The following is a 57,671-nucleotide window of genomic DNA, read 5'->3' on the forward strand; positions in this document are numbered from 1 at the left end:
TGTCAGGGGGCGAGATAGTGCTCAGCGGATTTTATTCTGCCGATGTCGATACGATTCTGGCCGAGGCGCGGAAATGCGGGCTTGAATACAAGTCGCGTGCAAGCATCGACGACTGGACCGCTCTTGTTCTTGTAAAAAGCTAATCGACACACAGAGTGTCATAATAATTATTGGAATAAGTTAAGTAATGAATGCTCTTATTGAAGCTTCCGGGATAGTGAAGCGCTTTGATTGCCATACGGCTCTCGACGGCGTTGATCTCACAATTCCCGAAGGAACTATCTACGGCCTGCTCGGACCTAACGGTGCAGGCAAGACCACGCTGATAAGGATAATAAACCAGATTACCAACCCTGACGAAGGTACGGTGCTTCTCAATGGGAAACCACTTCATCCGTCCGACGTGATGCGTGTAGGCTATCTGCCTGAAGAGCGTGGACTATATAAGAAGATGAAGGTCATCGACCATATCGTGTATCTCGGGCGTCTGAAAGGAATGACCGCACGCGACGCACGTGCCGAAGGTGAGAAATGGCTGCGCCGGATGCATCTCGAAGAGTGGGCCACGAAGAAGATTGAGGCTCTCTCGAAAGGTATGGCACAGAAAGTGCAGTTCATAGGCACTGTGGTACATCATCCGTCGCTCATGATTTTCGACGAGCCGTTCTCCGGCTTTGATCCGGTGAATGCAGAGCAGCTTAAGCAGGAGATTCTTGCGCTCAACCGGGAAGGGGCCACGATATTGTTCTCTACCCACAACATGTCGTCGGTCGAGGAAGTGTGCAACGAAATTTCCCTTATAAACCATTCTAAGGTAGTGTTGCAGGGAAATGTGGCGGAGGTGCGTCAGCGTTTCAAGAAGAATGTATTCAAGGTGCGTGTGGCCGAGCCTGTGGTAGCTCCCTCTCCCGAACTGTTCGACATTGTGGGAATCGAACCTGATGTCATGGGCGGTTCGCAGGTGATGGTGCGTCTTGTGCCCGGCGTTGCAATGCGCGAGGTGATAGAGTTTCTCAATCCCCGGTATAACATCCTTGGATTTGAGGAACTCTTTCCGACGATGAACGAGATATTTATAGAAACCGTGACAGGAAAGAACTGACAGCAATGAACAAGACACGTCTATGGCTCGTGCTCAGGCGCGAGTATCTATCAATAGTGGCCAAGAAATCTTTTATAGTAACCACTATCCTTGTGCCGTTCCTTATAGTATCGCTTGGCTTCGCCATGGGGCTGATGATGGTACTCAACGAAGCCGAAGGCGACCGTGTGGCCGTCATAGACCAGAGCGGACGCTATGCCTCGGCGCTGGAGAATACGAGTGAATATGTTTTCGAGTCGCCGGCCGACTACACAGTCGCCAACATGCGTGACAAATTTGAGTCTCAGGAAGATGATGACGAGGAGGGCAATGCGCCATATTATGCTATAGTGGTAATCCCTGCTTCGGTCGATTCCATCTTGCAGGTGAGTGTCTACAGTTCTTCCCCGACACGTTCCTCCCTACGTGAGGAGGTCGAGAGCCAGCTCAGCAAGGCCATAACCGATGCCCGTGTGGCTTCGTATGGCATTCCTGAACTTGACCGTATCATAAAGGAGAGCCAGGCAGAGGTTGTTGTGCGTACAAACACATGGAATGCCGATGGAGAGACGTCTGTCACTTCCGACGACCTTATGTCGGTCATAGGAATGGCCCTGGCGTTTCTTACATATATGTTCGTGCTTACCTATGGGGCCATGATCATGAGTTCTGTGGTAGAGGATAAGGTCAACCGTATAGTGGAGGTCATAGTCAGCTCATGCAAGCCTATAGAGCTTATGCTTGGCAAGATAATGGGCGTGGCGCTTGTTGGTCTTACCCAGGTCGCCATATGGGCCGTGTTGCTCGGCGTAGGGCTGCTCATATTGAGTGGCATAGGAGTGGCCGGTGCTGTAGCTGCCGGATCCGGTGCCGCCCTGGACGCAGCCTCGATGGGCCCGGATGCCGCTGCCGTCATTACTGCCGACGGTGAATTCGGAGAGATGATTCAGGCGATTCTCGGCGTCAACTGGCTGTTGCTGCTCGGTATGTTCATAGTGTACTTTATAGGTGGCTATCTGCTTTATGCCTCTCTTTTTGCTGCGTTCGGTTCCGCCGTCGACCAGCAGAGCGATGCCAATCAGTTCATGACGCCGTTGATGATGATAATAGTATTCTCTTTGTTCATCGGCCAGAGCTGCATGCAGAATCCTGACGGGACTCTTGGAGTGGTCTGCTCGATCATACCGTTTACGTCACCTATCGTCATGATGGTGCGGTTGCCTTACGAGGTGCCTGTATGGGAAATGCTCACTTCTGTGGCCATCCTTTATGGCACAGCGGCTTTCTTCACGTGGCTTTCCGCCCGCATCTACCGCAGGGGCATATTGATGTACGGACATAAGTCGACCTTTGCCGACTTGTGGCGTTGGGTAAAGTAAAAAACGGTCTTTACGGTACGACAACCATTTCAAACCGTAATTATTATATAAAATCCGATGAAATAATCTGCGTTAGCTTTGATTGTTTCATCGGATTTTGTTATTTTTGCAAAATATTACATTTGGTTTAGCTTGACTTTTATCGAAAAAGTATTTTTATTTTACCTATGAGTGATAGACTTTTCATATTCGATACCACTCTTCGCGACGGCGAGCAAGTGCCGGGCTGCCAGCTCAACACAGTCGAGAAGATCGAGGTTGCCAAAGCCCTTGAGGAGCTTGGTGTCGATGTCATAGAAGCCGGATTTCCGGTGTCGAGTCCCGGCGACTTCAATTCCGTTGTGGAAATATCCAAGGCTGTGACTTGGCCTACTATCTGTGCCTTGACCCGCGCGGTGGAAAATGACATACGTGTGGCCGCCGAGTCGCTGCAATATGCCAAGCATAAGCGTATACACACGGGCATAGGGACTTCCGATCCACACATTAAATATAAGTTCAACTCCAACCGCCAGGATATTCTTGAGCGTGCCGTTGCGGCCGTAAAGTATGCCAAGAGCTTCGTGGAGGATGTGCAATTCTATGCCGAGGATGCCGGTCGTACCGAAAATGAGTACCTTGCTCGTGTGGTTGAGGCCGTAGTCAAAGCCGGAGCTACTGTGATAAATATTCCCGACACCACAGGTTACTGCATGCCGTGGGAATTCGGGGAGAAGATTAAGTATCTTATGGAGCATGTCGACGGCATACACCGGGTGACGATTGCCACCCACTGCCACAACGACCTCGGTATGGCCACCGCCAACACCATATCCGGAATCATGGGTGGCGCACGCCAGGCCGAAGTCACCATCAACGGAATCGGAGAGCGTGCCGGCAACACCTCTCTTGAAGAGGTGGTGATGGCGTTCCGGTCACATAAGGAATTAGGTATCGACACAAATATCAATACCACCAAGATATGCGGGATAAGCCGGCTTGTATCTTCATTGATGAATATGCCGGTGCAGCCCAACAAGGCCATAGTGGGTCGCAACGCATTTGCCCACAGCTCCGGCATACATCAGGACGGCGTGCTGAAAAATCGTGAAAGTTACGAGATAATCGATCCGAAGGATGTCGGTGTCGATGAGAACTCCATTGTGCTTACCGCTCGCTCCGGGCGTGCCGCCCTAAAGCATCGTCTGCATGTGCTCGGCGTGGATCTCGACAAGGAGGCGCTCGACAAGGCTTACGACGCATTTCTTCGTCTGGCTGACAGGAAGAAGGAGATCAACGACGATGACGTGCTGATGCTCGCTGGCGAGCACCACAAGGCCAACCGCCGTATGAAGCTCGACTTCCTTCAGGTGACATCGGGCGTAGGAGTGAAGTCGGTGGCCTCGATCGGTCTCGACATCGCAGGGGAAAAGTTCGAGGCATGCGCCTCAGGCAACGGTCCTGTCGATGCCGCCATCACCGCCATCAAGCAGATAATCCACAGGAAGATGCTGGTAAAGGAATTCCTTATCCAGGCCATAAACAAAGGCTCGAACGACATAGGGAAGGTGCATATGACAGTTGAGTATGACGGTACGAGTTATTATGGTTTCTCCGCCAATACCGACATCATAGCGGCTTCTGCCGAAGCTTTCATAGACGCGATCAATAAATTCGTACATTGACCACATACGGTAGAGGAAAAATCATGCCTAAGACTCTTTTCGACAAGATATGGGACTCACATGCCGTCAACGTGATTGACGGAGGCCCCACTCAGTTATATATCGACCGTCATTATTGCCACGAGGTGACGAGCCCGCAGGCTTTCGACGGTCTGCGCCGTCGCGGGTTGAAAGTGTTCCGTCCGGGGCGCACGATATGTTCTCCAGACCATAATATACCGACACAACATCAGGATTGCCCGATTGCAGATCCCGTGTCGCGCAACCAGGTGGAAACGTTAAGGCGCAATGCCGCCGAATTCGGTATCGACATTTTCGATATCGGACATGAGCGCAACGGCATCATCCATGTGATAGGCCCTGAGAACGCTCTTACATTGCCCGGATACACCATAGTCTGCGGCGACAGCCATACCTCGACGCATGGTGCATTTGGAGCCGTGGCTTTCGGCATAGGTACCTCGGAAGTGGAGATGGTGCTTGCCTCGCAATGCATATTGCAACCAAAGCCCAAATCGATGCGCATAACGATTGACGGCAACCTGCGCCCGGGAGTAACGGCCAAGGACGTGGCCCTTTATGTCATAGCCCGAATGACTACTTCCGGTGCCACGGGCTATTTCGTGGAATATGCCGGAGAGGTGGTGCGCGATATGTCGATGGAAGAGCGTATGACGCTATGCAACCTGTCGATAGAGATGGGCGCTCGTGGAGGCATGGTCGCTCCCGACGAAACCACGTTCGCCTATCTCAAAGGACGCGACTTCGCTCCTAAGGGTGAGGCTTGGGACAAGGCCGTGGCTTATTGGCGCACGCTTCCGACCGATGCAGATGCCGTGTTTGACGCCGAGGTACGTTTTGACGCTGCCGATATCGAGCCTCGGCTGACGTTCGGTACGAACCCGGGTATGGGTATAGGCATCTCGGAGTCTGTGCCTGCCAATCCCGGAAAGAATGACGCGGAGCGTGCCGGATATACACGTTCATTGCGCTATATGGGTTTTGAAGAGGGGGAAAAATTGACCGGTACGCGTGTCGACTATATTTTTGTCGGGAGCTGTACCAACGGTCGTTTTGAGGATTTCCGTCTATTCGCCGATATGGTGAAAGGGAAGAAAAAAGCTCCGGGAGTCATCGTATGGCTTGTGCCCGGAAGCCGCAAGGTGATGGAGCAGTTGCGCCGTGCCGGAATCGACAAGACGCTCGCGGAAGCGGGCTTCGAGCTTCGGGAACCGGGGTGTTCGGCATGTCTGGCTATGAACGACGATAAGGTCGCGCCGGGTAAATTGTGTGTCTCCACTTCCAACCGCAATTTTGAAGGTAGGCAAGGCCCCGGGTCGCGTACCATACTTGCAGGGGTGCCTCTGGCAGCCGCTGCGGCTCTGACCGGATATATCACGGATCCACGGACAATATAAAAAGCGTATTGAAATGGACGAGAAGATAACAGTTATAACTTCCACGGCTGTGCCTCTGCCGGTGGAGAATGTAGATACCGACCAGATTATTCCGGCACGTTTCCTTAAGGCCACATCGCGTGAAGGATTCGGCGACAATCTGTTTCGCGACTGGCGCTTCGACAAGGAAGGGAACAAGGTCGAAAGTTTCGTTCTGAACGACCCGCGCTACTCGGGATGCATACTTATTGCCGGGAAGAATTTCGGCAGTGGATCGTCGCGTGAGCATGCCGCCTGGGCAATTCACGATTATGGTTTCCGGGTGGTGGTGTCGAGCTTTTTCGCCGATATCCACAAGAACAATGAATTAAATAATTTCGTTCTCCCGGTAGTGGTGAGCGAGGATTTCCTTCGTGAGCTTTTCAACACGGTACATGCCGATCCCAAAGCTGAATTGCGGGTGGATTTGCCGCAGCAGACCATCACTAACCTGTCGACGGGCCGGTGGGAGCATTTTGATATTAATCCGTACAAGAAGCATTGCCTGCTCAACGGCCTTGACGACATATCCTATCTGCTTTCCCGCAAGAGTGATACCGAGAAGTATGAGCGTGATGCCGACCATTATTAAGTCATCTAAAAGATTGTTTAAAACAGTCACTAAATAATTTCGAGCCTATGAATTTTAAGATAGCCGTATTGCCCGGTGACGGCATTGGCCCCGAGATATCCGCACAAGGTGTACTTGTGATGAAGAAAACGTGTGAGCGCTTCGGCCATACCGTAGAGTTCGCCTATGGCCTTGTGGGCGCTAATGCGATAGACAATGTCGGTGATCCTTTCCCGGAGCAGACCTATAAGCTGTGTCGCGACAGCGACGCAGTGCTTTTTTCCGCGGTAGGCGATCCCAGGTATGACAATGACCCCGATGCGAAGGTGCGTCCCGAACAGGGTCTCCTGGCCATGCGCAAGAAACTCGGACTCTTTGCCAACATCAGGCCGGTGAATACCTTTCCGAGCCTTCTCGACAAGTCGCCTCTACGGGCTGACATAATCCGTGGCGCGGACTTCGTTTGCATACGCGAGCTTACCGGCGGCATGTATTTCGGCAAGAAGCATGAGGGGGACGACGAGGCGTGGGACACCAACTTCTACACCCGCCATGAGGTGGAGCGCATACTGCGTGTCGGATATGAATATGCCCGCAAACGTCGCCGTCATCTCACTGTAGTCGACAAGGCCAACGTTCTTGCATCGTCGCGCTTATGGCGCAAGATTGCTAAAGAGATGGCTACCGAATATCCCGATGTGGAAACCGATTTCATGTATGTAGACAATGCGGCCATGCGTATGATACAGGATCCGTGTTTCTTCGATGTGATGGTGACAGAGAACACTTTCGGTGATATCCTTACCGATGAAGGCTCTGTAATCTCCGGCTCGATGGGATTGCTCCCGTCAGCGTCTACCGGAGAATCCACACCTGTGTTCGAGCCTATTCACGGATCATGGCCCCAGGCCAAGGGACTTGGTATTGCCAACCCTGTGGCTCAGATCCTTTCAGTGGCGATGCTGTTCGAGTATTTCGATCTGAAGGAGGAAGGTGCCGCCATACGTTCGGCTGTTCAGGCATCGCTTGATAAAGGTATCACGACTCCGGATCTTTCGACTCCCGGCTATAAGACTTATGAAGTGGGGCAGTGGATTGCCGACCGGATATGATTGGAACATAAGATGTTGTTAAAAACAACCACCTCTAAACGATATATTTGGCATTATAGGCCTATTCGTTGGGCTTTATGTCAACGGATATAACTATTTTGCTTTTGCATACGTTATAATAACGAAGCCATTCTGACCGATGTGCCGGAATGGCTTCGATATTAAAAAAGACACTCTAAATTCAAGTAGAGAAATGATGAAACGTATTGCATTCGCGGCACTCGCACTATCGATGGCAGCTGGCGCTTCGGCTCAGTATTATGAACTCGCCAACCAGCTTCCGCAACTGTTGCGTCCGGCTCTTTCGGGTTCGTGGCAGTATAAGGGATTCGTCGATGCCTCCGCGCTGGCCGGGATAGGGAGCAGCCGGGCCAACATTTTGAGCGTGTCTACATCACAGGGATTTCAGTACACCTCATGGTTTTATATGGGTGTCGGATTGGGTGTGGATGTGGCATTCTCGAACTACGACGGGTCGTTGTCGCGTTCCGATGTGCCGGGGTATTGGGAGCACGGTGCCAATAAGACCGGAGCGATGTTGCCATTGTTCACAGACTTCCGTTTCACGTTTGGTGGAGCACAGAATGCATTGTCGGCTTATTTCGACTTGCGTATTGGTGCTACATTCCTTTTGGGCAACAATTATCTGGAGTTTGACAACGGTTATCTGTCAAACAACGGCCAGTTCTATCTGAGACCGTCGCTTGGCATGCGTTTCCCGGTAAACTCCTCCAACTCAAAGCAGGCTGTCGACCTTGGCATCACATACCAGTTGATCACATCGGCCAACAACTATACATGGACCGGACGTACGATGACACTGAACGCTCTCGGCCTGACAATCGCCTACGAATGGTAGTTTAAAGGATGTTTTTAAACTACCTCAAATAGCTGACAGGGCAGACTCGTTGCGGCACTCTATATGAACGGTCGGAGCAGATAGTGTATGCCCCGGCCTCCGTGGCGTGTGTAGGCATATGCCGCATGCAACAGCATGCGTTGACGTGCCGAAAGTGTGCGCCTCATCACTTCATCATACAGGCGCGAGGCTTCCGGACTTTTTTCGCGGGCATAAAGGGCTGCAAGGACAATTCTCCGTAGTTCGAGCCAACGTAATTCCCGCATGAGTCCGTGGCGGCGGAGGGTGGCCTCGCAGCAATCGATGGCGTGCTCCCATTTGGCGGCTCCTGAGGAATAGTCGGTGCCGGTGATTGATTTGGTTTGCTCTACGACGAGCACTGTAGGATCGCCCTGTAGTTTCACGGTGCGTGGATTCATGGCGGCGAGACGCATGCCTGTCTCGTAGTCGTTCCATCCCATTACGCTTGCATCCCAAGAGCCGGCATGTCGGAAAAAATCTGTGCGCACTGCATAGCGTTGTGTGGCGAATATGGCATTGAACATGTTGCGGAACATCAAATCGCGGTCGGCGAATACTCTCCTTGATTCCGTTCCGTCAAGTTGCCTGACAGCCACGTCCCAGCCTATTATGTCGGCATCGGGGAAATCATTGATGGCTTTTATTATCCTGTTGAGATGTCCCTCGAGCATTAGGTCGTCGGAGTCGAAAAACATCACCCAGGGAGAGTCCACCTCGCGTAGTCCCCTGTTGCGCGCTGCGGCAGCTCCCGGCATGGTCTCTTGCAACACGGTGACGCAGCCGCCTTTGGCGTTACGTGCGTCGGCCCATTCCTTCAGCACGTTAAAGCTGCCGTCGCTGCTGTTGTTGTCGACCAATATCATGGGACACATCAATCCTTGTCGCTCAAGCGACTCCAATGTCGCCCCGACAATCCTTTCCCGGTCATGTACCGGAATAACCACCGTCAGTACCGATTCCATCATAACTCTAAATTCGATTATTCAACGTATTGAATATATGCCATAAGAGAGAGTTGCATGTGAGAATGATGGCAAGCCTTGTTTTCAATTTTATGGGAAATTTATAGGATGATATAAGTTTAATACATTTATTACGACGTTTTTTATCAAAAGAATGAATTGCCTGCATTAAGATATAGTGTAACGAAGTAGTATAGTAGTTTTTAAGTTCGGATTGATTTATATTTAATGCAGTTGCGATGTAGTGGTTATGTAGAATTGCACCGTAATAGAAGTCAAAAGTTTTGCTATAATTCTCTGCTGAAGATAAGGTTTTTCCTCCGATACTATAGTGCATTGTTACTTCTGGAATGAATGCTGCATCTCCTGAGGCGAGTAGGGCACAGATAGCAGAAACATCTTCACAGGTCCATTCCGTTGATACAAAGAATGTCTGATCTTTACGATAACGCTCCAACAAACAAGATTTACGAAACATGTAAGTGCATGAGTGTACTAAGACCGGGGCTTTCCTTTGTAGATATGCTTTTAAAAGGATTCGACCGTTTATCCGTGGTTGTTGGTATTCAGTTTTATCAAAAGCTTTGTCTTGTGGAGTTAATTCCTTAGATATTACATTTTCATACATCCAATTGGTATGTACTATTGATACCAATGGTTCATTTTTGAGAATGTCGTATTGCTTTTGTAGTTTTGTATCAGTAACCCAGTAATCGTCTCCGGCACAATCCGCTACATATTCTCCCCTACATGCTATTATACAGTCATAATAGTTTCTTACGACACCTTTATTATGGTCATTATGAATAAATTTGATTATATCGGGATATTTGTGGTAATATTCCATGCAGATTTTCGGAGTATTGTCGTTTGATGCGTCATCACCGATAACTATCTCGAACTTAAAATCGCATTTCTGCATCAGTATCGAATCCAAAGTTCTTCTAATTGTAGATTCTTGGTTATAAGTTAATACTATAATAGATACTTTTGGGATTATTGATTCCATTCGTCTATCCATGAACTTAGCAGACTCTGAAAATTAGTTAGATTTAACCTGTAGGCGAAGTGCTTTGAATGCGCCTTTTATCCAATTTGCAATATAATTGTATCTTGGAATGTTTTTTTCTCTAACGGCATGGGCAAGCATGCGTAAAGGCCAAGATAAAGGGTGGATATAAATAAAGACAGCTCCTTTTGTCTGGATATAACAAGGATTATATTGGTTTCTTTCTGATGTTGTTTCTCCGGCATTATGCGTGCAAATCGTGTGGGGGAAATATATTGCTCTTAGATTGAGTTTCTTGCAGTCATTAAGAAATATATCTTCCTCGCCCGCAATGAATGTACCACTACCACATCCAAAATATTTGTTGAATTTCAAACTCGACAGATAGTTTCCATTGCGAATGCCTATCTCAATAGATGAAACATAGTATCCTTTCGGTGGATTCCAAAGGTTGAATGAACTGTCAGGATAGTTCTTTCCGCAAAATGCGGAATTATAGCGGAATGCAATTATGTCATAATCGGGATTGGCTTCGAAAGTATCGATGACGCTTTTAAGTTGCGGAACAGTATAATCTACATCGTCATCACTGACAAGGAGGATTGGAGCCGTGGCTTTCGACAGCAGATAATTCCGGTTCTTAGACAAGCCTTTTGTTGCATGAGGAAATATCTTGAAATCCGGGCGTTTTAGTTCTTCCGGTATGGCGCAGTCGTTATCGCCGGTCTGCCATCCGATAAGATATTCCACTTCCGGTACAGACGGATGCAGAGATTTGGCCGTCCTCTTGATTCCGTCTGCATCGTAAGTGCATATCATTACTTGAAGTTTGACCATTGCGCCTGACGCGATATTTAGAAGCGGGGTGAGAGGATGGTGGGGAGAGTGGAGGGGTCGAGGACGCGGTCGGCTATCTGGCCGTCGGCGATGATGAAGGTGGTTGGAAGCGACTGCACGTTGTAGTTCAGCAGTGTCTGGGCATCTTGTGTAGAGGGATGGTAGACCGTGAGCCACGGGAGGTTATTGGCCGATTTCTTCCATTGGAATTCGTCGTCGTCGAAAGCAACCTGATATATCTCAAGGCCTCGGTCGTGGTAGCGACGGTAGGCATCGGCGAGAAGGGCATTGTAGGCCGTGGAACCTTCGGCGGTATAGGCCGTGAAGCTCAGAAGCACAACTTTGTTGCCGTTGACGGCATCAGACAGTGTGAGCGTGTCGCCCTTCTGGTTCGTGAGGGCGATATCAAAGTAGGCAAGTTCGGTAGCATGTATGGTGTCGGCGGGAGTACCTGCCGACGGATTCATGGCAACGCGGTTTGCGAGATACAATTGTTTGAGGTAGGATGTGCGAGGATCATCGGGGCGCTGCTGCGTATAGGCGTTGGCCACCGCACCTATCACGCGGTTGTCGGAGCGCACGGAGGGGTTGAACAGATATTGTCCGTTGATCTGCTTGGAAATGATGTAGTATGATACTATTCCGGCAGGATCGGCAAGGATGGTCTGGGCGAGTTCGCGCTTAAGAACCGAGTCGGTGAGTGCTTTCTGAGCGCCTTTCGCGGTTACGGCTTCTCTGAGCCGTCGGTCGACATCCATCATTGCTTGTGCTCCCGGTGTTCCCTCAATCGTATAGGAGGAGTCAAATGCGCTGTCGGAAGCGGTTATGTTGATTGTCTCGATGCTGTCGACCGGAAAATATATGCTGCGGCCTCCTAAAGTCAGACGGTACACGTCGGGGCGGCCGAGTGCGGGGTGCGAGTAGTCGAAACGTCCGTTCTTTCCTGTGGTTATGGTATCGAGAGTATACCAGCGTCCGTTGTCGGATGCCTGTACAAGAATCTCCTTGTCGGCTCCCCCTTCGAGAACGCCTTTCACATGCCATTCATTGTTGCTGCATGCTGCAGCAATGAGTAGGAGAGATGCGCCGGTGGCGATAGATAGATGTTTCATATCTTTATATGGTGGAAAAGTAATGTTATTATATGTACTTTTTATTGAATTGAGCTGTCAGTTCTCGTCAAGGCTGAATGTGCGTCGCAGTGTGGTTGTCACCTGATGCGCATCAAGGAGAGCCTGCACATAGTGATTGTGCATTGACATTATCTGAGAGTTGCTTTCCGGATTAAATGTAGTATCGTCGATTTTCAGGCCCTGCCATTCTCCGGGAAGCTCAGACTCGTTATCGTTAGAGAGTTGTTGTGAGAAATCGCGCAAGGCATCCTCGCGTCTCATCTGGTCGAGTGCACGTACGGAGTCGGTCCAGCGATTGATGACAGAAATGAGAATTTCAGGGGTTATGTCCTTGATGTCGACTGAATAGCAGTTACGGAAGTTCTCGCATACAAAAGCCCATGCATAGTGGTCGTATTGAGAACCTTCGTAGTTGAGCCGTTCGGCAAGTTGCTCTACAGAGGAGATGCGTCCGTCGATTATAGAGTTGAATATGTCGGTGATTTTTTCTTCCGGCATGATAAGTGATACCACATCGGCCCAATCGCCTGAGGTTTCCACCGGTTCTTCCCGTAATTGTTCCCATAACGGGCTGTTGGCATCCAACGACGTGTGGAGCAGTTTGTTGACTATTGTCTCACCCATAAAATAGTCGATGGCGAGAGCGTAGTATTCGCGGCCTTTCCTTATATATTCCCGTTTTATCCTGAAATTATGGCGGCGTGGATAATCATAGTTGTCATCAGCTTCTATTTTCTCGAGCACACGTAGTGCACGATAGAGCACGAGCGCCGTTACCGGACTGAGTGATACGGTATTCACGTAGTCAAGTTTCGGAATGTCGTGACTACGTTTGTCACGTATGCGCCATTTGAGTATGTCGCGTATGGTGCCGGCGGTCTTTACGTTCGCGCCGGGATATATCAGTGTCTCTCCGTTGGGTTGGCCGATTGCATAGGAGTAGGGGAGTGCGGAGGTGTCTGGGTGACGGCTATGTTTGCCCAGTACGAGGGTGAAGTCTCCGAATCGTGCGGGCCATATGATATAGCTGTTGCTGCCGGTCTTGCATCCATGTTCGAGAATACCATGATGTATAGGCCCGGTGCGGTACAGGTGGTTGCTCTGGTTGGAGTTGGAGCCGGCGTTGAAGAAGGCGTAATATCCGGCTATAAGCAGTGTCGATTTGTGGTGTGACACACAGTGCGGGCCGGCATATATGCTGCATGATTCGCCGCATTCCATGTGGCAGTTGGCGAAGAACACGGAATCGTGTGCCGTGAAGCCGTTGCGCAACTGGCATGCTTGTCCAACGAAAGAGTTATGGACGAGCACGGAGTTGTCGACTACGGCCTCCGAGGAGATTATGAAATTTTCGGCGATTACGTTGCATCCTACTGTGGCTCTGAATCCTACCGTGCCGTTTATGAGCGCGGATGCCCCGCTTATCGTGGCACGGTTGAGTATGCGTACATTCTGTATGCGGGTTGTGTCGGTTATCGTGACATATGCTCCGATTTCTCCTCGGTCGGCTGAATGCTCTTCGGCGTAACGCCTTATCATGGCGTGGAGCGCTTCGATCAGCTGTCGGTTGTCGGCATATATTGTCTGTAGGAATGAGATTTGTGCTGAAAGCTTGTCGTAGATGAGATTTGTCCTGCTGCCGGTCTCTTCCATCACATTTACTTTCACGCCGTTGCCGAATGCAGTGCGTCCGTTGCAGATGATAGAGCCGACGTTGGAGATACATGTGTTGGCCCCTATCAGGTAATTTACGATGCATTCTCGGACATGGCTTATGCGCACGTTGTCGCCTATCTCGCAGTCGCGCAGTGTGGCACCGTAGATGCCGGTGGGGAAGTCGAGTCCTCCTACTCCGCGTAAAGTCCCTTCTGTGATTCCGAGTCGTATGTCACCCATGAACACGCAATCGTGATAGTTGTCGGGCCGGAATGGATCGGCAACCTTGACGCGTACCCATTCGTTGCTGTGGCATCCGTTCTGTCGCAACTGTGTGATTTCGTCAATAGTAAGTTCGCGAAAATTAGCCATTGTAAGTTGTCTGAAATGATTGGTCTAAACTCTCTGTATGTAAATATGTTATTATTTATCGACAGCTGCTGAGTCATCGTCAGCAGAGGCGTCGATGTCATCATAGGTCTGATATAGGAAATCGTTGTAAGGAAACCTTTGGGTGTGGACTTCCTTGGCCATCTCATAAAGTTTCTGGCGCAACTCCTCTATATTGGTCTGCTCCTTGGCCGAGATAAACACGCAGTTGTCCGAGAGGCGTCCCATCCATGAGGTCTTAAGCTCGTCGAGCGACATATTGGCCTTGGTGCGGGGAGTAAGGTCGTCATCATCCTTCGGGGTGTATGTGAACGCATCCACCTTATTGAACACCACGATCATCTTCTTGTCGTTGTCTTTGCCGCAGATGTCGGCGAGAGTGCGGTTTACCACTTCAATCTGTTCCTCGAACTGAGGATGGCTTATATCTACCACGTGGACGAGAATATCGGCATCTCTGACCTCGTCGAGGGTTGACTTGAATGAATTGACAAGATGGGTCGGGAGCTTGCGTATGAATCCGACAGTGTCTGTCAGCAGGAAGGGGAGGTTGTCGATTATGACCTTTCGGACGGTAGTGTCGAGTGTTGCGAAAAGCTTGTTTTCGGCGAACACATCACTCTTGCTAAGCAGATTCATTAGTGTGGATTTGCCGACGTTGGTGTAGCCGACAAGGGCCACACGTGTGAGCTTCCCCCTGTTCTTGCGCTGTATCGACTTCTGAGAGTCTATTTTAGCCAATTCGGCTTTCAGCCTTGATATCTTGTCGAGGATGATGCGGCGGTCCGTCTCAATCTGTGTCTCGCCTGGACCTCTCATGCCTATGCCACCTCGCTGGCGCTCGAGGTGTGTCCACATTCGTGTAAGTCGTGGCAGCAGATACTGGTATTGGGCCAGTTCCACCTGGGTCTTGGCGTTTGCTGTCTGCGCCCTCTTTGCGAATATGTCGAGGATTAGGCTGGTGCGGTCGAGTATCTTCACCTTCAGCTCACGTTCGAGGTTGGCGACCTGCTTGGTGGTAAGGTCATCGTCGAATATCACGAGGCCTATCTCGTTGTCCTCGACATATTGGCGTATTTCCTCCAGCTTTCCTTTGCCTACGAATGTGCGCGGATTTGGGTAGTCCACACGCTGGAGAAACCGTTTCTCTGTGACGGCTCCGGCGGTGTCGGCCAGGAATGCGAGTTCATCAAGATATTCGTTGGCTTTTGCCTCCGGCTGTTGAGGAGTGATAAGCCCTACGAGAACGGTACGCTCCGACGAAGGAGCCGATATGATTTCTTCTTTCATTATTTGTCATTGTTGTTTGTGTCACCATTGATCAGCCGTTCATATTCTCGTGGAGAGTTGATCAGCCTGAGACCTTCGGTGAATGTCGGGTTGTGCATATTGGCTATGCGGTAGTATGAGCCTGAATCATAAAGGTCTCTGGCAAGAAGGGCTTTCACTACCATCGCGATATATTCTCGGCTTTTCTCGTATTCTTCGGGTTTCATTGCCACTCCGTCAGCCTCGGCGTTGTCGGACAATGACTTCAGCATCTCGTCGGTCACCTTGAAACGGTCGGCAAAAGCCTTTTCGGTAGGATATTCCTTCAATAGAGAGGCGCGGTGGCTGTCGATATAACCGATTGTATATCGCACAATCAAGCCCTTTGCCATCAAATCGCGGTAATATGGTGTGAACCATGCGGTATCGAGGGGCACAGCCACGTCGGGCATGATGCCGCCACCGCCATAGACAGTGCGCTGGCGTTTCAGTGTGGTGAATCTCAGGCTGTCCGGCATTACCTTCCTGAGGCTGTCCGGGTGCATCAGCTCCCCGGAGTCGAACCGGTTCTTTATGTCGAGGGCATAGTCATCGAGGTCTCCTTTCACATATGGCTTCTGTATGCATCTTCCCGACGGAGTGTAATATTTGGCTACTGTCAGGCGTATCATCGATCCGTCGGGGAATGGGAATGGACGTTGCACGAGTCCCTTACCGAATGTGCGCCTTCCTACTACGGCACCACGGTCATGGTCCTGAATGGCCCCGGAAAGGATCTCGCTTGCCGATGCCGAATACTGGTCTACGAGCACTACCACGCGTCCGTCGCGGAAATCGCCGTCGCGAGGTGCGCGATAGGAGTGGCTTGGTGTGTTAGGACCGTCGGTATAGACGATAAGGTCGCCTTTTCCAAGAAAGTGGGCGGCAATTTCCTGGGCGGCATTGAGGTAACCTCCGCCATTTCCCTGTAGGTCTATGATCAGGTTCTTCATGCCCTCTTTTTTGAGTTTACCAAGTGCTTCGGCAAACTCTTTTGGGGTCTGTTCGGCAAAACGTGAGATGCGTATGTAGCCTGTGGTCGGGTCAGCCATATAGCTTGCATCCACGCTGTAGATAGGTATGTCGGCACGTGTGATGGCGAAGTCGATAAGGTCGGGCACGTTGTGGCGAAGCACCTTTACGTTGACGCGTGATCCTTTTGGTCCGCGCAGACGACGCATCACGTCGGAATTCTTCATTTTCACTCCGGCTATTATGGTGTCGTCGACTTCGATTATGCGGTCGCCGGGCAGTATGCCGACGCGCTCCGACGGCCCACCGGAGATGGTCGAGATCACGTAGAGTGTGTCGGAGGCCATGTTGAAGGATATACCGACACCTGAGAAGTTTCCATTGAGGGGCTCGTTGAGTTCCTTGGTCTCTTCAGGGGTGGAATAGGCTGAATGCGGGTCGAGAGTCTTTAGCATGGCACGTATGGCTTCCTCGACTATCGTGTCCTGGTCTACCGGCTCTACATAATAATGGGCGATTAGTTCCTCTGCAATCTGGAGTTTACGGTTGGGCGGAAGAGAACCCATTTGGGCTGATGCCTGTATCGTTGATACGGTCAGCACGGCAGCCGACAATATGGTGTGAAAAAAGTGTCTCATCAATAGGTTTTCAGTTGAATCGTAGATTGTAAATAATGTATTCCATCATTAATAATGAGTATTGGTGCCGGAGTGTTCGGTCGGTCCGGATTTTGGGACGAACCTGCTTATGTCGTAGCCGCAGCGGTCGAGGTCGCGCACCATTGTCGAGCTGATGTACTGAAGCTCCGGCAGAGTGTAGAGGAGCACGGTCTCTATGCCGGAAATACTGCGGTTTGCGTAGGCGAGATTACGCTCGTACTCATAGTCTGCAACGGTGCGCACACCGCGCAGTATGAAATGGGCGCCAAAGTCCTTCGCCACGTCGACGGTGAGGCCGTCGTAGCTCGTGACCTCTACACGTGGCTCGTCGGCCATGATATTCTTGATCTGTTCGACTCTTTCGGCTGTAGGCCTGTAGCTGCGTTTCGAGTCGTTGATGCCGACAGCGATTATTATACGGTCGAAGAGCTCAAGACCACGTTCTATTATCGACATATGGCCGATGGTGAATGGGTCGAATGTGCCCGGATAAAGGGCTATACGCTCACGATATTTGGGAGTCATCTTCTACTACGAGGTTGTCAATGATGAAGTTTTGGCGTTCGGAGGTATTTTTGCCCATATAGAATTCGAGCAGTTCGCCTACGGCATCCTCCTTCCGGAGGGTTACGAGGTCGAGGCGCATGTTCGGTCCTATGAACCCTCGGAATTCCTCCGGGGAGATTTCTCCGAGACCTTTGAATCGGGTGATTTCGGCATTGTTGCCGAGTTTTTCTATTGCCGCTATACGCTCTTCGTCGGTGTAACAGTAGTATGTTTCGTCGGTGCCCTGGGAACTTTTTTTCCCTTTGGCGGATCCACGGCGACGGTTGACGTTCTTGTTGCGTACGCGGAACAGCGGTGTCTGCAATACGTAGACATGCCCTTTCTTGATAAGTTCGGGGAAGAACTGTAGGAAGTAAGTAAGCAGTAGCAGGCGTATGTGCATCCCGTCGACATCGGCATCCGTGGCGATAATCACATTGTTGTAACGGAGGTCGTCGATGCTGTCCTCTATATTGAGGGCGGCTCGCAGCAGGGCAAACTCGTCGTTCTTGTAGACATCAACAAGCGGCATGCCGTAGGTGTTCAACGGTTTGCCACGGAGTGAGAATACAGCCTGGGTGTCAACGTCACGTATCTTCGTGATCGATCCGGCAGCCGAGTCTCCCTCTGTGATAAAAATCGAAGATGCGTTCTTGCGGTCGTCGTCGCCTTTGACGTCACTGAGATGCACTCGGCAATCGAGCAGTTTCTTGTTGTGGAGGGCGATTTTCTTGGCTTTTTCGCGCACGGCTTTGGTGACGCCGGCCATGGCCTTGCGTTCTTTCTCGTTTTGCTGTATCTTCTTCAGCAGGATATCGGCTGTGTCGAGATTTATGTGGAGATAGTTGTCAAGCTCCTTCTTTACGAAGTCGCCGATGAACTTGGCCACGCTCGGACCTTGCGGGCCCATGTCGCGCGAAGTGAGTTTGGTCTTTGCCTGTGAGTCGAACACCGGCTCCTCTACTTTTACAGATATGGCCGCTACGATGCCGCCGCGTATGTCGGAATATTCGAAATTTTTGCCGAAATGTTCCTTTACCGTGCGCGATATGGCTTCGCGGAATGCGGTCAGGTGTGTGCCTCCCTGAGTGGTGTGCTGCCCGTTGACGAAAGAGTAATATTCCTCGCCGAACTGCCGTGTGTGGGTGATGACACACTCGATGTCGTCGCCGCGCAGATGGATTATGGGGTAGAGTGGATCCTGCGTCATGTTTTCCTTCAGCAGGTCGAGCAGGCCGTTGCGTGAGAAATAGCGTTTTCCGTTGAGGAAGATAGACAGGCCGGTATTAAGGAAGGTATAGTTCTTGATCAGGCGCACTATATACTCCTCGTGATAGCGATAGTCGCGGAATATGGTGGCGTCGGGAGTAAAACGCACAAGTGTGCCGTTGGGCTGGTCCGACGGTTCGACGGGACTGTCGCTCACCATCTCGCCGCGTTCGTAGTCGACGGCATGAGTGAGTCCGTCGCGCCAGCTTTGGATGTAGAAGTCGGTTGAGAGAGCGTTTACCGCCTTTATGCCTACGCCGTTGAGACCGACCGATTTCTTAAATGCCTTGGAATCGTACTTGGCGCCTGTATTCATCTTGGAACTGACATCGACAAGCTTGTCAAGAGGTATGCCTCGGCCATAGTCCCGGACACTTATGGTAGTGTCTGTCACCACGACCTCGACATGCTTCCCGAACCCCATCATGTACTCGTCGATGGCGTTGTCAAGCACCTCTTTAAGCAGTACGTACACTCCGTCATCGCTCTGCGAACCGTCGCCGAGACTGCCGATATACATGCCGGGGCGCAGGCGGATATGTTCGCGCCAGTCGAGGGTCTTTATGTCATCGCCGGTATAGTTCGATGTATTCTCGTTGCCGGATACGTCGGATGAATTGATATCGGAAAACGTGGGGTTATATTGTTCAGTGTCGTTGGGTGTCATTCTGTCAGATGGTTTGTGGAGAACGGCCATGGCCTATCAACCCACAAATTTAGTAAAAAATAGCCACAAAAGTGCCGTTTCAAGATAAAAATGCGTTATATTTGCCGTATCAACTATGTTTTGCCTCCATTCCTAAACGTAAAAAGCATGGCAGTAGAAATCGAACGTAAATTTTTGGTAAAAAATCATGATTACAGGCATATGGCTCGAGAATGCACCCATATCATGCAGGGTTATCTCTCGTCAGAGATTCGGGCTACCATCCGTGTGCGCTTGCGTGGCGACAGAGCTTATCTTACGGTGAAAGGCGCGAATATCGGCTCGGCGCGTGATGAATGGGAGTATCCTATTCCGGTAGATGACGCACGGCAGATGCTCCAACGCTGTGCCGCAGGCTCGGTAATCGACAAGGAGCGTTTTGTGGTGGAATTTGAAGGGCGTGAATGGGAGGTCGATGAATTCCACGGCCACTATGAAGGGCTTGTCGTGGCTGAAGTTGAACTTTCGTCAGAGGACGAACAAGTAAGCCTCCCGCCGTTTGTGGGGCAGGAGGTCACAGGAAATACCCGTTACTATAATTCTGTGATGGCATCGACCGATCATCTGCGTGTGGTCGACGGACGTCTTGTGTGACTTTTCAGCTGGCCGGATTATTGTCGCGGCGTACCAGCTTCACGACGTTCTCCACATGTGCCGTGTGTGGGAACATGTCGACCGGTTGCACCTGTTCGACGCGATATTTTGCGTCGAGCATGGCGAGATCGCGAGCCTGCGTGGCGGGATTGCAACTCACATAGACTATACGCTGCGGTTCGGCATTGAGTATGACGCCCACCACATCCTCGTGCATTCCCGCGCGGGGAGGATCCACGATCATCACATCCGGACGTCCATGTTCGGCAATGAATGCGTCGGTCAGCACGTCTTTCATGTCTCCGGCAAAGAATTCAGTGTTCCCGATGCCGTTTTCCGCTGAATTGATCCTTGCGTCGGCTATGGCGTCGGCGACATATTCGATGCCGATGACTTTGCGCGCGTTACGCGACACGAAGTTGGCAATAGTGCCTGTGCCCGTGTAGAGGTCGTAGACGAGTTCGTCGCCGGTGAGGGCAGCGAAGTCGCGTGCCACCTTGTATAGCTCATGGGCCTGGCGTGAGTTGGTCTGATAGAACGACTTCGGTCCGATGCGGAATCGCAGTCCCTCCATCTCTTCCTCGATGAAATCGCGGCCTTTGAATGTCACTACATTTTGGTCACCGATGGTGTCGTTGACTTTGGTGTTGACCACGTATAGTAGCGAGGTGATTTCGGGAAATTCCCGGGCTACCGTGTCAAGGAGTTCGGATATTTTTGTGGAATCATCCTCGCCGAACTGCATGAGGGCCATCACCTCGCCGGTAGATGTTATTCTAACCATCAGGTTGCGCAACAACCCCTGCTGTTGGCGCAGGTCGTAGAATGTATACCCGTGTGCATGTCCGAAGTCGCGGATGAAGTTGCGGAGCCGGTTGCCGAGATTGTCCTGGAGATGGCAACGCTCGATGTCGAGCACCTTGTCGAACGCCCCGGGGATGTGGAAGCCCGCACCGTCGCGGTCGGCGAATTCCTCGCCTGATTCAAGCTGTTCGCGTGTGAGCCACTTCTTGTTTGAGAATGTGTACTCCATCTTGTTGCGGTATTCCCATATATTCTCCGACCCTATGATAGGGTTGACCGGAGGAATCTCGATTTTGGCTATGCGCTGCAATGCATCCTCTACCTGACGCTGCTTGCATTTGAGCTGGAAAGTGTAGGGCAGGTGTTGCCAACGGCAACCTCCGCACACGGTGAAATGATCGCAACGGGGAGTCACGCGTATCTCTCCCGGTGTAATCAGGCGCTCAATCCGGCCATCGGCATAGCTTTTCCGCTTTTTGAGCAATTTTATATCGGCCACGTCGCCCGGTGCGGCAAACGGCACGAACACTACGAGTCCGTCGACCCTGGCCAATGCATTGCCTTCGGCTGCGACATCGGTTATTTCCACATGCTCCAGCACCGGGAGTTCCTTGCGTTTCCTTGACATTTCTTCCTTTGGATAAATTTTTGCAAAATTAAGGAAATAATCGCTATTTTTGCACCTGTTTTACCCGATTTCCTCTCGTTGAATCCGGTATGATGCAATTTCACCTAAATCCAATATTTTTCTTAGTATGGTTACATTGATGTTGATAGTCTTTGTGATAGGCTATCTGCTCATAGCATTTGAGCATATTATTCATGTCAACAAAGGCACGTTTGCGTTGCTGATGTGTGGTGTGCTTTGGGCGATTTACGCCCTTTCGAGCCATGACCCGGCAACCTCACATGATTTGGTGGTGGCTCTTGGTGATACATGTGAGATAGTTGTGTTCCTGATAGGAGCGATGACCATAGTTGAACTGATAGACCGTTACGGTGGTTTCAATATCATAGTTCACCGTATACATGCAGATAATAAAAGGGGATTGATGTGGGTGCTTGCATTTGTGGCGTTCTTCATGTCGAGCATTCTTGACAATATGACGACTACTATCATCATGGTCATGATGCTGCGACGTATGCTTAAAGAGCAGAAGGAGCGTTGGCTTTTCGCATGTGTCATAGTAATAGCCGCCAACAGCGGAGGTGCATGGTCACCTATCGGAGATATAACCACCATCATGCTATGGATGAAGAATTATGTCAGCTCCGTTGACTTGATTGTCAATCTTCTGGTGCCATGTGTCGTGTCGGTGGTTATTCCTGTATTTCTTGCATCGCGTCAGATACAGCCCGCTCCCGTGGAGGCTCTCAACACTCAGGATCAGCGTGTAGGATACGAGATTTCGAAAGAGCATCACAATCTTTCCATACTTATTCTCGTGATCGGGGTCGGCGGCCTGTTGTTTGTGCCGTTTTTCAAGGCTGTCACAGGACTTCCTCCATATATGGGGATACTGATATCGTTGAGCATTATATGGCTTGTGACAGAACTTGTGGTGCGTCATTATAAGCTTGACGGCAAGATGGAGGGACGCATCTCCGGCGCGTTGAAGTCTATAGACATGCCTACCATACTTTTTTTCCTCGGCATCCTCATGGCGGTGGCCGCATTGCAGGAAGCACACATACTTACCGCTTTGGCCACATGGCTCAACGAGGCGATACATCAGCCCTACATAATCAACGGCATCATCGGTGTGCTGTCATCCATAATAGACAATGTGCCTCTCGTGGCCGCATGTATGAACATGTATCCAGTGGCTTCGGAGGCCATGATACAGGCATCGGCGGATCCGGCCTATATGGCCGCTTTTGTCGAGGACGGTCTGTTCTGGCATCTGCTTACATTCTGTGCGGGTGTTGGCGGTTCGATGTTGATAATCGGGTCGGCTGCGGGAGTGGTCGCTATGGGTATAGAGAAGATTCCGTTCATGTGGTACATGAAACGTATTACCTGGATGGCTTTCCTCGGGTATCTTGCAGGTATGGTGATTATCTGGCTTGAGACGTTTCTGATTCATATCTGAGTGTTGTATCAATAGCAAACCGAATATGTGCGTCGTGCCGATTTCCGGTACGGCGCTTTTTTTACGGGTCGTCCGAAATCTATGCGAAAAACAATAGGTAGGCATGAGGTGTTTATTATGCAATAAGACACATGAATTATGTTACGCAAGATTTTTCTTACCTCAGCATTGATTGGGCTGTGTGTCTCAGGGGCATCAGCACAATTCTATTCGATTGATGCCGGTACCTATGGGTTCAATTTCCATATTTCAAACGTCCGGCCTGCTCCGATATCTTTGATGTTGGCACCACCTCCGGCTCCTATAGGTCTCGGCATAGCGGCGCCGTCACCGAGGCATTATGAAAAGGCAATCAAGAAAGCACGTAAAGCCTACTATAAGGAACTGCGTCACAATGCCCGTCACGGCGCTTATTTTTACGGGCCGTCAATGATGTATGTCGGTTATGACGACGATTATTACGATGACTATGACGACTACATGGAGGATGTCTACAAGGCGCGTAAAAAAGCATACAAGCACTACAAGAAAAAGATGAAGAAGCATTTCAAGCATCATCATCATCATGACTGAATATGACAAAATCATACCCCGCTATTAAGCCGCTTGGATGCGGAGGAATGTGGCGGGGTATGTTGTTTTTTAAACGACCTCTTAGTCTACCGTCTGATTACAGCCATGTCATCACTTCATTCGAAGTGGGTAAAGCTTAACGGGAGCAGTGAATGGACGGATTCGAGTACATGGCATTGGTCGCTACCGGCGAGTATCACTCGTACATCGTGGCCTGCAAGCGTTTCGAATTCCAACAAAGCTTGTCGGCATGCCCCACATGGCGATATGGGATCTTTAAGCTCCTTTCCGGTTGTGTCGCGCGCAGCGATGGCAATCGTCATGAACTTGGCATCGGGATATGTGGAATGGGCATAGTAAGCGGCGGTGCGCTCGGCGCACAGGCTCGACGGCGTGGCGGCATTCTCTTGATTGGAGCCTGTGACAATCTCGCCGTTGTCGAGCAATATGGCCGCTCCGACATGGAACTTGCTGTAGGGAGCATATGAACGGTAAGTAGCTTCTCTGGCTCTTTTTACGAGGATGAAATCTGTTTCGGTTAGTTCATCGTCATGCATTGTCGTGACGGGAACCATTATATCTATTTGCTTCATACGGCTTTATTTTGAGGTTGCAGATGCATTTGCAAATATATAACAAATTAGCATGACATGATGCTCACATGCGTCCTTTTTTGTAGCGTCCTTTCCATGCTTATGTGTTGACATGTGCCTAAATCAAATAAAATTTGCTTTTGCCCTCGACTTATTCGTACCTTTGACTACGTCTTAGATACTCACGCTCGGCAAAATCAAATAAATTTGCTTTTGCTCTCGACTTATTCGTACCTTTGCTCTCATGAAAGAAGATGTTGTCGTAAATACTGACAAGGAATCGTGCCGTATACTTGTGTCGCTTCTTGAGAAGCATGGTGTAGTGGAGGCGGTGGTGTCGCCCGGTTCGCGTAATGCGCCGGTGATGTTGGCTCTGAACGCTTCCGGAGTTATCCGCACCACTGTGGTAATCGACGAACGCAGTGCGGCTTTTATAGCTATGGGAAAGGCATCTGTGACAGATTGTCCGGTGGCGTTGGTGTGTACGTCGGGAACCGCATTGCTCAACTATGCGCCGGCTGTGGCCGAGGCTTATTATAGGAAAATACCTCTGATAGTGGTATCGGCCGACAGACCGATGGAGTGGATCGACCAGGATGACAGCCAGACGTTGCGCCAATATGAGGCGCTTGCCAATTATGTGAAGGGAAGCTACAATATTCCTGCCGACTGCTCGTCGCCGACCATTCAGTGGTATGTCAACCGCATGGTCAACGACGCGATGATTTCGGCAATGTCGGGACGGAGGGCTCCCGTACATATCAACATACAGCTCGATGCCCCGCTCGGCGGTACGGTCTCGCAGGGAAACGACCGTTGGGTCTCCCGTACCATCGCGACGATATCTCCGGATGCCGTTTTGTCGAAAGCTGATGCGAGGGAACTTGCCGATGTGGTGGCAAGAACATCACGCGTGCTGGTTATCGCGGGATTCCATGCACCGGACTCCCGTCTGCGCGAGGCTCTGCGTCGACTCTCTGCATCGGGCAATGTGGCGGTCATGACCGAGACGATTTCCAATGTACTGTCTCCCGGCTTTATCAATGACATAGATTCGGTGCTCAGTACTATCAATTGTGAGGAGCTTGACTGTCTTTGCCCGGAGGTGGTGATTACGCTCGGGGGTGCGATAGTGTCACGTTTCATCAAGCAATATCTGCGCAGAGTGAGTCCGCGTGAACATTGGCATGTCGGGCTTTCCGGCATTACGATAGATTGCTTCCAGTCGCTGACCCGGCGAATAGAAATGGATGCGACTCCATTTTTCGAGGATTTGGTGAAGGAACTCATGGAAGCAGGTACAAGCGGCTGCCGGTCGGCATATCATGATGAATGGATGGCAAAAGCGCAGGAGGCACAGGATATTCACAACCGTTACCTTGCCTCGGCACCCTGGAGTGACCTCCGTGCCGTGCATACACTTATGAATGCTATTCCCGAAGGTGTCGCCTTGCAGCTGTCCAACGGAACGTCGGTGCGCTATGCGCAATTGTTCCCCGCATTGCAATGCTCCCGTTCCGACAGCAATCGTGGAGTGAGCGGCATCGACGGTTCGACATCAACAGCAGTAGGAGCGGCTTCGGCTTTTCCGGAGCGCATGACACTTCTGCTTACCGGCGACATGAGTGCGCAATATGACATAGGTGCGTTGGCGGCTCCGTGCATCCCGTCCACGTTCCGCATGGCAGTCCTGTGCAATGGCGGGGGTGGAATATTCCGTTTCATAGATGCGACACGTTCGATGCCTATCCTTGACAGGTTTCTTGTGGCGGAGCGTCCGTTCCCTCTGCGAGAGCTTGCCGCAGCTTATGGATTCGAGTATATGGAGGCATCTTCCGAGGATGAACTGACGGGAGTGTTGCCCGCATTCTTCTCTCACTCATCCCGTCCGGTCATTATGGCCATACACACCCCCGGTGATGTCAGCGCCACGGTCTTGCGCGGCTATCTCGGACTACAATGATGTAAGTGGTGCATACGGAGATTCGTTATGCGACTTTGTCAGTAACTGAGGTGTTCACGTCGAGAAGCATCGATGCGCAGGAGGATGAAGAGGAGGAATGTGAAACCCCACAGCGAGGAGCCTCCATAACTGAAAAAGGGGAGCGGGATACCGATTACAGGACACAGACCTATTACCATGCCGACATTGATGGTCAGATGGAATATGAGGTATGAGGCCACGCAATAGGCATAAACTCGTCCGAACGTGGTGGGCTGTCGCTCTGCGATGGATATGATGCGTAGTATCAACGTGAGGAACAGGATAAGTACTATTGCGGAGCCGATAAAACCCTCTTCCTCGCCGATGGTGCAGAATATGAAGTCGGTATGCTGTTCGGGCACATATTTGAGTTTGGTCTGGGTGCCGTTGAGGAAACCTTTGCCGAACACTCCCCCTGAACCTATGGCTATTTTCGACTGGTTGACATTGTAGCCGGCTCCACGCAGATCCTCCTCAATGCCGAGCGACACTTTTATGCGTTGCTGCTGATGGGGCTGGAGCACGTCATTGAATACCTTGTTGACTGAAAAGAGGAATCCGATAGCGAGCACCGCTGCCCCGGCGGTCACGAGAATTTTGCGCGGTGGAACCCTGAGAGCCTGTAACAGTATGTAGATGATAGCGACACCCATGGCGGACAGGAAATATACGAGGCCTGGTATCTCTATGCCACAAAGCGCGAGCAGCCATACTATGAGTCCCGTGCCGACAAACCATGCCAGGACGTTGCGTGCCACTATCTGCAATTTGCAGTAGGCGGCAAGCATTGCCACGAATCCCCCCTCGATCATGATGAACACCGCGGCCTCGCCCGACGGTATGCCGAGCACCATGCTCTCGGTGTATTTCACTGTGGTCACGAAGAAAACCACCGTAGCAAGTGCGGCTGTAAGGACGAGTCCGCTCATACCTTCGCGGTAGAGCACAAAAAAGAGGGCCAGATAGGCCAGTGCCGAACCTGTCTCTTTCTGTGCGAGAATAAGACAGATCGGAAGGAATATTATTAGTAATGCTTTTAGATAATTGGATGCGCGGGCGTTTAAACTGAAATTATAGGAAGAGAACAGTTTTGCAAGAGCGAGCGCTGTGGCGAATTTACCGAATTCCGCCGGCTGGAGGCTCATTGGTCCGAGCACGAGCCACGACCTTGACCCTTTGATGTCGGGTGCTATGAAGATAGTGACAATCAGAAGCAGTATCACTACGGCATATATCGGGTAGGCATATGCCTCATATATCCTGAAATCGATGAGCAATATCATGGCGCCGGCCACGAAAGCCAGGCCTATCCAGCGCAACTGTTTGCCGGAGAATTCATCAAAAGAGAATATGGATGCGTTGTCGAAATCGTAGCTGGCGGCGTAGATGCTTACCACGCCACAGAGCACCAGTAGGGTATAGAGCACCACTGTGGGCCAGTCGATTCCCAGCAGGAGCGATGTCGTGTTAGTGTTTCTTGACTCCACTGCTTATGATAGTGTTAGATTCAAACATACGTTGTTCGAGATACTGTCGCTCGGGTGCTATGGAATCGTTGAGATACTTTTCCATCATCAGCGATCCAATTGGCACTCCGTAAGTTGCACCGAAGCCGGCATTCTCCACGTAGACACAGATGGCTATCTTGGGATCGTCGTAAGGGGCGAAGCCTATGAAGGCGGAATGGTCTTTGCCGTGAGGGTTTTGTGCGGTACCGGTTTTGCCTGCCACGGCAACATCCTTGAGATTGGCCAGACGGCATGTGCCACCGAGAACGGCCATGCGCATTCCCTCGGCCACATCCATGAAATGCTGCTTGTCGATAGTAGGTATGCGCTTGTCCGTGAGTCCTTCGGGCAAAACTGTGTCCTGTATTTCTTTCACGATATGAGGAGTGATGAACCAACCTCTGTTGGCGATGGTGGCACACAGGTTGGCTATCTGCAGGGGAGTGGCGAGAATCTCTCCCTGACCTATCGCGATGGAGATGATTGTATTGGCGCTCCAGCGGCCTTCGCCGTAGATTTTATTGTAGAATTGGGCATTGGGGATGAATCCACGGCCTTCACCGGGAAGGTCGACACCGAGTTTGTAGCCATATCCGAGCGACACGAGATGCTTCTTCCAAACCTCGAAGGCCTCGGCGGTAGATCCATATTTTGAGCGGTGGCTGTCAAGCATGCTTTTAAGACCCCAGCAGAAGAATGCATTGCACGATGTCTGGAGCGCAGGCTTGAGGGTGATGGGCGATGCATGTCCGTGACATCCCACTTTCAGACCGCCGCTGATGAATCCGTGATAGCAGGGGTAGGGAGTGCTGAGGGTGATAATGTCCTCCTGGCGCAGTATTAGACCCTGCGACGGCTTGAAGGTCGATCCGGGAGGGTAAGCTCCCTTGAGGGCGCGGTCGAACAACGGCTTGTAGAAGTCGGCCACGAGCTCGTTATAATGCTTACCTCGCTCGCGTCCTACGAGCAACCGCGGATCGTAAGTGGGGCTGCTCACCATCGCGAGTATTTCTCCGGTGGAAGGCTCGATGGCCACAATGGCCCCTATCTTGTTTGTCATCAGTTTCTCGCCATAAGCCTGAAGGTCGATGTCTATGGATAGTTTCAAGTCGCGTCCAGACACCGGCGCTATGTCGTGGATACCATTTTCATATTTGCCCTTTATACGTCCATATGCGTCTCGGATCAAGATTTCCACACCTTTTTGTCCACGCAGGTATTCTTCGTAGCTCTTTTCCACCCCAAGGTCGCCGCAGTAATCGCCGGGAGCATAATATTCGTCATTGTCAATCTCCTTCTGCGACACTTCGCGTATGTTACCGAGTATATTTCCCCCGGCAGGTCTGTCATACTGACGCAGTATGCGCTGTTGTATGAAAAAACCTGGAAACCGATAGAGCTTTTCCTGAAGCCTGCCGTAGTCCTGGGCCGATATGTGGGTGATGAAGCGCTGCGGGGTATATGCGGAATATCCGGGATTCATGCGGCGGTCCTTCATGTCGGCGAGCCGACGGTCGAACTGCTGGCGGGTTATGCCGAGAGTGCGGCAGAAGTCAATGGTGTCGAAAGCCTGTACGTTTTTCGGAATCATCATCACGTCGTAGGCCGGCTGGTTATACACCACAAGCTTGTCGTTGCGGTCACGTATCATCCCACGGGATGGATATAGTGTCTTGCGCATGAAAGCGTTGCTGTCGGCAACCTCTTTATAGCGCGAGTCCATCACTTGTAGTCCGAACAGGCGTATTATATATATGCACACAATCACGAGGATGAATCCCCCGATCACGTATTTCCTTTTTTCGAGTCGATAATCTTTTCTCATATTTGGTGGAGAGTCAGCTTCTGCGCGACATCACGCTGTCGAGTCCGAGAAGCAGCAGGAAGGTGAGGAAGGTACTGCATATTATGCGTAACATCAGACGCAGTGGATCAAACAGAGAGAACGCCTCAATGAGAAATATTGCCGTGCAATAGAAAAGCACCATCGTGAACAGATAGCGTCCATATATTTCCGGCCCGAGAGAACGGATGGACGGTTCCGGCATGGTCAGTTCATCCTCGCGCGGGAAGTATAGGTGAAGTATCGGACGTCTGGCCATGGCAAGAAGGGTGCAAGCGAGTGAGTTCATTCCCTGTGTGTCGGAGAATATGTCTACCCCCAGTCCGAGCGTAAATGCTATGGTTAGCACCCAATTGACAGCCAATGTCATCGGCAGGCGTATGATAACGTATATGAACACAAACGGGACGGCGACACCGAAGAGGCACACATTATTGAAAACGATTGCCTGGGCGAGTGCGAGCACTATATACAGGAGCGTGAACTGTAGCGCTGTCTTTGTCATTGCGTCGTTATGTCGTTATGCGGTTGATGAAGTCGGATTGCTGAGATTGTCGTCACGGGTTATAGCGGTTGTCGTTTTCTTCACCGGCTGAAATAGCATCAAGTTCCGGACGCATATCGTTGGCTATTACCCTGACCGTGGAGAGAGTCGAGAAGTCGGTGAGCAGCTTTATACGCAAAGCGTAGAAATTATCGTCATGCTCTTTCTCATGACTGATAATCGTGCCTACCGGTATCCCTTCAGGGAACACCGCAGAATAGCCTGACGTTACGATAGTGTCGCCTTTGCGGAAGCGCTCATGCCTCGGCATTTCCTCAAGCACTGCTTCCGACGGGTTACGGCCATCCCACACGAGCGAACCGAAATAGTCTCGTCCTTTCACTTTGCAGCTGAGTCGCATCTTGGGATTGAGCAGCGATATCACACGTGCCGAATGATCTCCGACCACGTTTACTATCCCGACCACGCCGTTCTGGTCGATTACTCCCATCTCGGGACGTATCGAATCGAGTCGTCCCTTCTCTATGGTGATATAATTGTGGGAACGCGACACACTGTTGCTTATCACATGTGCGATTATGAAGTCGAACGGCTGCATTATCGAGTCTCGGGCTATCGAATCGGCATACACACGCTCATTTACTGCGCGCAATTGTCGGCGCAGGTTTATCACCTCGAGTTCGAGATCGGCTGTGCGCCGTTGGAGATCCTCGTTTATATCGTGGAGATGGAAGTAGGATGTGACATTAGCGGCGATACCGTAGATTGCCGATGTGACGCGTCCCGCCGAAGTCATCCATACGTAATGCTGATAGGGATTGGAGTCGAACAGCATCATGCAGGACACCACCACGTAGAGAAGAAATAGAAACCATCTGCTGTTTTTTAGCAAAAAGTCCCAAAGTGTACCCATTGGAGCGTGTCAGAAATGTTTAGCGGAAAGTGTTGGTAATAAACGCCTTTTCAGGAACATGAGCCGGTCTGGATTCATATTGCCGGTCATGATCCTGAAAAGTTGTGATATTATCGGCCGGACCTGAACTATGGGTCTGCCGGATTGCTGTCGCGCATCAGCGGATGAGGAACTTGAACTTGTCTATGTTCTTTAATGCCACACCTGTTCCTCGGGCTACGGCGAGCAACGGATCCTCGGCAATATGGAACTGGATACCGATTTTATCGTAAAGGCGCTTATCGAGTCCGCGCAGCAAGGCGCCACCTCCAGCGAGCCATATGCCGTTGTGCACAATGTCGGCGTAAAGCTCCGATGGTGTCTGTTCCAAGGCGCTTAACACGGCGGCCTCGATCTTGGAAATCGACTTCTCGATACAGTGGGATATCTCCTGGTAGCTTACCGGCACTTCCATGGGGAGTGCGGTCATCTGGTTCGGGCCGTGCACGATGTAGTCCTCGGGAGGATTTTCCAGTTCCGTCAATGCCGAGCCTACGTTGATTTTGATAAGTTCAGCCGTGCGTTCTCCCACGCGTATGTTATGCGCGCGGCGCATGTGTTCCTTTATATCGTCGGTGAAGTCGTCGCCGGCAATCTGTATCGACTTGTTGCTGACGATGCCGCCAAGAGATATGACGGCGATTTCCGATGTGCCGCCGCCTATGTCAACAATCATGTTGCCTTCGGGAGCGCGCACATCGAGTCCGATACCGAGAGCGGCAGCCATAGGCTCGTAAATCATGTAGACATCGCGTCCGTCGGCATGCTCCGACGAGTCGCGCACAGCGCGGATCTCGACCTCGGTAGAACCAGAAGGGATGCCCACTACCATGCGGAGCGATGGGCTGAACCAGTTGCTCTTTGTGCTAACCTTCTTTACAAGACCCCTGATCATAAGCTCTGCGGCATTGAAGTCGGCGATGACACCCTTGCGGAGGGGACGTACGGTACGGATGCCCTCCGGCTCTTTGCCCTGCATCTGCTGGGCCTCGGTGCCTACTGCAAGCAGTTTGCCGGTCTTGGTGTCGAGTGCCACTATCGACGGCTCGTCTATCACAATCTTGTCATTGTGGATGATGATGGTGTTGGCCGTGCCGAGGTCGATGGCTATTTCTTTTGTGAATGAGAAAAGACCCATTGATTTTGCGGTTTTACTGTACGATGTGCCACAATCGGCACACCGTTGGTGGGGAGATAAGTTGTTAGTGTTTGAAATGGCGGAATCCGGTCACTGCCATAGCCATATCGTGGGAGTCGCAGAAATCTACCGACTCCTGATCGCGGATGGAGCCTCCGGGATGAACTACCGCCTCTATGCCTGCTCCGCGGGCTATTTCCACGCAGTCGGGGAAGGGGAAGAAAGCGTCGGAAGCCATTACCGCACCGTTAAGGTCGAAGCCGAAGCTCTGGGCTTTGGCGATAGCCTGTTTGAGGGCATCAACACGTGAAGTCTGCCCCACACCTGAAGCATATAGCTGCGCTCCCTTTGCGAGGACTATAGCGTTGCTCTTGGAGTTCTTCACAATCTTGTTGGCAAACAGCAGGTCGGAAACCTGTGCAGGGGTGAGATCGCGGCGAGTCACCACCTTTAGCTCGTCCGGAGTTTCAATTTTGAGGTCGCGTTCCTGACCCAAAGCGCCGTTGAGGCATGAGCGGAATGACATGGTGGTCGACAACGGCTCGTTCTGGACGAGGATTATACGGTTTTTCTTCTGTTCGAGCACTTTCAAGGCATCGTCGGTGTAAGCCGGAGCGATTACTACCTCGAAGAAAATCTTGTGGATCTCTTCGGCTGTGGCTGCATCTATCGTGCCGTTTGTCACGAGCACTCCACCGAATGCGCTTACCGGGTCGCCGGCAAGCGCGTCCTTCCATGCTTCCAGGATGGTGGGTCGAGTGGCCACGCCGCATGCGTTATTGTGCTTCAGGACGGCGAATGTCGGATCGGTGAACTCGCTGATCAGGGTTACGGCAGCATCGATGTCGAGAAGATTGTTGTAGGAAATCTCCTTGCCATGGAGCTGCGTGAACATCTTTTCGAAATCGCCGAAGAAGAATCCTTTCTGATGGGGATTCTCGCCATAGCGCATCGTCTTGGCTCCGTCGATGGCGACGCGCAGTGCCGACGGGCCTCCGTCGAGATCAAAATAGTTGAATATTGAACTGTCGTAGGATGAACTTACAGCGAAAGCTTCCTTGGCAAACCATCGGCGTTCGTCAAGAGAGGACTTTGCTCCGTTTCGCTTCAGGAGATCGGCGAGAGGAGCGTACTGTCCTTTGGATGCCACGATAATAACATCGTTGTAGTTCTTGGCTGCGGCTCGTATGAGTGATATGCCGCCTATGTCGATTTTCTCGATGATGTCGGCATTGGAGGCTCCTGATGCTACTGTGTCGACGAACGGATAAAGATCGACGATTATCAGGTCGATTTCTGGTATTTCGTATTGGGCTATCTGAGCCTTGTCACTTTCATTTTCACGGCGGTTGAGTATGCCGCCGAACACTTTCGGATGAAGCGTTTTCACGCGGCCGCCGAGTATGGATGGATAACCCGTAAGGTCCTCCACTGCTTCGCATGGATAACCGAGGCTCTCTATAAATGTCTGTGTACCTCCGGTGGAAAGGAATTTCACACCGTCTTTGTGGAGAAGGGAGAGGATCTCATCGAGTCCATCCTTATGGTAGACCGAGATGAGTGCAGTCTTGATGTTTTTGATGTCGGACATGCGTTTAATTCTTTTTAGTCGGATTCAGAGTGCAAATTTAGTAAAAAAAGCGTGTACTTTGGTGGGGGTGGGAATTTTTTTCTTAAATTTGTGCAGCGATATACGAAAATCGAGCGGTTGTACGCTTACGTTATTGCGATATAGCATTTTACAACAAAATTATTTATCGAACGATTATGAGAAAAATTTTGCGAATGGTCGGCGGCATTGCCATGCTGACCGTCTCTGTTGCGACTTTTGCGCAGAAGCTTTATCTTGACGAGGATGCGCCTGTGGACAGGCGTGTGGCGGACTTGTTGGGGCGACTCACGGTAGAGGAAAAGGTTGGGTTGCTACGCGCCACCTCTCCCGCTATCGAACGTCTGGGAATAGACAAATATTATCATGGCAACGAAGCGCTCCACGGAGTGGTTCGCCCCGGTCGTTTCACGGTATTCCCTCAAGCCATCGGGCTTGCAGCCACGTGGAATCCTGAACTACAGCATCGTGTGGCCACAGCCATTTCCGATGAAGCCCGCGCCCGATGGAATCAGCTTGACCAGGGACGCCTCCAGAAAGAACAGTTTACCGATGTGCTTACCTTCTGGTCACCTACGGTGAATATGGCACGTGATCCCCGATGGGGCCGTACGCCCGAGACTTATGGTGAGGACCCGGTGTTGAGCGGCGTAATGGGGACGGCATTTGTCAAAGGTCTGCAAGGCGATGATCCGCGTTACCTTAAAATAGTATCTACGCCTAAGCACTTTGCCGCCAACAACGAGGAACACAACCGCTTCTCATGCCTGCCGCAGCTCACCGAGAAGCAGCTGAGGGAATACTACCTGCCGGCCTTCGAGCAATGTATCACAGAAGGGAAGGCCGCGTCGATAATGGCAGCCTACAATGCCGTGTTCGACGTGCCTTGCGCGGCCAATCCTTGGCTTCTTACAAAAGTACTGCGCGACGACTGGGGATTTGGCGGTTATGTTGTCAGTGATTGCGGAGGAGTGGCCGCAGTACGTAACGCACACAAGTATTGCAAGACTCTCGAGACAGCCGGCGCGTTATGCCTGAAGGCCGGCCTTGATCTTGAGTGTGGCGACGAGGTATATGACGAACCTCTGTTGCGTGCATATCGTCTCGGCATGGTGACGGATGCCGACATAGATACTGCAGCTACGCGTGTGCTCACTGCGCGAATGAGGCTTGGAATATTTGATTCGGGAGACAAAAATCCATATACCCTCATCCCGGTTTCCGTAATCGGCTCGGAGGAACACCAGCAGGTGGCTCTGGAGGCTGCGCGTCAGTCTATAGTGCTTTTGAAGAACAAAAAATCCACGTTGCCTCTCAATCCGAAGAAAATCAAGACGATTGGAGTAGTCGGTATCAATGCCGACAAGGCTGAGTTCGGCGATTATAGCGGAATGCCTGTAGTGGCTCCCGTATCGGTGCTGCAGGGTATCCGTAATCGTGCGGGGGACGGCATCAAAGTGCTTCATGCTCCGTGGAAATCGGCAAAGGATGGGCTTGAAATCATAGACGAACGTTCTTTCCCGGAGGGCGTCAAGGCCGAATACTATTCAAATACGAACCTCGAAGGCACTCCCAAGGTGCGCCATGAGAAATGGGTCAACTATGAACCTGCCAACCAGGCTCCCGATCCGTTCTTGCCCGGAAATCCGGTGTCGGTGCGTTGGACGGGCAAATTGCGCCCGGCAGTCAGCGGGGATTACATTATGACATTTACCAGCGATGACGGAGCGCGCCTGTATATCGACGACAGGCTTCTGATTGATTCATGGAGCGGACATGCCGTGCGCACCGACTCTGCGTCGGTGTACCTTGAGGCAGGGCGTGACTATGATCTTCGCGCGGAGTATTGGGACAATCGCGACTATGCCATAGCGCGCCTGCAGTGGAAAGTCCCGGCAGCTCCGGCGGTTACACGCCTTGAGATGTTCGGTGAGGCAGGTGATGTGGCGCGCAAGAGCGATGTTGTCGTCGCTGTGATGGGAATCAACAAGTCAATTGAGCGTGAGGGGCAGGATCGTTATGACATTCAGCTTCCCGAAGATCAGCGCGAATTCCTTCAGGAACTTTATAAAGTGAACCCCAACATAGTGCTTGTGCTTGTGGCCGGCAGCAATCTTGCCCTTAATTGGGAAGATGCCAACCTCCCGGCAATAGTGGATGCATGGTATGGCGGCGAAAGCGGGGGTACGGCTGTGGCGGAAGTGCTGTTCGGTGACTATAATCCCGCAGGACGACTGCCTTTGACGTTCTATCGAAGCCTTGATGACCTCCCTGCATTTGACGATTACGATATCACAAAAGGACGTACGTATAAATATTTCACCGGCGACGTCGTATATCCTTTCGGTCATGGCTTGAGCTATTCGAAGTTCAGATATGACAAACTGCGTGTAAAGGATGCCGGAGATGAGTTGCTTGTGTCGTTTGACATAAAGAATACGGGTCGTCTCGACGGTGACGAGGTGGCGCAGGTTTACATGCGGATGCCTGAATACGGTTGTGCCATTGCGCCCATCAAGGAGCTGAAGGGATTCCGTCGCGTAAGAGTGCCTCGTGGAAAAACGGAGCATGTGGAGATTGCTGTTCCCAAGTCGTCGTTGCGCTATTGGGATGATAAAGACGGTAGATTCGTAGTCGCACCCTCGGGGATATATGATATACTTGTAGGATCTTCTTCTGCTGACATGAGACTTCAGTCAACGATAGAATTATAGTACTCCGGGGCATGGTTCCATGGCATTTGCTTCGGCGGTATATCAATTTGATATGCCGCCGTTTTTATCCTCGCATGAGAGGGTGCAGAGTGGATACATATGTGAAGGACTTTTTATCTTGCCAGTGAGATTTTACACATATTTTCATAGAAAATGTTATCTTTGCCGGGAATAAATATTTTAACCCAGATACCTTAAACCTCATGACTAAATTATCACTAAGAAATGCAATCAGATGGTCGGCTTTGTCTATGCTGCTGATCAGTCCGCTGTCAGGCATCGCCCAACAGGTACATACCGCCAATTGGGCCGACGGAGTGGAGCGTGCTCTTGTCTATCGCCCGGGCGACTTTGATTCTAAATTCTATCGTATCCCGGCTATTGTCACGGCCAAGGACGGTTCGCTCGTTACTGTGGCTGACAAACGCATAGAGCATAACGGCGATCTGCCCGCGAAAATTGATGTCGTGTCGCGACGGAGCACCGACGGCGGACGCACGTGGAGCGACTATGTCACCGTAGCCGCGCATGACGAGGTTGGCGGTTGCGGCGATCCCGCACTCGTTGTTGACGACAAGACCGGCGACATTCTGGCGATATTCAGCCACGGCAACGGTCTTTGGCAGGATACGCCGGCTCATATAAGCGTGGCCAGAAGTAAGGATAACGGAATGACGTGGGGCAAAATGCTCGACATAAATCCTCAGATACTCACGACCGACACTAATGGCAAACAACCAATAAAGTGCACAAGCGCTTTTGCATCGTCGGGGCGTGCGACCCAGTTGGATAACGGACGCATAATGTTCCCGCTCGTAGTGCGTGAAAAGGAAAATCCCAACTTCAAGGTCTATGCCATCTATTCCGATGACGGTGGCAGCAAATGGAGCGTGTCGAAGAATCCGGCTACGGCCGACGGTGACGAATCGAAGATCGTGCAGCTTGCCGACGGCTCGCTGATAATGAGCATACGTAACCGCTTCGGCTCGCTGCGCAAGTTCTCGTTCTCCCACGACCGTGGCGAAACGTGGAGCGAACCGGTGCCGGTCGAGGGCCTTCCCGATCCGCGCTGCAACGGTGACATAATCCGTTATGCCCGTGACGGCAAGGATCTTTTACTGCAATCTCTTCCGGGCGATCCCAATGGCAGGAATAATGTCGCCATCTATGTGAGCAATGACGGCGGCAAGACGTGGCCCGTCAAAAAGACCGTGGTCACAATCCCGTCGGCATACTCCTCCATGACAATCCTTCCTGACGGAAGCATCGGCATACTCACCGAGGAGAGCGCAAACAACCACTACAGCTACGATATATGGTTTACCCGTCTCCCCATCGATGTAATCCTTGCCGGTGACAAGAAGTAGACAACGTAATAATGACTCCTTAAATATATCTCCTGCGGAGCGAGGCTCTGTAGGAGTTTTTTTGTACATTTGCAGACACATTTAACACCCTCAAAAAAGACTGTTCGATAGATGGCTGAAAACAATCTGCTTTCACGCCTTGACGGCATAGAGGCAAGGTTCGAGGAGGTGAGCACGCTCATTACCGATCCTGCCGTGATTGCCGACATGAAGCGCTATGTGAAGCTCACCAAGGAATACAAGGATCTTTCGCGCCTGACGGAGGCCACGCGGGCCTACCGTACTGCGCTCGACAATATCGAGGAGGCACATCAGGTGCTTGCCGACGAGACCGACGAGGAGTTGCGGTCCATGGCCAAGGAAGAGCTTGACGAGGCTACGGCAAAACTCCCTGCCATGGAGGAGGAAATCAAGCTGCTCCTCATCCCGGCGGACCCGGAGGATGGTAAAAACGCTATCGTTGAGATACGTGGCGGTACTGGCGGTGACGAGGCTGCCATATTCGCCGGAGACTTATATAAGATGTACACGAAGTATTGTGAATCGAAGGGTTGGCAGTGCGCCGTAAGCAGTTTCAGCGAAGGTGCTGCCGGAGGTTTCAAGGAAATAGTGTTCTCTGTAACCGGCGAAGGCGTGTATGGTATACTGAAATATGAATCCGGCGTACATCGCGTGCAGCGTGTCCCTGCAACAGAGACACAAGGACGTGTGCATACTTCCGCCGCTACCGTCGCCGTGCTTCCGGAGGCCGAGGAGTTCGACATAGAGATCAATGAGGGCGAAATCAAGTGGGACACATTCCGCTCGGGAGGTGCCGGCGGACAAAACGTCAACAAGGTGGAGTCGGGTGTGCGTCTGCGCTACATGTGGCGCAATCCCAACACGGGGGTTACCGAAGAGATATTGATTGAATGTACCGAGACTCGCGACCAACCCAAAAACAAGGAGCGTGCCCTTAGCCGACTGCGTACATTCATCTACGATAAGGAACATCAGAAGTATGTCGACGACATAGCATCGCGTCGCAAGACCATGGTCTCGACCGGCGACCGTTCGGCAAAGATACGTACCTACAATTATCCGCAAGGGCGTATCACTGACCATCGTATCAACTACACCATCTATAATCTTTCCGCTTTCATGGACGGCGACATACAGGACTGCATCGACCATCTCATCGTGGCCGAAAATGCTGAGAAGCTGAAGGCAAGCGAACTATAAGTTTTTATAATTCATAAAACTACATACTGCAATGACAAGACAGGAAATCATTGGTAACATAAAGAGCAAGGGATCGTTTCTGTGCGTAGGCCTGGATCCTGACATAAAGAAGATTCCTCAACATCTGCTGCGTGAGGAAAATCCACTGTATTCATTCTGCAAGGCAATAGTCGATGCTACGGCTCAATATGCCGTAGCCTATAAGCCCAATCTCGCATTCTTTGAGAGCATGGGTGTAGAGGGATGGCTCGCTTTGGAGGACATTGTGAAATACATTAATGAGAAATATCCTGACCAGTTTGTAATCGCTGATGCAAAACGCGGTGACATAGGTAATACATCTAAACTGTATGCCCGTGCCGTGTTTGAGCATCTGAACGCCGATGCAGTGACCGTGGCACCCTATATGGGCGAGGACAGCGTAACTCCTTTCCTTGGTTATCCCGGCAAGTGGGTGGTGCTGTTGGCTCTGACTTCAAACAAAGGAAGCCACGACTTCCAGCTTACTCCCGATGAAAACGGGAAGAGGCTTTTTGAGAACGTTATACTTGCTTCACAGAAGTGGGCGACTACCGACGAACTTATGTATGTTGTGGGTGCTACGCAGGGATGTATGTTCGAGGACATCCGTGCTATCGCACCTGACAATTTCCTCCTCGTGCCCGGAGTAGGCGCACAGGGCGGTAGCCTTGAGGATGTGGCCCAATATGGCATGACAAAGGATTGTGGACTGCTTGTCAACTCATCGCGAGGCATAATCTACGCATCGGCAGGGGAAGATTTCGCCGAAGCCGCCGCGCGCGAGGCCTCCAAGCTCCGAGACCAGATGGCGCTGCTGTTACGCCGATACGGTGTAGTCGACTGAGGCACTTTCGGCAGCCGGTATTGGGAATTTTAATCGTAGACAAAGATACTTAACGATATTTTAGACGGGAAATAGCATTTGCTCCCGACTTTTTTCGTATCTTTGACTCCGACTTAGATATGTCTACGGCGAAGGAAAATTATTTGTATCTTTGCCGGCGCGATACTGTGATAATCATTAACCAACCAATAACAAAATGGCAACTATCGACAATTACAATTTCAATGGCAAGAAGGCCATCGTCCGTGTGGACTTCAATGTGCCTCTGGATGAGAACGGTAACATTACCGACGATACCCGTATCCGTGGTGCGCTCCCCACACTCAAGAAGATACTCAACGACGGCGGAAGCCTCATCATCATGTCGCACATGGGCAAGCCCAAAGGCAAGGTGAACCCCAAATTCTCACTCTCGCAGATCAAGGACGCCGTAGCCAAGGCTCTCGGCACCGACGTGAAGTTCGCTCCCGACTGCGCCAACGCAGCAGAGGCTGCCGCTTCCCTTAAGCCGGGCGAAGTGCTCCTGCTCGAAAACCTCCGTTTCTATCCCGAGGAGGAAGGTAAGCCCGTGGGCATCGAAAAGACCGATCCTGCCTATGAGGATGCCAAGAAAGAGATGAAAGCCCGTCAGAAAGAATTTGCCAAGACTCTTGCAAGCTACGCTGACGTTTACGTGAACGATGCTTTCGGCACCGCTCACCGCAAGCATGCCTCGACAGCAGTCATTGCCGACTATTTCGATGCTGACAACAAGATGCTCGGCTACCTCATGGAGAAGGAAGTGAAGGCTGTCGACAACATCCTAAGCGACATCAAGCGTCCGTTCACCGCTATTATGGGGGGTTCGAAGGTATCAACCAAGATCGGTATTATCGAGAACCTTATGGACAAGGTTGACAATCTGATCCTCTGCGGTGGAATGACCTACACATTCTCCAAGGCACAGGGTGGCAAGATCGGCAACTCCATCGTGGAGGATGACAAGCTCGATCTCGCTCTCGACATCATCAAGAAGGCAAAGGAGAAGGGCGTGAACCTTATCCTCGGCACCGACTGCATTGCCGCTGATTCGTTCAGCAACGACGCAAAGACAATGGTATGTCCCTCCAACGATATTCCCGACGGTTGGGAAGGCCTTGATGCAGGTCCCGAGACCCGCAAGGCTTTCGCCGCAGCCATCGAGCCTTCCAAGACCATCCTTTGGAATGGCCCCGCAGGTGTGTTTGAATTCGACAACTTCACCGCAGGATCGCGTGCTATCGCCGAGGCAATCGTGAAGGCTACCGACAATGGCGCATTCTCGCTCGTAGGCGGTGGTGACTCTGTGGCTTGTGTCAACAAGTTCGGTCTTGCTGATCAGGTAAGCTACGTGTCTACCGGTGGTGGTGCTCTCCTTGAGGCTATCGAAGGCAAGGTGCTCCCCGGTGTAGCAGCTATCAAAGGTTAATACGCATAAAGCATATATTCCATAGTTATTTCCGGGCATCGGACATTTTTGTCCGATGCCCTTTTCTTATAGAAGTTCTATATGTCGTTTATTGACGATGAACGTTTCTGGCAGTGGGTGGAAGCCCATGAACAGGACGATCCCATGAAATTGCGCCTCTCATGGCATGGCCGCGAGAGCTGGATTGACGATGCTGTCCGACAGATTGAGTGCCGCCGTAAATATCGCAAGAAACTGCCGTCTGAAGTGGCATGCCGGAGATTTTATTTCCCACATCGCTCTCCGGCGAGCAGTCGACGAGCGATGAACTGGCGCGCATGCATGCGTCCATGCTTCCTGACGGCGTATGTTCCATGGTAGACTTGACGGCGGGACTTGGTGTTGATGCTATGACCTTGGCGCGTGTCACCGGTGCACATGTCGTCGCTGTCGAACGTGAGCGGGAAGTCGCAGACGCTCTCGTCCATAATGCGGCTGCAATGGGTGTCTGGATCGACGTGAAGTGCGCTGACTGTCGCGACTACCTGACGGCATTGCCCGACAGGGTCTTTGATGCGGCTTTTATTGATCCGGCCCGACGTGACGCGCGCGGCTTACGTGTCTACGGTTTGGCGGACTGTGAACCGGACGTCTTGCAGATGCTACCGCTTTTACGTAGGAAGGCGCGCACACTTATAGTGAAAATGTCACCGATGCTTGACGTATCGCAGATTTTGCGTGACCTTCCCGTTGTTAACGACCTTTGGGCGCTTGGCTCGTCTACGGAGTGCAAGGAGCTTGTGGCGAGATGCCTCCTTGCAGAAGAATCTGGTGCTATGATGGGTGCGGAGCCACGTCTGCATGCGGTCACATCCAAGGGAGAATTCATGTTTACTCCGGCCGACGAAGTGGCGGCAAGCTGCGGCTATGGCCTCCCGGCGAGCGAGGGGTGGATATATGAGCCGTGGCCCGTTGTGATGAAGTTAGCCCCGTGGCGGTTGTTGGCCGAACGTTTCGGCATGACGCAACTACATCCCAACACACATCTCTATTATTCCCAGGAAAGGGTCGATGGTTTTCCGGGCGATGGACGGCGTATCATTGAAGTGCTTCCATTCTCTTCGTCCGTGATCAAGCGTATGCCGAAACGCTATCCGGTTATGCAGGTGGCCACGCGAAATTTCCCTCTTACAACCGACGTGCTTGCCCGCAAACTCCATGCCAGGGAAGGGCACAATGCCGTTAGGGTCATTGGTGCGACGGTAAGCCCGGATGTGCCGTCGCTCATAGTCCTGGGGGATGCAGCCATATGATTCCACAGTGTAGGTGTAATTCCTGCGTATCTTTTGATGTTTCTTCGGAATGTGATCTGATTCACGCTTAAAATCGGGAATTTTTGCTAACTTGCGTTTTACGAATATGGAAAGCTACTATACAGCAAAAATCATAGGCATCGCGCGTCACCGTCTGGAGATCGACGGCGACGGCGTTACTACGCTCGTGGCTTTTCACGGTTGCCCGCTTCTATGCCGCTATTGCCTAAATCCGCAGTCGTTCGGTAATGGTGCCGGTTTTAAGGAATATACACCCGAATCCCTCTATCAGGAAGTACGCATCGACGAGCTTTACTTCCTCGCTACACGTGGCGGCATCACATTCGGTGGCGGAGAACCTGCCATGCGGATCGGTTTCATCCAGCGCTTCCGAAAGATTTGCGGTGACGAGTGGGGGATCAATATCGAGACATCGCTCAATGTCCCAACAGAGAATGTTTCATCCCTGCTACCGATAGTCGACACTTTGATTATCGACATCAAGGATATGAACCCTGAAATTTACTGCGATTACACCGGACAGGATAACTCCCGTGTTCTTGATAATCTCCGGCTGATAGCCGATAGCGGCAGACAGGGAGATTGCATTATCCGCATACCGTTGATACCTGATTTCAACACCGAAGCCGACCGCGAGGCAAGCCGCGCCGCGCTTGAACAGCTCGGTTTTACCCGATTCGACCTATTCACATACCAAATACGCAAACACTGACTATGGCACGAGGAAAACGGACATGCAAGATACTGAAAGAGATCCGCCGGCAGATAGCCGAGGCGAACGACATAGAGTTTGTAACGTCGGAGTGCCGCTACCGTGGCGACTGCCTCGGCACATGCCCTAAGTGCGAGGCTGAAGTCCGCTACTTGGAAGAACAGCTTCGCATACGACAACTGATGGGTAAAGCCGTCGCTCTCGCCGGAATTTCAGCGGGAATGATCCTCATGCCGGCGTGCAGTGGTGCATCATCGAATCAATCAAAAGAAACATTGCAAACCACCACTGTCGAGCCGATTGAGCAAACCGATACGATTGACAGCCAAGATGAAGGCGAACTGCCTGAAATAGACAGCACATCAAGAGTCACATCGGATTTATGCGCCGTTAAAACCGGCGAGACGGAAGAAGAATCGATGGCTATCACAATTCAGGGCGATGTGTCATTGCCCGAAGATACTGTCGCCATCAATAAAAATGAAACAGACGGTAACGCACCTGAAGAAAACAAGGTGTTTGGAATGGTTGGTGTTACCATGCCTTCATTTCCCGGTGGTGAGGAAAAACTTAAGGAATGGATTTATCAGCATATGGTCTATCCACAGAAAGCCATGGATGATTCCATACAAGGCCGTGTTGTAATCCAGTTCTTGGTAGACTGTAATGGTAACGTATGTAATATAAAAGTGGCAAGAGGGATATGTGAGGAACTTGATAATGAAGCTATGCGGGTTGCCGAATCATTTCCTCCATTTAATCCGGCGACAATGGATGGCAAAGTTGTTGAATGTTGGTACACGCTTCCAATAACATTCAAGATATTACCTGCTGACTGACTATGGCACGAGGAAAACGGACCTGCAAGATACTGAAAGAGATTCGTCGGCAGATAGCCGAAGCTAATGGCATAGAGTTTGTAACGTCGGAGTGCCGCTACCGTGGTGACTGTCTCGGCACATGCCCCAAGTGCGAGGCTGAAGTCCGCTACCTGGAAGAGCAGCTCCGTGCTCGCCGGCTTATGGGTAAAGCCATCGCTCTCGCAGGAGTATCGGCAGGTGCGCTTGCGATGTTCATGCCGACAGCATCATGTGCACAGACTTCTCCGGATTCGACGGCTTTCTTGAAAGACAGTATCGTTGCAACAACAACAGACACGATTCGGATTAAAGGCGTTGTGCTGAGTGGTGACACATTGCCGGATGGCAGCATATCCAAAGAACCCTTGATCGGAGCGATTGTACTTAACAGGAGCATAGGAACAGGCACGGTTTCAGATTTAGATGGAAATTTCAACATATGCGCCTATGTAGGAGACACACTGGAAGTGGAGTATGTCGGATATGAAACAATGACAATTGCAGTGACCGACGATATGCGTGATACCACCGTTACGCTTGCTCCGGCACAGGCACTGCTTGGCGAAATGGTTATCGCAGGGCTGGCTCCCGTTGTCCAACGTGAGGAACATCATTATCTTGACCTCAATGTGATTGACAAGGATGGGAATCGCATTGATAGAGAGAATCTTTATATTGAACGTATCGTAATCGATGATAACGGGGAGACGGACTCTGTATTCCTGTCGCCGGAATACTTCGATGAAAAGCATCCATGCCGGATATACTGGGATTACGACTATGGCTTGAGGGATGAGAACGGTAATCCTGTAAAAGAGGCCACGTTAAGCATCGAGGCGGATGGCTACGACGACCCGGTTATAATCAATGTCAAATATCCCAAACGCAACGCCAAGAAAACAGTTAAGTTCAAAAACAATAATGGAAAACAATGAGTGCCTTTTTCCAATAGATACTCCCAACAATAATACCTTATTAATCACAGATGAATGAATAAAACTTTAGAAGATTATATTGCAATATATTCGCAATTCAGAAATGGCAAGTTGAGCAAGCTGGAGAGGAAAAAGCGACATCTAATGTTGACGGAATGGTCTAAAAGTATAGGCCCTCATAATATTCCGGATGTACATGAATTAAGTGCATTTTGGGATAGTTATCCTGAATCATGCTATAATCGAATCTTTATAATGTATGTTGTGTTACCTGTCGTTATCTCTGACTTTGATAGTGGGAGTATTGATGGAATTAAATTATTGTTCCGTGGTTTTCAAGAAGCTTACTGGCGAAGCGTTGACAATATTGATAGTCCATTTTATATATTTTGCGACGAGACAGGACATAATTACTTTGATATTGCTGACAGAATCCTTGAGAAAGAACCAGGGAATCTTGATGTACTGAATTTCAAATATAAGAAATTAAAATCATACCTGACGTTTTCTTTACATGAAATGCCTATAGGCATACACTTGATGGAATGGATGGTGCTTATCCGTCCGACATACCACATATGCTTAATTCCGTGAATGAATTCCAAGACCTGTCGAGACAATTAGCAATTGATGACAATAATCGAATGTGGGATGAATCGATAATTGCGGATTGTCGAAAATTTTATCCGGCATACAGAGACTATCTTCAAAGTTTGCATATTTATGCAAACTTTGAAGAATATTTAATCCAAAATGAGATTGAGTATTAGGCAGATTTCTGATTATTTATTTGATTAATTGCGTGGACAATAAATATAACTCCGATATATTAAGAACGTTATGCAGAGTCGTAATGGGGTTAAGTCATGGGGGACAAGTCGGTCAGGGATGGGAATCGGTATCGATTTGCACGGACGACATGGATTTAGTAACTTTGCAGTCCGTAAACAGAATAGAAGTATATATTACAGATTATGAGTTACAATCTATTGAAAGGTAAGCGCGGTGTGATATTCGGTGCGCTCAACGACATGAGTATTGCATGGAAGGTCGCCGAACGTGCCGTAGAGGAGGGTGCGACCATCACGCTTTCCAACACTCCCGTTGCCGTAAGAATGGGCGATGTGAGCAAACTCGGTGAAAAACTTGGCGCTGAAGTTATTCCCGCTGATGCTACCAATGTCGAGGATTTAGAAATGGTGTTTCAGAAGTCGACCGAGATTCTCGGAGGCAAGATTGACTTCGTGCTTCACTCGATAGGTATGTCACCCAACGTGCGCAAGAAGCGCCTGTATGATGACATTGATTACGATCTTCTTAACAAGACGCTTGATATATCGGCCATATCGTTCCACAAGATGATACAGGCCGCCAAGAAGCTCGATGCCATAGCTGACTACGGCAGTATCGTGGCTCTCAGTTATATAGCTGCCCAGCGTACGATGTTCGGCTACAACGACATGGCCGATGCCAAAGCTCTATTGGAATCAATTGCCCGCAGTTTCGGCTATATTTACGGACGTGAGAAGCATGTACGCATCAACACAATTTCGCAGTCGCCCACGCAGACCACCGCAGGAAGTGGCGTCAAGGGCATGTCGTCGCTGATGGATTTCGCCAACCGCATGTCGCCGCTGGGAAATGCGGATGCTGACGAATGCGCCAATTATTGTATCGTCATGTTCAGCGACCTGACGCGCAAGGTCACTATGCAGAACCTGTTCCACGACGGAGGCTTCTCCTCGATGGGAATGAGCTTGCGCGCTATGGATCAGTATGAGAAGAGCTTCGATTTATACCGTAATCCGGACGGGACAATACAGTACGGGTAATAAATCTTTCTATTCCACAATATGTAAAATAATATAATAAGGTGTGTCAAATCCATCCTATGTCGGGAGCGTGATTATGACACACCTTTGTTTCGTTTGTTAGAATACTATATAGACTTTCTTACCATGGAACTTATGCCAAAGAAAGGCAACGGCCTACTGTATGCCACGCTACTTCTGTTCGTGCTTCTCGGCATGTATGGATTGCGCCGTTGCGCAGACGCAAAGAATCCTGTCGGCGTGGGAGGGATAGTACCGTCGGGTGGCGATACCATCGACGTGGCCATAGAGTACGCTCCGCTCGTCTGCTATACGTATGCCGACACGTTGGGTGGAGTACACTACGACATGCTGCGGGAGATAGCTTCAAGCCATGGTGTTGCTATAAAGTTTCATCCCGTCACGTCTTTTGACCGCAGTCTGGCATTACTTGATGACAGTGTCATCGATATGCTTGTGGCCGATGTCCCCATGACTGCTGAATTTCGCGGACGTTACCGCTTTCTTGAGCCTGTACTTGTCGACCGGCAGGTGCTCGTGCAGCTGCGAGACTCTGTTTCCGGCCATGGCCCGGTGCGCAGCGCGCTTGATCTTGGGGGCGATACTGTGTGGATTGCGGCCGGCTCTTCGGTAGAAAGCCGCATACGCAACCTCGGACGCGAGATAGGCGACACCATATACATCATTCCGGAGAAGGAGTACGGTCCGGAGCAGTTGGCGATAATGACGGCTACGGGAGAGATACCAAGAGCTGTGATAAGCCGGAGGATAGCGGGTGAGATAGCCAAGGACTATCCTCGGCTTGACGTGGTTACGGAAGTATCATTCAATCAGTTTCAGTCATGGATAACCGGCAGGCACAGCGACATTGCGGCTGACTCTCTTGACATATGGATAAACCGTTATAAGGCAACGGATGCCTATCGTGCCCTGCTGGAGCGCTACAGGATGAAGTGACTACCGGACCCCTGCAAGCGAGGAGCATACTGAACGGGCCATCATATAGGCTCCACGAGGGTTTGGATGGTCATTTGGAGCGTATGCGCCGGCACATTCACCACGGAACACGTGTTGCAGGTCAATAAGACCGATACCGTTGTCATCTGCGAGCTTGCTTATCCGCGATATCATCTGCTCGTAGTAGCCTTTGTCGTCGAATCCCCATGAGCGTGTCTGTGGATTTACATGCACATATGGTTCTATCACGAGATAGATTTCAGGAAGCGAGGGGATCATGCGGAAAGTGTCGATAAAGGCTTGATAATCAGCAACGAATTCAGATTGATATTTTTCCCAGTTGTAAGACTTGCAGTCGTTGACCCCCAAGGCTATGATTACTATGTCGGGACTCCAGTCCAGGGCACGCTTCATGGCCGGTAGCCCGGAATAACCGAACGGTGTGCCGGCATCAGTTCCTTTGCGCAGCATCGTTGCACAACTGACTCCGAAGTTTCCTACCTCGAACCGCTCGCCGAGCAGCGACTGCAATACTGCCGGATAGCTCTGCGTTGAGAAGTCATCGGTTCCTACACCCTCGGTCATGCTGTCTCCGATACATGCCACACGCAAAGGACGTGCATCGGCTCTGTCACCGGACAGGCAACGTGTTATATAGTCGGCTGCGGGTGCCGAGTTGTCGAGTCCGTGTGGATGGTGGCCGCTGTGCGGACGTACAATCGACTTCATTGGCACGTTCCAGCGTTCATATGTATCCTTTATAATCTTACCATGTTTCTTGAAAGGTACGATGGAGTCCGCTCCGCCGGATAGAAGAAGTATGGGCACGCGATGCTCTACAAGGGGAGTCAGGTTGTTTACGGCGTTATGGTGCATCTGCGGTGTGGCGATGGAATCCTCATTCCATTTACGGGACACGTCGGCATACCATTCCGGATTGACTTTTAGTCCGTCAAGGTCTACGAGAGGATTATCGAGAATCAGTGCGCCGACAAGTTCGGGATATGTCTGGGCCCATCGCAGGCTGTAGAATCCGCCACGGCTTAGTCCCTCCATCACTACTTTATCCATCAGGCCGCGGGCCACGGCAAAATCGTAGAATTCTTTTCCGGCGCGGATAGCCCGGGGACGTTCCCATTCGTCTGTGACATTGAAATAAGCTATGTGATAGCCTTTCTTAAGAAGTTCTTTATCGATTGACGGAAAGGCGTCGAAGAATGCCGGACGCCATACCCATGGATTTCCTTTTAGAGGCTTCTCCGGCACAACCATTATAGCCTCACGGTCTGCGATACGGAAATCGTAACGGTCCGCGCCGTTCCATACGCTTTTTTTGCCGGGCCATTCGGCACATAGTGCAGGAAATGTTGCCGTAGCTGTCATCATACCGGCAAGAATCAGGGAAAATAATCGTTTCATTGTTTTTTAGATTGATAACTATGTTTCGATGCTTTCCTGCAAAGTTAAACCTTAATACCGTAAAAAACAACAGTGTCTGAAAGCACGTGCTGCAAAACATAGAATGGAAAAACTTGAGTAATGCGTATGTGTCATTACTAATAATTGATTAATTTTGTATTCGTTGAGCAGGCGATTATATTTGATTTGGATTGTTTTTCGGTCTTTTGCATCAATCCTTTCCGCTATTTACCAATTGCTTTGTCAAAATCACATTATATAAAATGGTTATAAAAAATACATTTCATGTACGGCATAGGTATGGCGTGTCTTTATTGCTGATGCTGTCATCAGTCATATCGGTAGCACGGACATATGTCATTGATTCAGATATATCATATTCCACAAACAAGGATTCATATTCGGTTAAACGTTGTAAGTTGGATGTCTATCATGCGGATGATACAACCCGTCTCCCGGTCATAGTCTGGTTTCATGGAGGTGGGTTGACCGGAGGGGAACGCTTCATACCGCAAGAACTGAAAAATTCGGGATATGTGATAGTCGCACCTAACTATCGACTGATGCCTGCTGTCGCGATTGATGATTGCATTGATGATGCAGCTTCTGCCGTAGCATGGACTTTCAACAATATTTCAGAATATGGAGGAGATCCGGATAAAATATTCGTTGCAGGACACTCCGCCGGCGGGTATCTCACAAGCATGATCGGATTTGAAAAGAAATGGCTTGAAAAATATGGGATAGATGCCGACTCAATAATTGGATTAATCCCGTATAGCGGACAAGCCATAACGCATTTTGCTCAGCGACAGGCAAAAGGAATATCGGAATTCCGGCCGGTAATTGACGAATATGCCCCGCTTTATCATATCAGGAAAGATGCGCCACCTTACGTGATTATAACCGGTGATCGGGAATTGGAACTATATGGGAGATACGAAGAAAATGCCTATCTGTGGCGAATGCTTAAACTTATCGGACATCCGGACATCCGTATCTATGAGATTGACGGGCATGGCCATGGACAAATGGTTGGTCCGGCCCATCATATCCTGAAAACCAATGTCCGCAGAATCTTAGAGGGGGCTTTCCGGTAAGCTATTTGTGTTTTTTGAACAGTAATTAGCGGGTATTTGGGATTTTACTTAATAATTTTGTGGTTGTCGGTAGTGTACTCTTAAATATAACCCGGTTGTAGATAAGTAACTCAATTAACCTTGTTTTGTAAAATATGAGCATCCCCAAACCATTTGTAAGCCCGTTTATTGCTGCGGCAATAACGATAACCCTAAGTTGCCCGGTCTCGGCTCATGATGAAGTGATGGTTGTAGATCGACCTTTTATTGGTCAGAATTCAAATTATGTCAATTTCCGTGCTCCATTGCAGGAGGCACCTCTTATAAAATTGCCTGTCGGTTCGATACGTCCGGTCGGATGGTTGAGGCGCATGCTTGAACTACAGCGTGACGGTCTTAACGGACAACTTGGTTCAATCAGCGCGTGGCTCGACAAAAACAACAACCAGTGGCTTTCTGATTCCGGCGATCATGGTTGGGAGGAAGTGCCCTATTGGTTGAGGGGATATAGCTCGTTGGCCTACATTCTTGATGACGAGTCCATGAAAAAAGAGGCAAAATTATGGTTCGATGCCGTGCTGTCCAATATTAAAGAGGACGGCTTCATAGGTCCGCGCAATTTCGAGGGCGAGAATCCGGAATTGTGGGCGCAAATGATAATGCTATGGGCGCTTCAGACATACTATGAATATAGCGGCGACAATGCTGTATTGACTGCCATGACAAATTATTTCAAATGGGAAATGGATGTCCCCGATGAGCGTTTCATCAAAGGAGTATGGCAGGAAAAGCGTGGAGGTGATAATCTGTGGAGTGTGCTGTGGCTGTATAACCGAACAGGCGATACATCAATACTTCCGCTTGCCGACAAGCTGCACCGTAATACTTCCGATTGGACAATGAAAGACGCTTTGCCTAATTGGCACGGAGTCAATGTCGCCCAGGGATTCCGTGAGCCGGCCACATACTATATGCTTACCGGCGAAAAACGTATGCTTGATGCTACTTATGCTGCTTTTGAAGAGATGCGATGTCGCTATGGGAGAATGCCGGGCGGAATGTATGCGGCCGACGAGAATGCCCGTGTGGGATATTCCGATCCTCGCAACGGTGCGGAGACTTGTGCTGTCGTAGAGCACATGGCAAGTGACGAACTGCTGATGGCTTTCACCGGTGACCCATTCTGGGCCGACCATTGTGAGAATGTGGCATTCAATACGCTTCCGGCCGCTTTCACCGAGGATATGAAAGCCCTGCGCTATATCACTTCTGCAAATATGGCCATAAGTGATGAGAAACTACACGGTCCGAGCATCGACAACAATCTTCGGGGCATGCTGTCCATGAGCCCGTTCTCAAGCCGTTGTTGTCAGCACAACCACGGTATGGGCTGGCCATATTTTGCGGAACATCTCACCATGGCCACTGCCGACGACGGGATTGCCACCATGCTCTATGCATCAAACGAGGCGACAGTAAAAGTCGGTAGGAATGGACGTAATGTTCGGCTCAAACAAGAGACTTATTACCCGTTTGACGGAGTAATATCGTTGGAAGTAGAGACCGAAGCTCCCGTAGAGTTCCCGCTGTATCTTAGGATTCCGTCTTGGGCCAAGGGGGCGGAAACTTCGGTCAACGGTATTGCCCTTGATGTCGAAAATGCAGAAGGCAGGTACGTAAGGATTCTGCGTGAATGGAAGGATGGCGACAAAATAAAGCTCGACTTACCAATGAACGTCTCTCATACAATCTGGCCCGAGAATAAAAACAGCATAAGTGTCAATTACGGTCCATTGACGCTCTCGCTTAAGATTGATGAGATAAGATCGGCCCACGATAGCCGCGATCATGAGTTCGTCCAGGACGATTCACATTGGCAGGATGGTGTGGATGCCTCGAAGTGGCCATGTTATGTGTTGAAGCCTGCATCATCGTGGAACTATGGCCTTAAAGTAAATTCCGATAATTCGCCTGTTGATTTCAAAGTTATCCGGAAAGCGTGGCCGGCTGACGATTATCCGTTTTCTCTTGAAAGCTGCCCCCTTGAATTCACGGCGGTCGGTGTGCGTATCCCATCGTGGGGATATGATGATACCGGCATGACCGACATTCTCCCTGATGAATCAGCCGAAAGAGCCGAGGAAAAATCGATACCCCTGATACCTATGGGGGCAGCCAGGTTGCGCATAAGTGCATTCCCGAAATGCCGGTAAAACCAGCGCATTCCAATAGATAATAAAGATGGCGTTTAATATCCGTTTCCAGGTTATTAAACGCCATCTTTATTAGTGGATATGATTTTTCCTTATTTTTTAGGTACCGGGGGAGGAGTGGTGCGGGGAGTGGTGTCGGATGTGGCCCGTTCTGGTGATTCTTTTGCCGGATTCTTGTCATCCTTTTGGTCTTTGTCGGAAGATGATTTATCCGTCTTATCGAAATCGGCTGCATAAGGATCTTCATCCGATGCTTTTGCCTGTTCAATCTGTCGGGCTGCGAATATCTCGTCGGTACGTGACACCCACGGGCGCTTACCGAATATATGCTCTACATCCTCGGTGAAGATTACCTCGCGTTGGATTAAAGTACGGGCGAGTTCGTGGTGTCCGTCGGCATGCTTGCGCAGGATATCTTTAGCGCGCTCATACTGCTCGTTGATTATGCGTGACACTTCGGCATCGATATCCTTGGCTCTCTCTTCACTGTATGGCTTCGAGAAGCCATATTCCTGACCTGTGGAGTCGTAGTAACAGAGGTTCGGCAACCTATCACTCATACCGTAGTATGCGACCATGGCATAGGCGAGTTTGGTCACGCGCTCAAGGTCGTTGGCCGCTCCGGTGGAGATATGGCCGATGAACAGTTCTTCTGCCGCACGTCCTCCGAGCGTTGAGCACATCTCATCGAGAAGAGCTTCGGCAGGAGTGATCTGGCGCTCTTCCGGCATGTACCATGCCGCGCCGAGAGCCTTGCCACGCGGCACTATTGTGACTTTGATCAGAGGCGATGCGTAGCGGAGATGCCAGGATATGGTGGCATGGCCGGCTTCGTGGATGGCGATTGATTGCTTCTCTTCGTCGGTAGTGATCTTAGAGCGCTTCTCAAGTCCACCGATGATACGGTCGACGGCATCGTTGAAGTCCTCCTTGGTGACAGCCTTCTTGTTGTGGCGTGCAGCTATGAGTGCAGCCTCGTTGCACACGTTGGCTATGTCGGCACCGGAGAATCCGGGTGTCTGGCGGGCAAGGGTCTCAACGTCGAGAGAATCGTCGGTACGAATGTTGCGCAGATGTACGTTAAATATGGCCACGCGGTCGTTAAGGTCGGGCAGGTCGACATATATCTGTCGGTCGAAACGTCCCGCACGCATCAATGCCTTGTCGAGAATGTCGGCACGGTTGGTGGCGGCAAGGATTATCACTCCGGAATTGGAGCCGAATCCGTCCATTTCGGTGAGCAGCTGATTGAGTGTGTTCTCACGTTCGTCGTTGGCACCCATATTCGGATTACGCCCGCGAGCACGTCCTACCGCGTCGATCTCGTCGATAAACACTATGCACGGAGCTTTTTCTTTGGCCTGACGGAATAAATCGCGCACACGCGACGCACCGACGCCGACAAACATCTCTACGAAATCGCTGCCCGACATGGAGAAGAATGGCACGTTGGCCTCTCCTGCCACAGCTTTGGCAAGAAGGGTCTTTCCGGTGCCGGGAGGGCCTACGAGGAGCGCGCCTTTAGGTATTTTTCCGCCGAGATCCGTGTAGCGTTGCGGGTTCTTCAAAAACTCCACAATCTCCTCGATTTCGGTCTTGGCTTCGGACAGGCCGGCCACATCCTTGAATGTGACCTGTATCGGGCCGTCCTTGTCGAATATCTTTGCTTTGGATTTACCCACGGAGAATACTCCGCCTCCCGCGCCTCCGTCTTTGCCGGACATGCGCTTAAGCATGAACAGCCAGAATACTATGAGAAGTACCATAGGCCCGATGGACCACAGTATACCTGAGAAGTCGGTGGCTTTCTCAAACTTCACGTCACCGGTGAATATGCCGTCGGTTTTCCATTCCTCGATTTTATCCTGCAACTTGTCGGCACTGGGAATGTCGGTCAATATCTTTGCCTCCTGACCTGTACCCTTGGTAAACTGGCTCGGATGGAATATTTTGGACGCAAGCGAATCGGTGAGGTATGCCTCAGCCTGATTCTTGTTGGTGAACACGACGATTCGCTCGACTCCGCCCTCGGTCACGTATTTCTCGAAGTTGGAGTAGCTTACCTCCTTGGTTATGGAGTTGTCGTCGAAATGATATAGGGCCGCCAGAAACAGTATGAGGATAGCATACATCCAATACATACTGAACTTTATAGTCCGTTTCTTAGGTTTCTTGTCCATTTAGTGATTTCTTGATGTGCAAGCTGATGTGGGATCTTAATTATGTGTGATGGCTCAGTCGAGGTCTGGAATCTCCGTAATCGGGGCGTCGCTCCAAAGTTCTTCCAGATTGTAATGTTCGCGTATGTTGGGTAGGAAGATGTGTACGAACAAGTCGCCGTAATCAATCACGATCCATTGGGAGTTCTGGTAGCCGTCGTAGTTATAAGGCTTTACTCCTGCGTGTTCCTGTACATACTCACGGACGCTGTCGGCGATGGCGTTGACCTGTGTCGGCGACGAGCCTTGGCATATGATGAATTTGTTGGCTGCGGAGCCTTCGATATGGCTCAAGTCGACAATGACAATCTTTTTGCCTTTGCGTTCCTGTATTCCCTCGATTACGAGTTTTGTGATTTCGGGTCTGTCAGTCATTTGAAATGGAGAATCGTTAAATTTAACACAAAGATAGGATAAATTTCTGATTTTGCAGTAATCTCACTATTATAACAATCCATCCGGCCAATTTGTCGGATGTGGAATTAAAGAATCTGAAAAACACAAGACGGATAGGTGTACCATGCTATTCATAACGCATTGATTTGGCCGGACTGACTGATGCAATCAGCCTTCCGGGAATGAGAAGTACACACCATGCTACCAAAAACACGCCTATATTCAAGGCTACAATCTGCCATATATCAATCTCTACCGGGACGAAATCAAGATAGTAGGCTTCGGGGTTGAGCGGAATGATATGGAAACGGCATTGAAGAAACATGAGTGACAGGCCGATGATATTGCCTGTAAGCATCCCGTAGAGCACAAGTCGGCGTCCGAGCAACGAGAATATACGCCTTACAGATGCATTGGACGCTCCCATTGCTTTCAATATGCCTATCATGCGCACACGTTCCAGAATTATTATGAACAACGATGACACCAATGTGAACCCTGACACCAAAGCCATAAGGATGAGAATCACGACCACATTGGTGTCGAGCAGCGCAAGCCAGTTGAAATACATCATTCCGGAGGATGTCACGGTCGATATGCGATACAATCCATCGAGATTACCGGCCCATGCCTCTTTCATCATGGCTTCCTGCAACTTCAGCGCCGATGCATCAATATCGGAGGTGTCGTGCAGGTAGAGGTCGATGCGGTTGCCTTGAATGGAATCGAGGGCGTTGACCCCTTGAAGTAGCGAAATCGGCGCAAATGCGTAGACATTATCGTAATCGGAGAAATGGGTGTCGTATATTGCCGCGATGGAAAGTCGCCTTGTTCGTACACCTTCGTCGGTGAAGAAGTACATGAATACCCTGTCACCAGTCGACAGATGGAGTTTATCGGCAGTGGTGCGCGATATAGCCATCGAATTCGTGTCTATGGAGTCGACATGCCAAGACCCATCAGTGACCGAGCCGGTGATGAAATCGACTCCCGGACCGGGCGTAAGTCCGCGCAGTACGATTCCTTCGAAATCAGTATCGGTCTTAATTACAGCGGGATGTTCCATCACCAGCTCCGATGAGTTGAACATGTGCGTGCTGTCAATGATGGCGCGAAGCTGCGGGGAGAATGAGAGGACCGACGCGCCGCTGTCGGGAGCGGCGTTGTCGCCGGCCGCAAGGATTGACACATGGGCATCGAATCCCATAACCTTGCGACGAATCTCATGCTTGAAGCCGGTGACGATACATAACGCCGAAATCATTATGACCATCGCCAACGACATGCCGGCCACAGCCATAACGATGCTCGTAGCGGTTCCGCCACCTTTGCCGGACAGACGCAGACGCGAGGCTATGAAACTTTCATAAGCCATCACTCCTATGGTTAACCGTTATTGACTCTCCCCGGATAGGCTTTGAGGGCCTCCTGGAGTACTTTCATGGCTTTGGCAAGATCGTCCTTGCATAGAACATAGGCCATGCGCACTTCGTCACGCCCCATTCCTTCCGTCGTATAGAATCCTGATGCCGGTGCCATGAATATGGTTTGTCCCTCATATTCGAATTCCTCAAGGCACCATTCGCAGAACTTGTCGGCATTGTCGACCGGCAGTTTCACCACGGTGTAAAATGCCCCCATGGGTATCGGGCTGTAGCATCCCGGTATCTTGTTGAGCTGGTCGATAAGGAATTTCCTGCGCTCTACATATTCATTATAAGTGGCGAGCATATATTCCTGGGGGGTATCAATCGAGGCCTCGGCAACTATCTGACCGAGAAGAGGTGGGCTGAGACGGGCCTGACAGAACTTCATGATGTTCTTTTTCAGCTCTTTATGCTTTGTAATCAAGGCGCCGACGCGTATGCCGCATTCATTGTATCGCTTTGATACCGAGTCAATAAGCACTACCTTGTCCTCTATGCCCGGAAGATGAAACGCAGATATATAGGGTGCTCCGGTATAGCAGAATTCACGATATACTTCATCGGAATAGAGGAACAGGTCGTATTTCTTTACGAGATCGCGAATCTGGAGCATCTCTTTCATCGTGTAGAGATATCCGGTAGGATTATTAGGATTACAGATCAGTATACCCTTTGTCTTTGGTGTAATGAGCTTCTCGAACTTTTCTACCGGCGGTAGGGAGAAGCCTTCGTCGATTGACGATGGTACAGTGATGATCTTGGCTCCTGCCGATATGGCAAAAGCCATATAATTTGCATAGGCAGGCTCAGGCACAATGATTTCATCGCCCGGATCGAGTGTCGCCATAAATGCGAACAACACTGCTTCGCTGCCACCGGTAGTGACGATGATATCGTCTGTGTCAACCTCTATATTGAAGCGATGATAG

At 50.6% G+C, this 57,671-nt stretch carries 48 protein-coding genes (2 of these 48 cut by a window edge); 26 read left to right on the plus strand and 22 right to left on the minus strand.

From position 1 onward, the window contains the following. From prmA to QZ303_RS00900, 8 genes are all read left to right on the plus strand, one after another. Positions 1–143 carry the end of a 50S ribosomal protein L11 methyltransferase gene (gene prmA, locus QZ303_RS00865; protein WP_295727855.1) on the plus strand. 706 nt of this gene lie to the left of the window's left edge, so only the last 143 of its 849 coding nucleotides appear in the window; its start codon lies off the left edge, out of view; its stop codon occupies positions 141–143. A gap of 44 nt (positions 144–187) precedes the next feature. Continuing rightward, positions 188–1,102 (plus strand): ABC transporter ATP-binding protein, encoded by a 915-nt coding sequence (locus tag QZ303_RS00870; RefSeq protein ID WP_295727856.1) that lies wholly within the window; start codon positions 188–190, stop codon positions 1,100–1,102. Between the two features lie 5 nt (positions 1,103–1,107). Further along, a complete protein-coding gene (locus tag QZ303_RS00875) occupies positions 1,108–2,460 on the plus strand; it encodes an ABC transporter permease (RefSeq protein ID WP_295727857.1) in 1,353 nt (450 codons plus the stop codon). 167 nt (positions 2,461–2,627) lie between these two features. Next, positions 2,628–4,124, plus strand: a complete 1,497-nt coding sequence (locus QZ303_RS00880; RefSeq protein WP_295727859.1) for a 2-isopropylmalate synthase — start codon at positions 2,628–2,630, stop codon at positions 4,122–4,124. 23 nt (positions 4,125–4,147) lie between these two features. Further along, a complete protein-coding gene (gene leuC, locus QZ303_RS00885; RefSeq protein WP_295727860.1) occupies positions 4,148–5,542 on the plus strand; it encodes a 3-isopropylmalate dehydratase large subunit in 1,395 nt (464 codons plus the stop codon). A 13-nt stretch (positions 5,543–5,555) separates the two neighbouring features. Then, positions 5,556–6,152 (plus strand): 3-isopropylmalate dehydratase small subunit, encoded by a 597-nt coding sequence (gene leuD / locus QZ303_RS00890; protein WP_295727861.1) that lies wholly within the window; start codon positions 5,556–5,558, stop codon positions 6,150–6,152. A gap of 47 nt (positions 6,153–6,199) precedes the next feature. Continuing rightward, positions 6,200–7,243, plus strand: a complete 1,044-nt coding sequence (leuB, locus tag QZ303_RS00895) for a 3-isopropylmalate dehydrogenase (protein WP_295727863.1) — start codon at positions 6,200–6,202, stop codon at positions 7,241–7,243. Between the two features lie 193 nt (positions 7,244–7,436). Continuing rightward, a complete protein-coding gene (locus QZ303_RS00900) occupies positions 7,437–8,102 on the plus strand; it encodes a hypothetical protein (protein WP_295727865.1) in 666 nt (221 codons plus the stop codon). A 59-nt stretch (positions 8,103–8,161) separates the two neighbouring features. Here the strand turns inward: QZ303_RS00900 and QZ303_RS00905 are convergent, their stop codons facing one another. From QZ303_RS00905 to QZ303_RS00945, 9 genes are read right to left on the minus strand one after another with little or no spacing between them, the layout of a single operon-like run. Next, positions 8,162–9,088: a glycosyltransferase family A protein gene (locus QZ303_RS00905; RefSeq protein ID WP_295727866.1), complete on the minus strand. Its 927-nt coding sequence runs from the start codon at positions 9,086–9,088 to the stop codon at positions 8,162–8,164. Between the two features lie 4 nt (positions 9,089–9,092). After that, a complete protein-coding gene (locus QZ303_RS00910) occupies positions 9,093–10,094 on the minus strand; it encodes a glycosyltransferase (RefSeq protein ID WP_295727867.1) in 1,002 nt (333 codons plus the stop codon). 33 nt (positions 10,095–10,127) lie between these two features. Continuing rightward, complete coding sequence (locus tag QZ303_RS00915; RefSeq protein ID WP_295727869.1) at positions 10,128–10,931, minus strand: glycosyltransferase family A protein; 804 nt, start codon at positions 10,929–10,931, stop codon at positions 10,128–10,130. 17 nt (positions 10,932–10,948) lie between these two features. Next, positions 10,949–12,043 carry a TlpA disulfide reductase family protein gene (locus QZ303_RS00920; protein WP_295727871.1) on the minus strand — a complete coding sequence of 365 codons (1,095 nt, stop codon included), beginning with the start codon at positions 12,041–12,043 and terminating at the stop codon, positions 10,949–10,951. A gap of 57 nt (positions 12,044–12,100) precedes the next feature. Further along, positions 12,101–14,092 (minus strand): DUF4954 family protein, encoded by a 1,992-nt coding sequence (locus QZ303_RS00925; protein WP_295727873.1) that lies wholly within the window; start codon positions 14,090–14,092, stop codon positions 12,101–12,103. A gap of 51 nt (positions 14,093–14,143) precedes the next feature. Then, the gene (gene hflX / locus QZ303_RS00930; protein WP_295727874.1) at positions 14,144–15,400 is read right to left on the minus strand and encodes a GTPase HflX; all 1,257 of its coding nucleotides are present in this window, start codon (positions 15,398–15,400) and stop codon (positions 14,144–14,146) included. Beyond that, positions 15,400–17,028 (minus strand): S41 family peptidase, encoded by a 1,629-nt coding sequence (locus QZ303_RS00935; RefSeq protein WP_295727876.1) that lies wholly within the window; start codon positions 17,026–17,028, stop codon positions 15,400–15,402. The genes hflX and QZ303_RS00935 overlap by 1 nt, the downstream gene beginning before the upstream one ends. A gap of 48 nt (positions 17,029–17,076) precedes the next feature. Continuing rightward, positions 17,077–17,574, minus strand: a complete 498-nt coding sequence (gene coaD / locus QZ303_RS00940; protein ID WP_295727878.1) for a pantetheine-phosphate adenylyltransferase — start codon at positions 17,572–17,574, stop codon at positions 17,077–17,079. After that, positions 17,555–19,531 (minus strand): DNA topoisomerase IV subunit B, encoded by a 1,977-nt coding sequence (locus QZ303_RS00945; protein WP_295727880.1) that lies wholly within the window; start codon positions 19,529–19,531, stop codon positions 17,555–17,557. The genes coaD and QZ303_RS00945 overlap by 20 nt, the downstream gene beginning before the upstream one ends. A 147-nt stretch (positions 19,532–19,678) precedes the next feature. Between QZ303_RS00945 and QZ303_RS00950 the strand changes: the two genes are divergently transcribed. After that, complete coding sequence (locus QZ303_RS00950; RefSeq protein ID WP_295727882.1) at positions 19,679–20,164, plus strand: CYTH domain-containing protein; 486 nt, start codon at positions 19,679–19,681, stop codon at positions 20,162–20,164. 4 nt (positions 20,165–20,168) lie between these two features. Here QZ303_RS00950 and rlmD read toward each other — a convergent pair whose 3' ends face one another. Next, positions 20,169–21,596, minus strand: coding sequence for a 23S rRNA (uracil(1939)-C(5))-methyltransferase RlmD (rlmD, locus tag QZ303_RS00955; RefSeq protein ID WP_295727884.1), 1,428 nt, complete (start codon positions 21,594–21,596; stop codon positions 20,169–20,171). A 127-nt stretch (positions 21,597–21,723) separates the two neighbouring features. Between rlmD and nhaD the strand changes: the two genes are divergently transcribed. Then, positions 21,724–23,061 carry a sodium:proton antiporter NhaD gene (nhaD, locus tag QZ303_RS00960; RefSeq protein WP_295727886.1) on the plus strand — a complete coding sequence of 446 codons (1,338 nt, stop codon included), beginning with the start codon at positions 21,724–21,726 and terminating at the stop codon, positions 23,059–23,061. A 279-nt stretch (positions 23,062–23,340) separates the two neighbouring features. After that, positions 23,341–23,634, plus strand: coding sequence for a hypothetical protein (locus QZ303_RS00965; RefSeq protein ID WP_295727888.1), 294 nt, complete (start codon positions 23,341–23,343; stop codon positions 23,632–23,634). A 116-nt stretch (positions 23,635–23,750) separates the two neighbouring features. Here QZ303_RS00965 and QZ303_RS00970 read toward each other — a convergent pair whose 3' ends face one another. Beyond that, positions 23,751–24,227, minus strand: a complete 477-nt coding sequence (locus QZ303_RS00970) for a cytidine deaminase (RefSeq protein ID WP_295727890.1) — start codon at positions 24,225–24,227, stop codon at positions 23,751–23,753. Between the two features lie 244 nt (positions 24,228–24,471). On the opposite strand from QZ303_RS00970, the gene menD reads away from it, so the two are divergent. After that, positions 24,472–26,190 carry a 2-succinyl-5-enolpyruvyl-6-hydroxy-3-cyclohexene-1-carboxylic-acid synthase gene (gene menD, locus QZ303_RS00975; RefSeq protein ID WP_295727891.1) on the plus strand — a complete coding sequence of 573 codons (1,719 nt, stop codon included), beginning with the start codon at positions 24,472–24,474 and terminating at the stop codon, positions 26,188–26,190. 38 nt (positions 26,191–26,228) lie between these two features. On the opposite strand, the gene rodA is transcribed toward menD, so the two are convergent. From rodA to purH, 6 genes are all read right to left on the minus strand, one after another. Beyond that, positions 26,229–27,698, minus strand: a complete 1,470-nt coding sequence (gene rodA, locus QZ303_RS00980; RefSeq protein WP_295727893.1) for a rod shape-determining protein RodA — start codon at positions 27,696–27,698, stop codon at positions 26,229–26,231. Continuing rightward, positions 27,679–29,544: a penicillin-binding transpeptidase domain-containing protein gene (locus QZ303_RS00985; RefSeq protein WP_295727894.1), complete on the minus strand. Its 1,866-nt coding sequence runs from the start codon at positions 29,542–29,544 to the stop codon at positions 27,679–27,681. The genes rodA and QZ303_RS00985 overlap by 20 nt, the downstream gene beginning before the upstream one ends. Before the next feature lie 13 nt (positions 29,545–29,557). Next, on the minus strand, positions 29,558–30,067 hold the full coding sequence (gene mreD, locus QZ303_RS00990; RefSeq protein WP_295727895.1) for a rod shape-determining protein MreD: 510 nt from the start codon (positions 30,065–30,067) through the stop codon (positions 29,558–29,560). Between the two features lie 52 nt (positions 30,068–30,119). Then, a complete protein-coding gene (mreC, locus tag QZ303_RS00995; RefSeq protein ID WP_295727897.1) occupies positions 30,120–30,980 on the minus strand; it encodes a rod shape-determining protein MreC in 861 nt (286 codons plus the stop codon). 157 nt (positions 30,981–31,137) lie between these two features. Then, positions 31,138–32,157: a rod shape-determining protein gene (locus QZ303_RS01000; protein ID WP_295727899.1), complete on the minus strand. Its 1,020-nt coding sequence runs from the start codon at positions 32,155–32,157 to the stop codon at positions 31,138–31,140. A 64-nt stretch (positions 32,158–32,221) separates the two neighbouring features. Continuing rightward, entirely contained in the window at positions 32,222–33,748 is a 1,527-nt protein-coding gene (purH, locus tag QZ303_RS01005; RefSeq protein WP_295727901.1) for a bifunctional phosphoribosylaminoimidazolecarboxamide formyltransferase/IMP cyclohydrolase, read from the minus strand. 176 nt (positions 33,749–33,924) lie between these two features. On the opposite strand from purH, the gene QZ303_RS01010 reads away from it, so the two are divergent. The 12 genes from QZ303_RS01010 (at position 33,925) to QZ303_RS01065 (ending at position 47,989) form a co-directional block, all read left to right on the plus strand. After that, on the plus strand, positions 33,925–36,480 hold the full coding sequence (locus tag QZ303_RS01010; RefSeq protein WP_295727902.1) for a glycoside hydrolase family 3 protein: 2,556 nt from the start codon (positions 33,925–33,927) through the stop codon (positions 36,478–36,480). A 203-nt stretch (positions 36,481–36,683) separates the two neighbouring features. Next, positions 36,684–37,847 carry an exo-alpha-sialidase gene (locus tag QZ303_RS01015; RefSeq protein ID WP_295727903.1) on the plus strand — a complete coding sequence of 388 codons (1,164 nt, stop codon included), beginning with the start codon at positions 36,684–36,686 and terminating at the stop codon, positions 37,845–37,847. Between the two features lie 111 nt (positions 37,848–37,958). Next, complete coding sequence (gene prfA / locus QZ303_RS01020; protein WP_295727906.1) at positions 37,959–39,068, plus strand: peptide chain release factor 1; 1,110 nt, start codon at positions 37,959–37,961, stop codon at positions 39,066–39,068. A 31-nt stretch (positions 39,069–39,099) separates the two neighbouring features. Next, positions 39,100–39,933 (plus strand): orotidine-5'-phosphate decarboxylase, encoded by an 834-nt coding sequence (pyrF, locus tag QZ303_RS01025; RefSeq protein ID WP_295727908.1) that lies wholly within the window; start codon positions 39,100–39,102, stop codon positions 39,931–39,933. 196 nt (positions 39,934–40,129) lie between these two features. Continuing rightward, the gene (gene pgk, locus QZ303_RS01030; protein ID WP_295727910.1) at positions 40,130–41,380 is read left to right on the plus strand and encodes a phosphoglycerate kinase; all 1,251 of its coding nucleotides are present in this window, start codon (positions 40,130–40,132) and stop codon (positions 41,378–41,380) included. A 251-nt stretch (positions 41,381–41,631) separates the two neighbouring features. Continuing rightward, complete coding sequence (locus QZ303_RS01035; RefSeq protein ID WP_295727911.1) at positions 41,632–42,672, plus strand: class I SAM-dependent methyltransferase; 1,041 nt, start codon at positions 41,632–41,634, stop codon at positions 42,670–42,672. 106 nt (positions 42,673–42,778) lie between these two features. Then, the gene (locus QZ303_RS01040) at positions 42,779–43,405 is read left to right on the plus strand and encodes a radical SAM protein (RefSeq protein WP_295727913.1); all 627 of its coding nucleotides are present in this window, start codon (positions 42,779–42,781) and stop codon (positions 43,403–43,405) included. A 2-nt stretch (positions 43,406–43,407) separates the two neighbouring features. Further along, entirely contained in the window at positions 43,408–44,244 is an 837-nt protein-coding gene (locus tag QZ303_RS01045) for an energy transducer TonB (protein ID WP_295727915.1), read from the plus strand. A 2-nt stretch (positions 44,245–44,246) separates the two neighbouring features. Continuing rightward, complete coding sequence (locus QZ303_RS01050; RefSeq protein WP_295727917.1) at positions 44,247–45,200, plus strand: carboxypeptidase-like regulatory domain-containing protein; 954 nt, start codon at positions 44,247–44,249, stop codon at positions 45,198–45,200. A gap of 54 nt (positions 45,201–45,254) precedes the next feature. Continuing rightward, positions 45,255–45,794 carry a hypothetical protein gene (locus QZ303_RS01055; RefSeq protein ID WP_295727919.1) on the plus strand — a complete coding sequence of 180 codons (540 nt, stop codon included), beginning with the start codon at positions 45,255–45,257 and terminating at the stop codon, positions 45,792–45,794. Positions 45,795–46,174: 380 nt separating this feature from the next. Further along, complete coding sequence (locus tag QZ303_RS01060) at positions 46,175–47,032, plus strand: enoyl-ACP reductase (protein WP_295727921.1); 858 nt, start codon at positions 46,175–46,177, stop codon at positions 47,030–47,032. A gap of 126 nt (positions 47,033–47,158) precedes the next feature. After that, positions 47,159–47,989, plus strand: coding sequence for a transporter substrate-binding domain-containing protein (locus tag QZ303_RS01065; RefSeq protein ID WP_295727923.1), 831 nt, complete (start codon positions 47,159–47,161; stop codon positions 47,987–47,989). Here QZ303_RS01065 and QZ303_RS01070 read toward each other — a convergent pair whose 3' ends face one another. Then, entirely contained in the window at positions 47,990–49,408 is a 1,419-nt protein-coding gene (locus QZ303_RS01070) for a GDSL-type esterase/lipase family protein (protein ID WP_295727924.1), read from the minus strand. It lies immediately after the preceding gene. 320 nt (positions 49,409–49,728) lie between these two features. On the opposite strand from QZ303_RS01070, the gene QZ303_RS01075 reads away from it, so the two are divergent. After that, on the plus strand, positions 49,729–50,508 hold the full coding sequence (locus QZ303_RS01075) for an alpha/beta hydrolase (RefSeq protein ID WP_295727954.1): 780 nt from the start codon (positions 49,729–49,731) through the stop codon (positions 50,506–50,508). Positions 50,509–50,858: 350 nt separating this feature from the next. Further along, positions 50,859–52,700, plus strand: a complete 1,842-nt coding sequence (locus QZ303_RS01080; protein ID WP_295727925.1) for a beta-L-arabinofuranosidase domain-containing protein — start codon at positions 50,859–50,861, stop codon at positions 52,698–52,700. A gap of 92 nt (positions 52,701–52,792) precedes the next feature. Here QZ303_RS01080 and ftsH read toward each other — a convergent pair whose 3' ends face one another. From ftsH to QZ303_RS01100, 4 genes are all read right to left on the minus strand, one after another. Then, a complete protein-coding gene (gene ftsH, locus QZ303_RS01085; RefSeq protein ID WP_295727927.1) occupies positions 52,793–54,880 on the minus strand; it encodes an ATP-dependent zinc metalloprotease FtsH in 2,088 nt (695 codons plus the stop codon). Positions 54,881–54,934: 54 nt separating this feature from the next. Beyond that, positions 54,935–55,294: a ribosome silencing factor gene (gene rsfS / locus QZ303_RS01090; RefSeq protein ID WP_295727929.1), complete on the minus strand. Its 360-nt coding sequence runs from the start codon at positions 55,292–55,294 to the stop codon at positions 54,935–54,937. 148 nt (positions 55,295–55,442) lie between these two features. Then, the gene (locus tag QZ303_RS01095) at positions 55,443–56,690 is read right to left on the minus strand and encodes an FtsX-like permease family protein (protein WP_295727930.1); all 1,248 of its coding nucleotides are present in this window, start codon (positions 56,688–56,690) and stop codon (positions 55,443–55,445) included. Positions 56,691–56,701: 11 nt separating this feature from the next. After that, positions 56,702–57,671, minus strand: the 3' portion of a protein-coding gene (locus QZ303_RS01100; RefSeq protein ID WP_295727932.1) for a pyridoxal phosphate-dependent aminotransferase. It continues 236 nt past the right edge of the window; 970 of the gene's 1,206 nt are visible here — the last part of the coding sequence; the start codon falls outside the window, past its right edge; the stop codon is at positions 56,702–56,704.

Source organism: uncultured Muribaculum sp., assembly GCF_910583865.1.
Taxonomy (GTDB): Bacteria; Bacteroidota; Bacteroidia; order Bacteroidales; family Muribaculaceae; genus Muribaculum.

What these genes read in the sequence shown, in the direction of transcription:
- QZ303_RS00875 (WP_295727857.1), top strand. Translation starts at nt 1,108, where the DNA reads ATGAACAAGACACGTCTATGGCTCGTGCTCAGGCGCGAGTATCTATCA.
- QZ303_RS01035 (WP_295727911.1), top strand. Translation starts at nt 41,632, where the DNA reads ATGCCGGAGATTTTATTTCCCACATCGCTCTCCGGCGAGCAGTCGACG.
- rsfS (WP_295727929.1), bottom strand. Translation starts at nt 55,294, where the DNA reads ATGACTGACAGACCCGAAATCACAAAACTCGTAATCGAGGGAATACAG.
- QZ303_RS00870 (WP_295727856.1), top strand. Translation starts at nt 188, where the DNA reads ATGAATGCTCTTATTGAAGCTTCCGGGATAGTGAAGCGCTTTGATTGC.
- menD (WP_295727891.1), top strand. Translation starts at nt 24,472, where the DNA reads ATGAAAGAAGATGTTGTCGTAAATACTGACAAGGAATCGTGCCGTATA.
- QZ303_RS00880 (WP_295727859.1), top strand. Translation starts at nt 2,628, where the DNA reads ATGAGTGATAGACTTTTCATATTCGATACCACTCTTCGCGACGGCGAG.
- QZ303_RS01045 (WP_295727915.1), top strand. Translation starts at nt 43,408, where the DNA reads ATGGCACGAGGAAAACGGACATGCAAGATACTGAAAGAGATCCGCCGG.
- QZ303_RS00915 (WP_295727869.1), bottom strand. Translation starts at nt 10,931, where the DNA reads ATGGTCAAACTTCAAGTAATGATATGCACTTACGATGCAGACGGAATC.
- QZ303_RS00945 (WP_295727880.1), bottom strand. Translation starts at nt 19,531, where the DNA reads ATGACACCCAACGACACTGAACAATATAACCCCACGTTTTCCGATATC.
- pyrF (WP_295727908.1), top strand. Translation starts at nt 39,100, where the DNA reads ATGACAAGACAGGAAATCATTGGTAACATAAAGAGCAAGGGATCGTTT.
- leuC (WP_295727860.1), top strand. Translation starts at nt 4,148, where the DNA reads ATGCCTAAGACTCTTTTCGACAAGATATGGGACTCACATGCCGTCAAC.
- ftsH (WP_295727927.1), bottom strand. Translation starts at nt 54,880, where the DNA reads ATGGACAAGAAACCTAAGAAACGGACTATAAAGTTCAGTATGTATTGG.
- QZ303_RS01075 (WP_295727954.1), top strand. Translation starts at nt 49,729, where the DNA reads ATGCTGTCATCAGTCATATCGGTAGCACGGACATATGTCATTGATTCA.
- QZ303_RS01060 (WP_295727921.1), top strand. Translation starts at nt 46,175, where the DNA reads ATGAGTTACAATCTATTGAAAGGTAAGCGCGGTGTGATATTCGGTGCG.
- QZ303_RS00985 (WP_295727894.1), bottom strand. Translation starts at nt 29,544, where the DNA reads ATGAGAAAAGATTATCGACTCGAAAAAAGGAAATACGTGATCGGGGGA.
- QZ303_RS00900 (WP_295727865.1), top strand. Translation starts at nt 7,437, where the DNA reads ATGATGAAACGTATTGCATTCGCGGCACTCGCACTATCGATGGCAGCT.
- QZ303_RS00920 (WP_295727871.1), bottom strand. Translation starts at nt 12,043, where the DNA reads ATGAAACATCTATCTATCGCCACCGGCGCATCTCTCCTACTCATTGCT.
- hflX (WP_295727874.1), bottom strand. Translation starts at nt 15,400, where the DNA reads ATGAAAGAAGAAATCATATCGGCTCCTTCGTCGGAGCGTACCGTTCTC.
- QZ303_RS00970 (WP_295727890.1), bottom strand. Translation starts at nt 24,227, where the DNA reads ATGAAGCAAATAGATATAATGGTTCCCGTCACGACAATGCATGACGAT.
- mreD (WP_295727895.1), bottom strand. Translation starts at nt 30,067, where the DNA reads ATGACAAAGACAGCGCTACAGTTCACGCTCCTGTATATAGTGCTCGCA.
- leuD (WP_295727861.1), top strand. Translation starts at nt 5,556, where the DNA reads ATGGACGAGAAGATAACAGTTATAACTTCCACGGCTGTGCCTCTGCCG.
- leuB (WP_295727863.1), top strand. Translation starts at nt 6,200, where the DNA reads ATGAATTTTAAGATAGCCGTATTGCCCGGTGACGGCATTGGCCCCGAG.
- purH (WP_295727901.1), bottom strand. Translation starts at nt 33,748, where the DNA reads ATGTCCGACATCAAAAACATCAAGACTGCACTCATCTCGGTCTACCAT.
- prfA (WP_295727906.1), top strand. Translation starts at nt 37,959, where the DNA reads ATGGCTGAAAACAATCTGCTTTCACGCCTTGACGGCATAGAGGCAAGG.
- rlmD (WP_295727884.1), bottom strand. Translation starts at nt 21,596, where the DNA reads ATGTCAAGGAAACGCAAGGAACTCCCGGTGCTGGAGCATGTGGAAATA.
- QZ303_RS01040 (WP_295727913.1), top strand. Translation starts at nt 42,779, where the DNA reads ATGGAAAGCTACTATACAGCAAAAATCATAGGCATCGCGCGTCACCGT.
- QZ303_RS01080 (WP_295727925.1), top strand. Translation starts at nt 50,859, where the DNA reads ATGCTTGAACTACAGCGTGACGGTCTTAACGGACAACTTGGTTCAATC.
- QZ303_RS01000 (WP_295727899.1), bottom strand. Translation starts at nt 32,157, where the DNA reads ATGGGTCTTTTCTCATTCACAAAAGAAATAGCCATCGACCTCGGCACG.
- QZ303_RS01070 (WP_295727924.1), bottom strand. Translation starts at nt 49,408, where the DNA reads ATGAAACGATTATTTTCCCTGATTCTTGCCGGTATGATGACAGCTACG.
- nhaD (WP_295727886.1), top strand. Translation starts at nt 21,724, where the DNA reads ATGGTTACATTGATGTTGATAGTCTTTGTGATAGGCTATCTGCTCATA.
- QZ303_RS00965 (WP_295727888.1), top strand. Translation starts at nt 23,341, where the DNA reads ATGTTGGCACCACCTCCGGCTCCTATAGGTCTCGGCATAGCGGCGCCG.
- coaD (WP_295727878.1), bottom strand. Translation starts at nt 17,574, where the DNA reads ATGACTCCCAAATATCGTGAGCGTATAGCCCTTTATCCGGGCACATTC.
- QZ303_RS01010 (WP_295727902.1), top strand. Translation starts at nt 33,925, where the DNA reads ATGAGAAAAATTTTGCGAATGGTCGGCGGCATTGCCATGCTGACCGTC.
- QZ303_RS01015 (WP_295727903.1), top strand. Translation starts at nt 36,684, where the DNA reads ATGACTAAATTATCACTAAGAAATGCAATCAGATGGTCGGCTTTGTCT.
- QZ303_RS01095 (WP_295727930.1), bottom strand. Translation starts at nt 56,690, where the DNA reads ATGGCTTATGAAAGTTTCATAGCCTCGCGTCTGCGTCTGTCCGGCAAA.
- QZ303_RS00935 (WP_295727876.1), bottom strand. Translation starts at nt 17,028, where the DNA reads ATGAGACACTTTTTTCACACCATATTGTCGGCTGCCGTGCTGACCGTA.
- QZ303_RS01050 (WP_295727917.1), top strand. Translation starts at nt 44,247, where the DNA reads ATGGCACGAGGAAAACGGACCTGCAAGATACTGAAAGAGATTCGTCGG.
- QZ303_RS00925 (WP_295727873.1), bottom strand. Translation starts at nt 14,092, where the DNA reads ATGGCTAATTTTCGCGAACTTACTATTGACGAAATCACACAGTTGCGA.
- QZ303_RS01065 (WP_295727923.1), top strand. Translation starts at nt 47,159, where the DNA reads ATGGAACTTATGCCAAAGAAAGGCAACGGCCTACTGTATGCCACGCTA.
- mreC (WP_295727897.1), bottom strand. Translation starts at nt 30,980, where the DNA reads ATGGGTACACTTTGGGACTTTTTGCTAAAAAACAGCAGATGGTTTCTA.
- QZ303_RS00905 (WP_295727866.1), bottom strand. Translation starts at nt 9,088, where the DNA reads ATGATGGAATCGGTACTGACGGTGGTTATTCCGGTACATGACCGGGAA.
- pgk (WP_295727910.1), top strand. Translation starts at nt 40,130, where the DNA reads ATGGCAACTATCGACAATTACAATTTCAATGGCAAGAAGGCCATCGTC.
- QZ303_RS01055 (WP_295727919.1), top strand. Translation starts at nt 45,255, where the DNA reads ATGAATAAAACTTTAGAAGATTATATTGCAATATATTCGCAATTCAGA.
- QZ303_RS00950 (WP_295727882.1), top strand. Translation starts at nt 19,679, where the DNA reads ATGGCAGTAGAAATCGAACGTAAATTTTTGGTAAAAAATCATGATTAC.
- QZ303_RS00910 (WP_295727867.1), bottom strand. Translation starts at nt 10,094, where the DNA reads ATGGAATCAATAATCCCAAAAGTATCTATTATAGTATTAACTTATAAC.